Genomic DNA, 56,347 nt, shown 5'->3' on the forward strand with positions numbered 1-56,347 from the left:
GTCGAAGAGGAGCTCCAGCAGCGTGGCCCGGGCCGACCCGTCCGGGCGGCGTACCAGCGCCGCAGTGCCTCCGGTGGTCATGCCCGGCCTCCCGCCGCATCCTCCGAGGATTATCGGCGGCGTCAGCGCGGCCCGTCCCCGGATCGGCGATTCCGCCGACCCTGGTCACCGGCGGCCTGCTGACGATCTACGGGGCCGGCAGCGCGTACGTCGGTCAGGCGGTGTGCCGCAGCGGCGCCACCACCGGGGTGCGCTGCGGCACCATCACCGGCATCCTCTCCGGCGGCAGTGGCAACTGCACCTCCGGTGGCACCACCTACTACCAGCCGATCGGGGAGGTGCTCGCCGCGTACGGGTTGACGCTGCCCTGACCCCTCGTTGCGCTCAGCGCAACGGGTTGCCCCTTGTGCGCAACGCACCTAGGCTCGGCGGCACCCCGACCCCCTCCGGGAGGACGTGTGCCGGCCCCCGCCGCCCGACCCGACCCGACCACCACCCCGGCCGGTTCCCCGCCGGTCGAGGTGGCCACGGTGGGGGAGACCATGGTGGTGCTCTGCCCCGCGCCGGGCGAGCCGCTGGAGCATGCCGAGCGGGTCGCCGTCTCGGTGGGTGGCGCGGAGTCCAACGTGGCCGGCTACCTGGCCCGGCTGGGACACCGGGCGACCTGGGTCAGCCGGGTCGGCGACGACCCCTTCGGCCGGGCCGTCGTCCGGCACGTCGCCGCAGCCGGCGTCCGGGTCGATCTGGTCACCGTGGATCCGGCCGCCCCCACCGGCCTGTACGTGAAGGACCCGGGCCGGACCGCGACCGCGGTGCACTACTACCGGGCCGGCTCGGCCGCCTCCCGATTGGACCGCGGTGCGTTGGCCGATCCGCGGCTGGCCGGCGCCCGGGTGCTGCACCTGTCCGGGATCACCCCCGCGCTCTCGGCGTCCTGCCGAGCGCTGGTCGAGCACGCGGTGACCGACCGGCCGCTGCCGGGCGCGCTGGTCAGCTTCGACGTCAACCATCGGGCCCGGCTCTGGCCGGCGCAATCGGCCGCGCCGGTGCTGCGCGACCTCGCCGACCGCAGCGACCTGGTCTTCGTCGGTCAGGACGAGGCGGACGCACTCTGGGGCACCGCCGACCCGGTGGCGGTGCGCCGGCTGCTGCCGGGGCCGGAGACCGTGGTGGTCAAGGACGGTGCGGTGGGGGCGACCGCCCTCCGCCGCGACGTCGAGCCGGTCTTCGTTCCGACGCCCAGGGTGGCGGTGGTGGAGCCGGTCGGCGCCGGGGACGCCTTCGCCGCCGGCTACCTCGCCGGGCTGCTGCGCGGCCTCGACACGGTACGGCGGCTGCGTCTCGGTCACCTGGTCGCGGCCCAGGCGCTGGGCAGCAGCGGCGACAACGCCCCGGTGCCGCCGTGGGCCTGGTTCGGCCGGCTGCTCGACACGCCCGTCGAGGGCTGGTCGGCGCTGGACCTGACCGGCGTACGGGCGGAGGGCTGAGGCGTGCCGCAGGGTGTCGACCGGGCGATGCGCGTACTCGAGCTGCTGCTGGCCACCACGCAGCAGATCTCCCGCGACCTCGGATGGAGTGGACCATGAGCACAGCGGACTTCGACCACGTCTTCGGCGCGGCCCGGGTGATGGCGATCCTGCGCGGCCTGCCGGTGGCGGAGACCGTCCGGCTCGCCGGCCGGGCGTGGGACCTCGGCATCGACGTGGTGGAGGTGCCGGTGGCGAGCGCCGACGCGGTGCCGGCGCTGCGCGCCGCCGTCGAGGCGGGCGCCGAGCGGGGCCGGATCGTCGGCGCCGGCACGGTGCTCGGCATCGAGCAGGTCGCCGCGGCGGCCGACGCCGGGGCCGCGTTCACCGTCGCGCCCGGCCTGGACCTCGCGGTCGCCGACGCCGCTGCCGCGCGCGGCCTGCCGCACCTGCCCGGAGTGGCCACGCCGACCGAGGCACAGCAGGCGTTGCGACACGGGCTCACCTGGCTCAAGGCGTTCCCCGCGATCGCCCTCGGCCCGGCCTGGTTCCGGGCCGTCGCCGGTCCGCTGCCACAGCTGCGCTTCGTCGCCACCGGCGGCCTCGACGCGGGCAACGCCGGCGCGTTCCTCGCCGCCGGCGTGCGGGTGGTGGCGGTCGGCTCGGCGCTGGCCGACCCTGACCAGCTGGACCGGCTGTCCGAGCTGGTCGCCCTCGGGGCGCCCGCCCGCTGATCCGGGGTCTCCTCCCGGCGTCAGCCGGTGACCGCCGCACGGTCGAGGAAGAGCAGCCGGGCGCGCTTCTCCGGCAGGTCGATCAGCGGCCCGGGCCGGAAGCCGGTGCGCACGAACCGGTCGATGGCCCTGTCGTTGCGGGCATCCGGCTCCATCACGACCCGTAGCCGGCGCGGGTCGGCGAGGACGAAATCGAGGATCGCCCCGAAAAGTGTGCCGGTGAAGCCACGCTCGACCATCGCCGGTGGCCCGATCAGCAGGTGGACGCCGATGTCGCCGGGGCGCACCTCGTAGCGCTCGCCAACCGGGTCGGCCTCCGGCTGGTAGGTCTGCGCGAGCGCCACCGGCACGCCGTCGCGGTGCACGAGGTACGCATGGTGGGTGGCCAGCGAGTCCAGGTAGGCGTAGATCTCGTGCACCCGCTCACGGCTGGCGTCGCGCATCCCCCAGAACCGGGCCCGCTCCTCGGTCACCCAGCCGTGCAGCAGGTCGGCGTCCTCATCCGGCCGTACCGGACGGATGGCCACCACTCCGAAGCCCGGGATGTCCCGCCGGTAGTGGTGCTGGTCAGCCGTCGTCGCGCCAGTGCTCATCTCGCTCCTCGGTAAGCTGGTCCCAGTCCGTGGTCACCGGGAGTAGCTTCCCGGTCAGCCAGGCCCGGCTCTGGTCGTCGTGGTGCGGGTCGCCGGGCACCCCGCAGGCGCCGAGCGGGACCACCCAGCGGCTGTCCTCCCGCCGGGCCAGGTCCCAGACGAAACGCGCCGCCGGCCCCCGGAAGCACCGGTGGGTCGCCCCGGGCACGCTGGACGTGGCCAGCACGCAGTCGTGATCGCCGGCCAGCCGGGGGCCGGGGCCGGCATCCGGATCAGGCAGCGCCCGCCACGGCGCCAGCCGGTGCAGGTCCCCCCAGCGCACCTGTCCGTCCGCCGCGCCGGTCGGACCGGCGACCTCCTCGGCCGCCGCGCGGACCAGCTCGGCCACGTCCAGGCCGGGCAGCCGGGCGGTGCCGAGCAGGTGCTCCAGCGCGTAGCCGACCCGCGGGATCAGGGCCATCCAGGGTGCGAACACCTCCGGGTACGCCGGCGGCTCGGCCAGCGCGGCCAACGCCGGGTGGGCGGCCAGCCGGCGTACGACGGCCGCCCGCAGCGTGGCGAAGTCCGCGGCGTCGGTGCTGTCGGCGGCCATCCGCCGGTCCCAGCTCAGGAGCCGTTCGCGCAGCGCGGCGGCGTCCGGACCGAGCCCGTTCACCTCACCCAGCACCGCCAGCAGCGGGCCGGCCGACGCCAGGTACGTGTCGGTGTGCACGGCGGCCAGCCGCTCGGCCGTCCAGTCGCGACCGGCGTCGAGCAGTTCGGCGATCCGGCGTGCCCGGTGCGGCGGGGCGAACTCGACGCCCAGCGGCGCCGCCAGTCCCCGCTCGTTGGCCATCACCGCCCGGCCGGCCACCTCGGCGCGGGGCAGCGGCGCGTACCAGCCCCGCCAGGCGTGCTCGGCCCGCCAGGCCGGGACCACCCCCCGGCCGTTCTCCGGGGCCCGCACCGGGACCGCACCGGCGACCCGGTGCAGCAGCCCGCCGGCTGTGTCCGCCGCCTGCACCACGTTGACCGGCTCCACCCAGTGCCGCAGCGCCCGGTCCACGTCCGCCACGGTGCGAGCGCGCAGCAGCTGCGGCAGCGCCGCGAAGCCGAGATCGGCCCGGACCCGGGGTGGGTAGCGGAGGCTGATGGCGGTCGACTCGTCCGGCCCGCCGACGATCACCGGGCCCCGCTCGGTCTCCACCACCTCGACGTCGACCGGGTCGTCCCCGGCCACCTCGATCGTCTCGACGTGGGTGTGCGCGACCTCCCAGCCGTCCGGGCCGAGCGCCTGCACGACCGCGCCCTGGCGGCGCAGCCGCTCGGCGTACAGGTCCTGGTAGTCGGCCATCGCGTTGGTGATCGTCCACGCCACCGCGCCGGCGTGCCCGAAGTGCGCGATGCCCGGCACGCCCGGCATCGCCAGCCCGACCACGTCGTACTCCGGGCAGGCCAGCCGGATCTGCTGGTAGACGCCGGGATCCTCGATGAACCGGTGCGGGTCGCCGGCCAGCAGCGCCGCGCCGGTGCCGGTCCGCTCGGCCGCGAGCAGCCACCCGTTGCTGCCCGCGACGGCCGGCCCGTCGGTGGCGAACAGGTCGACCGCGGCCGGGCCGAGCCGGTGCGCCACGTGCTCGCGCCAGAGCTTGCTGGGGAAACCGGCGAACAGGATGTGGTGGCCCAGCCAGACGGCCAGCGGCGTCCACGGCTGCCACCGGCCCGGGGCCAGCCCGGTGGCGGCGAACTCGGGCGACCGGGCCGCCCCGGCGGCGAGGCCGGCGTTCACCCCGTCCACGTACGCGCCCACCCACGCGACGGTCGCCGGGTCGAGCGCGGCGTGGCAGCGGCGGGCCGTGTCGTCGAGCCGGACCTGCCGGGCGAACCGGTCCCAGCCGATCGCCTCGACGCCGAGGAAGGCGGCGGTGGTGCCCTGCGCCCGGTGCCGTTCCACCTCGATCTGCCAGGCCCGGTCGTACGCGGTCACCCGCCCCTGCGCCGCCGCCAGGGCGAGCGGGTCATCGGCCCGCAGGTGTGGCACGCCCCACCGGTCGCGGAAACGGCGGCTGCTGTGCCTGCTGGTTCGCTCGCTCCGCTCGCTCACGCCACCGCTTCGCGGCGGCGCGAGCGCATCGCTGCTGTGCCTGCTGGTTCGCTCGCTCCGCTCGCTCACGCCGGCTCCGGGGCGGGCACGGCGGCCCTGCGCCGGGCCGCGGGGATGACCAGCGGGGTGCCGGTCTCCGGGTCGTCGATCACCCGGCAGGGCAGCCCGAACACGTCGGCCACCAGGTCGGCGGTGACCACCGCAGCCGGTTCGCCGGCGGCCACGACCCGCCCGTCGCGCATGGCGATCAGGTGGGTGGCGTAGCGGGCGGCGTGGTTCAGGTCGTGCAGCACCGCGACCAGTGTGCGCCCCTGCTCCTCGTGCAGCCGGGCGCAGAGATCCAGGATCTCGATCTGGTGGGCGATGTCGAGGTAGGTGGTCGGCTCGTCGAGCAGCAGCAGTGGGGTCTGCTGGGCCAGCGCCATGGCGATCCAGACCCGCTGCCGCTGACCGCCGGAGAGCTCGTCCACCGGCCGGTCGGCGAGGTCGGCGACGCCGGTGGCGGCCATCGACTCCTCGACGACCCGTTCGTCCTCGCGGGACCACTGCCGCAGCAGCCCCTGGTGCGGGTAGCGGCCCCGGGCGACCAGTTCGGCGACGCTGATCCCGTCCGGCGCGATCGACGTCTGCGGCAGCAGGCCGAGGGTGCGCGCCACCTTCCGGGCGGGCACGTCGTGGATGTCCCGCCCGTCCAGCAGCACCGCGCCGGTGGTCGGGCGCAGCATCCGGGCCAGCGCGCGCAGCAGGGTCGACTTGCCGCAGGCGTTCGGGCCGATGATCACCGTGAACGACCGGTCGGGCACCGCCACGGTCAGGTCCTCGGCGATGGTGCGCCGGTCGTAGGCGAGGGTCAGCGCGGTGCCGCCGAGCCGGGAACTGCCGGGGTGCATGGGTGCTCCTTCGAAGGCGTCGCGGGTGTTCACAGCCGACCCGCCCGGCGTTCCATGGCCAGCAGCCAGACCAGGTAGCCGCCGCCGATCACCCCGGTCACCACACCGACCGGAAGCTGGTGCCCGGTGAACGCCCGCTGGGCCAGCAGGTCGGCGCCGACCAGCAGCGCCGCGCCGACCGCCATCGACGGCAGCAGGTTCGGGCCGGGCGCCCGGGTCAGCCGCTTCGCCACGTGCGGCGCGACGAGCGCCACGAACGACACCGGCCCGGCCGCCGCCGCCGCGAACGAGACCAGCAGCACCGCCGCGGCGAGCAGCACCAGGCGCAGCCGGCGCACCGGCACGCCGAGGGCGCTGGACGTGTCGTCGCCCAGCTCCATCATCCGCAGCGCCGGGGCGCAGCCGACGAGGATCAGCGGCGCCAGCACGGCCATGACCGCGAGCAGCGGCCCGGCGTTGGCCCAGCCCCGCCCGTCCAGGCTGCCGGTGAGCCAGAGCACCGCGCGGGCGGCGTCCATCAGCGGCGCCCGGGTCAGCAGGTAGCCGTTGACGCCGGTGAGGATCGCCGCGACACCGATGCCGACCAGGATCAGCCGGTAGCCGTGCACCCCCCGTCGCCAGGCCAGCGCGTAGATCACCAGGCCGGTGCCGAGGCCGCCGGCCACCGCCGCGCCGGCCAGCGCCAGGCTGCCGCCGCCGAGGACGACCACCACCAGCGCGCCGGTCGACGCTCCCTGGGTGAAGCCCAGCACGTCCGGGCTGCCCAGCGGGTTGCGGACCAGCGACTGGAACACGGTGCCGGCCAGCGCCAGCGCCGCGCCGACCAGCAGCGCGGTGACCAGCCGGGGCAGCCGCAGCTCGCCGACGATGAACTGCTCGGCCGGCGTGCCGCCACCGGTCAGCGTCCGCAGCACGTCGGCCGGGCCCATCGGGTAGTCGCCGCTGCCCAGGACGACCAGGCCCAGCCCGGCGGCGAGCAGCGCGGCGCCGGCGCCGACGGCCAGCGCGCGTGGGCGGAACCGCAGCGAGAGACCGCCGGGGGTACGGATGACCGTCACGCCACAGCTCCGCTTCGCTCCGCCGTGGCGCGACGCGCCACGGTGCTGGGCCTGCTGGTTCGCTCGCTGCGCTCGCTCACGCCACAGCTCCGCTTCGCTCCGCCGCGGCGCGACGCGCCACGGTGCTGGGCCTGCTGGTTCGCTCGCTGCGCTCGCTCACGGGTGGGCCACCCGTCCGCGGGTGACCAGCCAGAGGAAGAGCGGGCCGCCCAGCACGGCGGTGACCATGCCGACCTGGAGTTCACCCGGTCGGCCCAGCACCCGGCCCAGCACGTCGGCCCCGAGCAGCAGCACCGGCGCGAGCACCGCGCAGTACGGCAGTAGCCAGCGCAGGTCCGGGCCGGTCAGGGCGCGGACCAGGTGCGGCACCAGCAGCCCGACGAAGACGATCGGCCCGCAGGCGGCGGTCGCCGCGCCGCAGAGCAGGGTGACCGCGACGATGACGGCGGCCCGGATCAGGGCGGGTCGGGCACCCAGGGCCCGCGCCGCGTCGTCGCCGAGCGCGAGGGCGTTCAGCGGGCGGGCGGCGCCGAGCGCGACCAGCAGGCCGACCAGGATGAACGGCAGCACCCGGGTCACGGTCGCGGAGTCCGCGCTGGCCAGCGAGCCGACCGTCCAGAACCGCAGCCGGTCCAGCGAGGCGGTGTCCAGCATCATCACCGCGCTCACGTACGAGTAGAGGGTGGCGTTCAGCGCCGCGCCGGCCAGCGCGAGGCGGGCCGGGGTGGCGCCGCGCCCACCACCGACGGCGTAGACCAGCGCGGTGACCACCGCCGCGCCGAGCAGCGCGAACCAGACGTACCCGCCGATGGCGGTGACGCCCAGGAAGGCGGCGGCGGTGGCGACGGCGGCGGACGCGCCCGCGTTGATGCCGAGCAGCCCCGGGTCGGCCAGTGGGTTGCGGGTGAGGGCCTGCATCACCGCGCCGGCCACCCCGAGCGCCGCTCCGGCGAGCAACCCGAGCAGGGTGCGCGGCAGGCGCATCCGGTGCACCACGGCGTACTCGGCGGCGTCGCGGTGCAGCAGCCCGGACCACACGTCGCCGAGCGGCATGGCCTTCGCGCCGACCGCGATGCTGAGCAGCAGGATCACGCCGAGCAGCGCCACGGCGCCGAGCAGGCCGGCGGCGCGGGCCGCCTGGCGACCGCGCCGTACCGGCGGTGGTCCGGAAAGTGGTGTCGCCAACCGGGCCGGTACGGCACGTGCCGGTCTGGTGGCGGAGGGTGTGGCGTCCAGTGTGGGCTCCGGGGTGTGGCGACACGACGTACCGCTGTTGACAACTTACGAGGTTAGGCTAACCTAACCCCGCTGTCCTGGTCGACCCCGACCTTCCCCTGATCGAAAGACAACACCATGCCCGATGCTCTGTCCGCCCGTCGCCTCTCCCGTCGCGGCCTGCTGGCCGCCGGTGGCGCCGCCACGCTGGCCACCCTGCTCGCCGGCTGCGGCAAGGACGACGCCGCGAAGCCCGCTGCCAGCACCGGAAGTGGCCCCTGGTCGTTCACCGACGACCGCAACCAGAAGGTCGAGGCGGCGGCCCGTCCGACCCGCGTCGTGGCCTTCACGGGCGTCGCGGCCGCGCTGATCGATTTCGGTCTCGACAAGCAGCTCGTCGGTGTGTTCGGCGAGACCAAGCGCGCCGACGGCACGGCCGACCCGCAGGCGGGCGACCTGAACATCGAGGCCGTGGAGATCCTCGGCAACGTGTGGGGCGAGTTCAGCCTGGAGAAGTACGCCGCGCTGCGCCCCGAGCTGCTGGTCACCCACATGTACGACCCGGACGCGCTCTGGTACGTGCCGGACGAGAGCAAGGCCAAGATCCTGCCGCTGGCGCCGAGCGTGGCGGTCACCACCGCCCGGGTGCCGATGACCAAGCCGATCGAGCGGTACGCCGCCCTCGCCGAGTCGCTCGGCGCGGACCTGTCCGCGAAGAAGGTCACCGACGCGAAGGCCCGCTTCGACGCCGCCTCCGAGGCCGTCCGCCAGGCGGTCAAGGCCAACCCCGGCATCAGGGTGATGGCCAGCTCCGGCAGCCCCGACCTGTTCTACGTCTCCAACCCCAAGGTGAGCACCGACCTGATGTACTTCGCCGAGCTGGGCGTGGACATCGTGGTGCCCACCAAGCTCGAAGCCGGCGACTACTTCGAGGCGCTGAGCTGGGAGAACACCGCCAAGTTCCCGGCCGACCTGATCCTGCTGGACAACCGCAACACCGCGCTGCAGCCCAAGGACCTCGCCGCCAAGCCCACCTGGCAGCAGCTGCCGGCGGTCCAGGCCAACCAGGTGACCCCGTGGGACGCCGTGCCCCGCTTCTCGTACGCCGGCGCCGCGCCGCTGCTGGAGAACCTCGCCACCGCCATCCGGAACGCGAAGAAGGTCAGCTGACGCCATGAGTACAAGCACCGTCGAACCTGTCGCCCTCCAGTACGGCTTCTTCGCCGCGCACGTCGTCCGGGCCCGCCGGGTCGGCGCTTCGCTGATCCGGGTCACCCTCGGCGGCGCGGAACTGGTCGACTTCGCCGGCGGCGGCCGGGACCAGAGCGTCTCGCTCTTCCTGCCGCACCCCGGGCAGGACGCCCCGGTGGTTCCGGTCGAGCTGGGCGACGACTGGTTCGGTGGCTGGCGGGCACTGCCGGCGGACGTCCGTGCGGTGCTGCGCTCGTACACCATCCGGGAGCACCGCCCGGCCGACGCCGAGGTCGACATCGACTTCGTCAGCCACGGCGATGTCGGCCCCGCCTCGCGCTGGGCCGACCGGGCGGTGCCCGGCGACCGCGTGCTGCTGCTCGGCCCCTCGGTGCCGGACAACCGCAGCGTCTGCTTCCGCCCCCCGGACGGCACGGACCTCGTGGTGCTGGCCGCCGACGAGACCGCGCTGCCGGCCGCCGCCGGCATCCTGGCCTGGCTGCCCGCCGGCACCCGGGTCCGTGCCTGGATCGAGGTCCCGGCCGCGGCCGACATCACCGAACTGCCCACCGCCGCGGACGCGGAGATCCGCTGGATCGTGCGTGGCAGCACCCCACCCGGCAGTGACCTGCTGGTCAGCGCGGTCCGCGCCGCCCGGCTGCCCGCCGGCACCCCGTACGCCTGGATCGCCGGCGAGTCCGGCGCGGTGCGCGCGCTGCGCCGGCACCTGGTCGGCGAGCGGGGCATCGACCGCCGGCGGGTGACCTTCGCCGGCTACTGGCGGCGCGGGCTCTCGGAGGAGGACCTGCGCGCCGAGGCGCTGGCCGACGCCACCGCCTGAGCGGCGACCCATTCGAAAGGCAGCACAGCCCCCGGCGCTCGACCGCGCCGGGGGAGGGTTCCGGCTGCCCATCGTCGAGAACGTGGAGGACTTCCCGTGACCGTGCCGACGTACCCCGTCGAGACCACCGCGCCGCCACCGGCTCCCGCCGCCGCGCGTGCCCACCTGCTGCACGGCGACTCGGTCGAGCAGTACCGGCGGACACTCGCCGACGGCGTCGACCGGGTCGCCCGCCGGGTGGCCTCCGTGGACCGCCCCGGCACCGGCATCACCCCGGCCGAGCTGGCCCCCGTGGTCGACCGCGTCGACCTGGACCGGCCCCTGGGCGACGCCGGCGCTGCCCTCGACGAACTGGACGACGTCTACCTGCGTGACGCCGTCTGGTTCCACCACCCCCGCTACCTGGCCCACCTCAACTGCCCGGTGGCCATCCCGGCGCTGCTCGGGGAGGCGGTGCTCACCGCGGTGAACTCCTCCCTGGACACCTGGGACCAGAGCGCCGGCGCCACCCTCATCGAACGGCGTCTGATCGACTGGACCGCCGAGCGGATCGGCCTCGGCCCGAACGCCGACGGCGTCTTCACCAGCGGGGGCAGCCAGTCCAACCTCCAGGCGCTGCTGCTGGCCCGGGAGGAGGCGTGCGCCGCCGCGACCACCCCGAAGGCCCGCGCCGACCTGCTGCCCCGGCTGCGCGTGCTCACCTCCGCGGCCGGTCACTTCAGCGTGCAGAAGTCCGCCAAGCTGCTCGGCCTGGCCCCGGACGCGGTGATCGCGGTCCCCACCGACGCGCAGCGCCGGATCCGGCCCGCCGCCGTCCGCGAGGAGATCGCCCGGTGTCGGCAGGCCGGGCTGGTGGTGATGGCGGTCGTCGGCACCGCCGGGACCACCGACTTCGGCTGCATCGACCCGATCGCCGAGCTGGCCGGGATCTGCGCGGCAGCCGGCGTGTGGCTGCACGTGGACGCCGCGTACGGCTGCGGTCTGCTGGTCTCGCCGACGCGGCGGCACCTGCTCGACGGCATCGAACGGGCCGACTCGGTGACCGTCGACTACCACAAGTCGTTCTTCCAGCCGGTCAGCTCAAGCGCGCTGCTGGTCCGCGACCGGCGGGTGCTGCGGCACGCCACCTACCACGCCGACTACCTCAACCCGGCACGGATGGTGGAGCAGCGGATCCCCAACCAGGTCGACAAGAGCCTGCAGACCACCCGCCGCTTCGACGCGCTGAAGCTCTGGCTGACCCTGCGCGTGATGGGTCCGGACGCGCTCGGCGCGCTCTTCGACGACGTGGTCGACCGGGCCGCCGACGCCTGGCAACTGGTCAGCGAGGATCCCCGCTTCGAGGTGGTGACCCGCTCCCAGCTGAGCACGGTGGTCTTCCGTTACCTGCCCACCGGCCCGGGCCGGGAGCTGGCCGACGCGGCCAACCTGCACGCCCGGGAGGCGCTGGCCGCCTCCGGCGCCGCAGTGGTCGCCGGGACCCGGGTCGACGGCCGGCACTTCCTGAAGTTCACGCTGCTGAACCCGGCCACCACCGTCGACGACGTCGACCACGTGCTCGAACTGATCGCCACGCACGCCGGCCGGTACGTGCAGGAGCACACCGCCGCCGATCTGACCTGCCACGTCGGCTGATGCCGGCGAACCCGCGCCTGGAGGGCCGGATGTCCACCCACGACTTCATCGCCATCGGGCTCGGCCCGTACAACCTGGGCCTGGCCTGCCTCACCGCGCCGATCGACGAGCTGGACGGGGTGTTCCTGGAGGCCCGGCCGAGCCTGGCCTGGCATCCCGGCATGCTGCTGGAGTCGGCCCGGTTGCAGACCCCGTTCATCGCCGACCTGGTCAGCCTCGCCGACCCCACCTCGCCGTACTCCTTCCTCAACTACCTGAAGGAGATCGGCCGGCTCTACCCGTTCTACATCCGGGAGAGCTTCTACCCGCTGCGCAGCGAGTACGACGCCTACTGCCGGTGGGCGGCGGCGAAGCTGCCGAACCTGCGCTTCGGCGAGACCGTCACCACCGTGGAGTACGACCCCACCGACGAGCGGTACGTGGTGCGGGCCGGCACCGGCGCGGGGGAGACGGTCGAATACCGCGCCCGGCATCTGGTGCTCGGCACCGGCACCCCGCCGCACCTGCCCCCCGCCGTCGCCGGGTTGCCCGGCGACGCGGTGCACAACTCGCGCTACCTGGAGCACCGGGACGCGCTGCGTGCCAAGCGCAGCATCACGGTGGTGGGCAGCGGGCAGAGCGCCGCGGAGATCTACCACGACCTGCTCGGCGACCTCGACCGGTACGGCTACCAACTGAACTGGGTGACCCGCTCGCCGCGGTTCTTCCCCCTCGAATACACCAAGCTCACCCTGGAGATGACCTCACCGGACTACGTGGACTACTTCCACGCGCTGCCCGAGGAGACCCGCTACCGGCTGGAGTCCGAGCAGAAGGGCCTGTTCAAGGGGATCAACGCCGACCTGATCAACGACATCTTCGACCTGCTCTACGCACACAGCGTCGACGGGCCGGTGAACACCCGGCTGCTCACCAACACCGAGCTGACCAGCGCCGACCACCACGACGGGGCGTACACGCTGGGGTTGCGCCAGGTCGAGCAGGAGCGTCACTTCACCCTGCGGACCGAGGGGTTGGTGCTGGCGACCGGCTACCACTACCGGGTGCCGGAGTTCCTCGCGCCGGTGCGCGACCGGATCCGTTGGGACACGCACGGCCGGTTCGACGTGGCCCGCAACTACAGCATCGACCACACCGGCCGGGGCATCTTCCTCCAGAACGCGGGCACCCACACGCACAGCATCACCTCACCCGACCTGGGCATGGGTGCGTACCGCAACTCGTGGATCATCCGGGAGCTGCTCGGCCGGGAGCACTACCCGATCGAGAAGAGCACCACCTTCCAGGAGTTCGGCGCGCCCGCCGGGGTGGCGTCGTGACCGTCGTCTTCACCCGCGTCGACGACCGCCTCGGCGAGTTCGCGCTACGAACCCTCGACGCGGACGCCGACGCCGCGCTGCTGCACGCCTGGGTGACCCACCCGAAGGCGGCGTTCTGGCTGATGCAGGACGCCGACCCGGCTCAGGTGACCGAGGAGTACCGGCGGATCGCCGCGCACCCGCACCACGACGCGTACCTCGGCCTGTGGAACGGGCGTCCCGCCTTCCTGGCCGAACGCTACGACCCGGCACGCGTGGAGCTGGTCGGCCTGTACGACGCCCAGCCGGGCGACGTGGGCATGCACTTCCTCTGCGCGCCCACCGACGCTCCGCTGCACGGCTTCACCCGCGCGGTGATCACCACCGTCATGGCCTGGCTCTTCGCCGACCCGGCGACCCACCGGGTGGTGGTCGAGCCGGACGTGCGCAACACCGCGGTGCACGCGCTGAACGCCGCCGTCGGGTTCGAGGTCGTCGGCACCGTCACCAAGCCCGAGAAGGAGGCGCTGCTCAGCGTCTGCACCCGGGCCAAGTTCCACGCCGCCGTCGACCAGGCCGCGACCGACCAGGCCGCCGTCGACCGCGCTGCCGCCACCCGAACCGAAGGAGCCCCGGCGTGACCGCCACCGCCGTCCCCACCCAGCCGTCCTCCGCTGCCGCTCCGGCCGCCATCGACCCGGTCGGGCATCTCACCCCGCAGCGCTGGGCGCGGGCCAACCGGCTGCTGGTCCGCAAGGCGCTCGCCGAGTTCACCCACGAACGGCTGATCACCCCGGAGCCCGTACCGGCCCCCGCCGCCGACGCCCGGCAGTGGTACGAGGTCCGCAGCGACGACGGCACGGTCACGTACCGGTTCGCCGCGCGGGTGCTCGCCCTGGCGCACTGGCAGATCGACGCGGACAGCATCACCCGGCACCGCGACGGCACCACGTTGCCGCCCGACGCGGTCGATTTCATCGTCGAGCTGCGCGACAGCCTCGGGCTCTCCGCCCGGGTGCTCCCGGTCTACCTGGAGGAGATCACCTCCACCCTCGCGGGCAGCGCGTACAAGCTGCGCCGGACCGCACCCAGTGCCGCCGAGCTGGCCGGGGCGGACTTCCAGACCATCGAGACGTCGATGACCGAGGGCCACCCCTGCTTCGTGGCCAACAACGGTCGGCTCGGCTTCGGCGTCGACGAGTACCACCGGTACGCCCCGGAGGCCGCCGCCCCGGTCCGGCTGGAGTGGCTGGCCGCGCACCGGGACCACTCGACGTTCAGCAGCGCCGCCGACCTCGACTACGACACGCTCATCGAGGGTGAGCTGGACGTGGACACCCGGGCCCGGTTCGCCGCCACGATGGCCGGCCTCGGGCTGGACCTCGCCGACTACCACCTGATCCCGGCGCACCCGTGGCAGTGGTGGAACAAGCTGGCGGTCACCTTCGCCGGCGAGCTCGCCGAGCGTCGGCTGGTGCACCTCGGCCCCGGCTCGGACCAGCACCTGGCCCAGCAGTCCATCCGCACCTTCTTCAACGTCACCGAGCCGCACCGGCACTACGTGAAGACCGCGCTGTCGGTGCTGAACATGGGCTTCATGCGTGGGCTGTCGGCGGCGTACATGGCGGCCACCCCGGCGATCAACGACTGGCTGGCCGACCTAATCGCGGGCGACGAGGTGCTCACCGGCACCGGGCTGACGATCATCCGGGAGCGGGCCGCGGTGGGCTACCGGCACCGGCAGTACGAGGCGGCCACCGACCGCACCTCGCCGTACCGGAAGATGCTGGCCGCGCTGTGGCGCGAGAGCCCGGTGCCCGGCCTGGCGCCGGGACGGCGACTGACCACCATGGCGGCGCTGCTGCACGTGGACGACGACGGCGGCTCGCTGGCGGCGGAGCTGATCGCCCGGTCCGGGCTCGCGCCCGAGGTGTGGCTGCGCCGCTACCTGGACGCCTACCTGACCCCGCTGCTGCACAGCTTCTACGCCCACGACCTGGCCTTCATGCCGCACGGCGAGAACGTCATCCTCGTCCTCGACGAGCGGGACACCGTCGAGCGGGTGATCTTCAAGGACATCGCCGAGGAGATCGCGGTGATGAGCACCGAGGTCGAGCTGCCGGAGGCGGTGGAGCGGATCCGGGTCGAGGTGCCCGAGGACACCAAACTGCTGAGCATCTTCACCGACGTGGTCGACTGCTTCCTGCGCCACCTCAACGCGGTGCTGGTCGAGGCCGGTGTGCTCGCCGAGGAGGACGTCTGGCGCACGGTCGCGGCCTGCGCCGCCGACTACCTGGACCGGGTGCCGCACCTGGCCGAGCGGGCCCGCCGCTACGACCTGTTCGCCCCGGAGTTCGCGCTCTCCTGCCTCAACCGGCTGCAACTGCGCGACAACCAGCAGATGATCGACTTGGCCGACCCGTCGGCCGCCCTCCAGTTCGTCGGCACGCTGGTCAACCCGCTGGCCCGCTACGCGCCGGCCCGGTGACACCGGTCGCGCTCCGGCCGGGTCGGGGAGGCTGACACCGGCCGGGGCGCGAGACGCCCGCGTATGTACCCGACGCTGTGACGCATGGTCGGGGCGCTGGCCGGTGGGTGCAATGGAGGCATGGGTTTCCTGCGCACCGCGAGCCTGCTCGCCGCCACCGTGACCACCGGCCTGACCGCCGGGCTGTTCACCGCGTTCGCGTACGCCGTCCTGCCGGGGCTGGGCCGCGCCGACGACCGGACGCTGGTGCTCGCCATGCAGCGGATCAACGAGTCCATCCTCAACGGATGGTTCGCCGTCTGCTTCGGTGGCGCGCTCGTGTTCACGCTGGTGGCGCTGGTGTCGCACCTGGGCGCCGGGCACCGCGCGGTGCTGCCGTGGATCGTCGCGGCGCTGCTGCTGTACCTGGTGGTGCTCGGCGTCACGGCGGTCGTCAACGTGCCCCTCAACAACGTGCTGGCCCGGGCCGGCGACGTCGACCGGGTCAGTGACCTCGCCGCGCTGCGGGAGCGCTTCGAGGTGCCGTGGGTGCGCGGCAACCTGGTACGGGCCGTCGCCTCGACCGGCGCGTTCGGGCTGCTCGCCTGGGCGCTGGTCGGGCTCGGCCGGCTGTCCGGGTAGCCTGCCCGCCTAGTCGGCCGTGCCGATCCTGCGGAACGCGCGGGCCAGCTGGACGAGGTCGTAGCCTTCCAGGTGGTCAAGGAACCGCCGCCGCACGGCAGCCAGGTGGCTGGGCCAGGACTCTTCGAGCCGCGCGAAGCCGGCGTCGGTGAGGACGGCGTTCCAGCCGCGGGCGTCCTGTTCGCTACGGACCCGCTCGACGAGACCCTGCGTCTCCAGCCGGGTGATGGTGCGGGTCATCCCGCTGAGTGAGAGCTGGCACTCGGCGGCGAGTTCGTTCATGCGCATCTGCCGGTCCGGCGCCTCGGAGAGGACCCGGAGGGCGGTGTACTCGGTCAGCGGCAGCTGGCGGTCGCCGGTCATGTCGGCGTCGATGGCCCGAGGCAGGACGAACATCAGCTGGCCCAGGGAGCGGACCAGCGCCTCCTCGTCGGGGTTGAGGGGCCGGAGGGGTTCTGCGGGGCTGCCGGACATACCCCCATCCTAGTTGCTTGACCGAGCAACTGCTCGCCCTTCGTGTGACGCTCGACATGGCGCAGAAAGTTGCTTGACCAAGCAACAAGTGGTTAGCGTTAGTGGCGCCAGGCAAGGACTTCTGAAAGGCGCAACCATGACCAGGATCGGGATCATCCTTGGGAGCACCCGCCCGGGGCGTAACGGCGAAGCCGTCGCCCGCTGGGTGCTCGAGGTCGCCAAGCAGCGCTCCGACGCGGAGTTCGAACTGATCGACCTGCTGGACTACAAGCTGCCGCACCTCGACGAGGCGTACCCGCCGTCGATGGGCCAGTACACCCAGCCGCACACGCTGCGCTGGGCCGAGACGATCGCGTCGTTCGACGGTTTCGTGATGGTCACGCCCGAGTACAACCACTCCACGTCGGGTGCCCTGAAGAACGCCATCGACTTCCTGTACGCCGAGTGGAACAACAAGGCCGTCGGCTTCGTCAGCTACGGCTCGGTCGGCGGCGCACGGGCCGTCGAGCACCTGCGGCTGATCTCCGGTGAGCTCCAGATGGCCGACGTGCGGTCCCAGGTCGCGCTGTCGCTCTTCACCGACTTCGAGAACTTCAGCGTCTTCAAGCCCGGCGAGCACCAGCGGGACGCGCTCGGCGTCACCCTGGACCAGGTCGTCGCCTGGAGCACCGCGCTCGCACCGCTGCGCCAGCGCTGACCACGTTTCGCACCGAACCTGAGCCGGCCGCGGGATCCCTCCCGCGGCCGGCTCAGCTCGTCGCGAGGGTGACGCCGCCACGGCCGGTGCCGAGGGCGCGTGCCTACTAACCTCGTCGCCATGATCCGACCTTCCGGCGCGGTCCGGCCGCCGCTGTGGCGGGACCGCACGTTCGGCACGTACTGGATCGCGCAGTCGCTCTCCGCGGCCGGTGACTCGTTCGCGTACCTCGCGGTGCCGCTGCTGGTGCTCCAGGCGACCGGGTCGGTGGCCCGGATGGGTCTGCTCACCGCCGTCGCGGGTGCGGCGTCCGTCGTGGCCGGGATCTTCGGCGGTGTGCTGGTCGACCGGTACGACCGGCGGACCCTGATGATCGTGGCGGACCTCGCCCGGCTGGTGCTCTACGGCCTGGTGCCACTGGTCTGGCTCGCCGGGCCGCAGGTCTGGCTGCTCTTCGTCGTGCTGCCGATCTGCGAGGCCGCCGGGATGGTGTTCCAGGTTGCGGCGGTCACCGCCGTCCGCAACCTGGTCGACCGGGATCGGATCACCGAGGCCAACGGCCGGTTGCAGGCGACGTACGCGGCGGCCGCCGTGATCGGGCCGCTGCTCGCCGGCGTGGTGTCGGCCCGGTTCGGCCCGGCGGCGGCGATCGCCGTCAACGCGGCCAGCTTCGCGTTGTCGGCGACCGGCCTGTGGCTGATCCGGCTGCGACCCGTCCAGGCGGAGGACGCCGCCCCGGTGCCCCGGCAGCGGCCGCTGGTCGAGTTCCTGGCCGGGGCGCGGTTCCTGTGGCGACAGCCGGTGCTCCGCGCGCTGACCGTGCTGCTGTCGGTCTTCATCTTCCTGACCTACGGCTTCACCGATGTGCTGATCTACCACGTCACGCACGACCTCGGCGGCACCGATGGCACCGTCGGCGCCGTGCTCGGCCTGGCCGCGCTGGGCACGATCGCCGGAGCGCTCCTGGTGGCCCCGCTGCGCCGCCGGCGCGGCTTCGGCGTGACCTGGATCGGTGCCCACGCGATCTGCGGCCTCGCCGTGGCAGGCATCGGCCTCGCGACGACGGTGCCGGCGGTCACCGTGCTGACCGCGGTGTACCTGTGCTGCCTGAGCGTGGGCGGGATCTGCTCGATGTCCCTGCGGCAGGAGATCACCCCCGATCATCTGCTCGGCCGGGTCACCTCGGCGTTCTGGAGCACGCACTACGCCCTCGGGCCGGCCGGCGCGGTGGCGTTGACCTGGGCGGCGGCCCGGTACGGCGTCGCGGCGGTCGCCCTCGTGGCGGGGGCGGGATGTCTGCTGGTCGCGGTCGGTGGCCTGTTCACCCCGGTCCGCCGGGCCGGCGCGGAGCCGCGTCGGTCGCCCGCCACCATTACGGTCGGTCAGGCCGGGTAGCAGCCCCGACGACCAGTCTCAGCGCGCCTGTCGAGCTGCCCCAGGTGTGGGGCAGTCCGCGTGGGGCGAATGACGCCAGCGGAACGCTGGCGGGCAGGTCGCGCCCCCTCTGACGGGGTGTGCCGTCGAGCGGATCCGCCTGCCCGCCCCGCATATGGGGCAGCTCTACAGGCACCAGCAGGACATGGCACCCGCCGGTTGGTTCCCGCCGTCCCCGCCGGGCCGGACTGTCAGAACTCCTGGTACATGACGTGCAGGCCGACCCGGCCGAGGACGGGGTGGCGGAACGCGCCCGGGACCGTGCCGACCACCTGGAAGCCCTCCCGCCGGTACAGCTCCACCGCCGACCGGTTGCTCTCCACCACGGCGTTGAACTGCATGCCGGCGTACCCCCGCTGGCGGGCCCAGGCCAGGGCGTCGCGGCACAGTGCGGTGCCGACGCCCCGGCCCCGGGCGTCGGCGGCGACCATGAAGCTCGCGGTCGACACGTGCGCGCCCGGTCCGGGCCGGTTGGTGCCCATCTTCGCGGTGCCGAGCACCCGTTCGCCGTCCACCGCGACGACCGTGCGGCCCGGCGGGGTCTCCGCCCAGATGCCGTACGCCACGTCGGCGGTCATCGCCGGGTCGAAGGGGAAGGTCTCCCCGGCCAGGATGACCTCCTCGACGATCGGCCAGACCTGCGACCAGTCGTCCGCCACGAACTCTCGAATCAGCACCGGCGCAGGCTACGGCCGGTGATCCGGCCGGACAACCGGTTTGTCGAGCGCGGCGAGTTCCGCGTCCAGCAGCGTCGCGAGCCGGGCGTGCCGCCGCGGATGGCTGCTCGCCGTCATGCCACGGCTGGGCATCTCCACCGTCATCAACAGGTACAGGTGCAGCCGGTAGAGACCGAGCCGGCGGCGGGCCGAGGCGTCCAGCACCAACGGTTCGGCGGCGGCGGCGTGGTAGCCGCGCAGCAGCGGATGCCCCGGCTCGTCCTCGACCCGCCGGTAGAGCAGCGGCGAGACCAGATCCAGCAGCGGATCGCCGTGCAGGAACCGTTCACCGTCCACCAGCCCGCACAGCCGTGGCCGGCCGTCCGGCCCGGGCGCGGTCAGCACGTTGCCGTCCCAGCAGTCGAAGTGCAGCAGCGCCGGGCGGCGCACCTCGTCCAGCACACGGGCGTGCCGCCCGACCAGCGCGCGCAACCGGTCCGCGCTGACCGGCAGCGGGACGTCCCAGTCGGCCGCGTCGGCCAGCAGCGCGTCGAGCATCGCGGTGAACGCCTCCCGCCACGTCGAGCCACCGGCGCGGTCGCCGTCGTAACCGAACCGGTCGCCGGTGACCCGGTGCAGCGCGGCGAGGGCCGCCCCGAGGTCGTACCGCGCCGGGCCGTCGTCGACCGCCGTGCCGGCCTCGGCCAGCTCGCGCAGCGACCGGCCGGGCAGCATCCCGGTGACCAGCCACTCGCCGTACGCCGGGTCGGTGCCGTGGTGCAGCACCGGGGGAACGGGCACCTTCGGGGCCCGCCCGGCGACGAGCCGGAAGTACCGCGCCTCGGCCCGGCAGAGCCCCCGCTCGTAGCGCAGCAGTCGCGTACCGGCCGGCGGGGCCAGCTTCAGCACCACCCGGCGGTCGTCGTCGAGCCGCGCCCACCAGACCGTGGCGTACCCGCCGCCGGCCAGTGGCCCGCTGTCACGTACCCGCGTGGCCGGTCCGAACGACGCGCGGACCAGGTACGCCACGTCGACCGTTGTGAGTGGACGTTGTGTCGGGCTGGCCACGGTCACGAGCCGTCGGCGCCCCGCCGCGGGCTCGGCGCCACGCCGGCGGTCCCCCGTGCGGCCTGCGGGGCGGGGCCGGCGGTGTCCCGGCGGACCAGCTCGGCGGGGAGCACCTCGACCCGGGGCGCCGGCGCCTCCACCCCGAGCACCAGGGACATCGCGCGGACACCCATGTCGACCAGCGGCAGCCGCACGGTGGTCAGCGCCGGAGTCACGTCCCGGGCGATCGGCATGTCGTCGAAGCCCACCACGGAGACCCGCTGCGGCACGGCCAGCGAACGGGCCCGCAGGGTGGCGAGTGCGCCGATGGCCATCGAGTCGTTGAGTGCCGCGATCGCGGTCAGCTCCGGGTCGGCGTCGAGCAGCCGGGCCGTGGCCTCGGCGCCGCCGTCGCGGTCGAACTCGGCGTACCGGATGCGCCGCTCGGGCAGGTCGAGACCCTGCTCGGCGAGGGCCTGCCGGAGCCCGGCCAGCCGGTCGGTGGTGGTGGTGAGGATGCGCGGGCCGGCCACCACGCCGATCGCCCGGTGCCCCAGCTCGCACAGCTCCCGACCGGCCAGGTAGCCGCCGGCCCGGTTGTCCGGCATCACCGCGTCACCCGAGTGCTCGTGCCGGCCGATCACCGCGACCCGCCCACCGGTCGCCTCGTACGCGGCGAGCTTCTCGTTGAGCTGCCGGGTGAACGCGTCGTCGTGGTAGCCGGAGCCGGCCAGGATCAGCGCGGCCACCTGGTGACCGCGCAGCAGCTCCACGTACTCCAGCTCGCGGTCCGGGTCCCGGTAGCTGTTGCAGATCATCAGCAGCCGCCCCTGGTCGGTGGCGACGCGTTGCAGCCCACGGGTGATCTCGGCGAAGTACGGGTCGGAGACGTCGTGCACGATCACGCCGACCGCGCTGCGGTGCGAGCGGGCCAGCAACTGGGCGTGCGCGTTCGGCACGTACTGCAACTCGGCGACGGCGGCGAGCACCCGCTCGCGCAGCTCGTCGGTGACCGGTTTGCTGCTGCCGTTGATCACGCGGGAGGCGGTGGCGGGCGAGACGCCCGCGCGTCGTGCCACGTCGGACAGGGTCGCCATGGCCCGCCCCCTCGGTCTGTTGACGGCGTTTCGCCGTGCCGGCTAGCGTCACGGTACCGCAGAGAAAGCCCTTTCCCGCAGGGAGGCCCGGCCATGTCCGAACGCTTCGCGGTGCTCCAACTCGACGACCTTCCCGCCCGACGCTGCTCCTGCGGCACCACCCGCCGGGGCTTCATCGCCGAGAGCGGCGGCCAGGCCAGCGTGCACCTGCTCCACGTGCAGGACGCGGTCACCCACCACCACCGGATCGCCACCGAGTACTACATCGTGCTCGCCGGTGAGGGTGAGGTCGAGCTGGACGGCGTACGCCACCCGGCCCGGCCGATGTCCGCGTTCCTGATCAAGCCGGGCTGCCGGCACCGCGCCATCGGTGACCTCACCGTGCTGCTGGTCTCGTTGCCGGCGGCGGACGACACCGACGAGTACTTCGATGCCTGACCGGTCGGCCCCGTTGCCCGGCGGGATCGGGCTCTCCCGGCTGCGCGTCTACGACACCGTGGCGCCGGACGGCGTGGTCGGCGGCACGCCGCACGTGCACCTCTGCTGCACCGAGGGGTACGTGGTGACCGGCGGCGAGGGCGCCGTGCAGACCCTCACCTCGGCCGGCTACCGGGAGACGCCGCTGCGTCCGGGTGCGGTGGTCTGGTTCGAGCCGGGCACCGTGCACCGCCTGGTCAACGGCGGCGGACTGACCATCGTGGTGCTCATGCAGAACAGCGGCCTGCCCGAGGCCGGCGACGCGGTGCTGACCTTCCCGCCGGAGGTGCTGGCCGACCCGGCCGCGTACGCCGCCGCCGCGGCGCTGCCCGACGGGGGAGCGCCGGGCGCCGACGTGACCGCCGCGTACCGCCGACGGGATCTGGCGGTGACCGGCTTCCAGGCGTTGCGGGCCGGCGGGCCGACGGCGTTGGCCGCGTTCCACGGCGCCGCGATGGCGCTGCGCCGGCCGCTGCTGGCCCGCTGGCGGGAGCGGTGGGCCGCCGGCGCGGGCCGGGCCGCCGCCGGTACCGGCGAGCAGCTCGACGCCCTCGGCCGGGGCGATCCCGGTCACCTCGGCGCGGCGGGGGTGTACGCGGTGGGGGAGCCGGTCGAGCGAGGTCGGCTGGGCATGTGCGGACTGCTCGACACCTATCCCGCCGCGGTCTGATTGCGGAGTGGCCCACTGCCCGATCCACGTCGGACTGTTCGCGCGCGGTCCGGGCTGATCGACTCGGGTTCACGGAAGTCAGGGTGTTCAAGGGGGCGGGGTAGCGGAGAACAGATCGAGGAAAGGCCTTGCCTGCCGTCGGGGGAGCCGCCTACGCTCCTGGAAAGCGTTTGCCTGATACGCCGACCGGCCCGGTCCGTGGGTGCCATGCCGGGCTTCGAGGAGGTTCCGCGTGACCGAGAACGCTCTGGACGCGGCGGGTCAGCAGGCCGCCACCGAGGCGGCGAGCGGCGAACGGACGGCCGTTTCTTCGCCCCCACCCGGGTCCACCGGCGCGTCGACCTCGATCGACGGCCCGACTCCGTCCACCGTGGCCGGTCCGCCACCGGGCGTCGATGGTCGCCCGCCCCGACCGACGCTCGGCCGACGGGCGCTGGCCCTCGCCGACTCGCTCTGGCGCCCGGCGCTGGTGCTGGCGGCGTTCTTCGTCGCGTGGTGGTTCGTCGCCGCCCGGGAGTACGTCCCCAACTACCTGGTGCCCACCCCCGGCCAGGTCTGGTCGACCATGACCGACCAGTGGTCCGAGCTGGGCCGGCACACCATGGTCACCCTCTACGAGACGGTGCTCGGCTTCGTGCTGGCCTCCGCGCTGGGTCTGGCCACCGCGGTCGCCATCGCCTACTCGCGCACGCTGGACAAGGCGCTCTACCCGATCGTCCTGTTCGCACAGGTCATCCCGAAGATCGCCATCGCGCCACTGCTGGTGGTCTGGTTCGGTCTCGGCCTCACCCCGAAGATCATCTTGGCGGTGCTCATCGCGTTCTTCCCGGTGGTCATCTCCGGCGTGGCCGGCCTGCGCTCCACCGACCCGGAGCTGCTCGACCTCGCCGCCACGATGGGCGCCGGGCCGTGGCGCACCTTCCGCAAGATCCGTTTCCCGAACGCGTTGCCACACCTGATGGCCGGCCTCAAGGTAGCGGTCACCCTCGCCGTGGTCGGCGCCGTGGTCGGCGAGTTCGTCGGCGCCAGCGAGGGGCTCGGCTACGTCCTGTTGCTGGCCAACGGCAACCTCGACGCCCCGCTGCTGTTCGCCGACCTGATCCTGATGTCCGCCATCGGCATCGTCCTGTTCGTCCTGGTCGAGATCGCCGAGGCACTGCTCATTCCCTGGCACGCCAGCCGTCGGGCCGGCGTACCGCTCACCACCTCCTGACCGACCCCATCACGGAGGCACCGATGAAACGCACCGCCACCACCATCCTGGCCACCGTCGCCCTGCTGTTCGCCGCCACCGGCTGCGGCGGGGACGACTCCTCCGACGGCGGCACCGGCGCCGACGGCAAGAAGGAGGTCACCCTCACCCTCAACTGGGTGCCCTACGGTGAGCACGCCCCGTTCTACTACGGGCTCCAGAAGGGCTTCTACTCCGCCGAGGGCATCGACCTCAAGATCCTCCCGGGCAACGGCTCCGGCAACACCGTCAAGCAGGTCGCCCAGAAGCAGACCGACTTCGGCTGGGCCGACAGCCCGGTGCTGCTCAAGTCGGTGGCCAGCGGGATGCCGGTGCGCAGCCTCGGCGCGTACCTGGAGAAGGGCCCCTCTTCGGTGGAGTTCTTCGCGGAGGAGAACATCAAGACCCCGGCCGACCTCAAGGGCAAGACCGTCGGCGGCACCCCCGGCGACGCCCTCTACGCGACGTTCCCGGCCTGGCTGGAGAAGAACGGCCTCAAGCAGAGCGACGTCAAGGTGGTCAACGTGGACGCCGCCGGCAAGATCGCGGCGTTGGCCGAGGGCAAGGTCGACGCCATCATGGGCTTCTTCCACGACCAGGCGCCCACCATCGAGAGCAAGACCGGCAAGAAGGTCGACGTGCTGCTCTTCGCCGACTACGGGATGAACCTGCTCGGCACCGGCCTGATCGCCAACACGCAGACCCTCCAGAAAGACCCGGAGTTGGCGCGCAAGTTCGTCCGGGCCACCCAGAAGTCCTGGGCCGAGGCCGCGCGTGACCCGGCCGGCGCGGTGAGCGCGATGACGGCGCTGGCCGAGAACGAGCCCGCACCCGAGGTGCTCACCAAGCAACTCACCCTCAACCTGCCACTGATCGGCTCCGACGGCCCGCCCGGCGTGAACACCGAAGCCCAGTGGAGCGAGACCATCGACCTGATGTCCCGCTACGCGGAGCTGAAGGACCCGGGCGCGCCCAACGCGTACTGGGACGCCTCGTACGCGGCCCAGGGGTGACCCGGTGACCGACGCGCCGGCGCAGACCGGCACCGCCATCGGGATGTCCGGTCTGACCGTCCGCTTCAGCTCGCGGCGGTCGCAGACCACCGCACTGGACGACGTGTCGCTGGACATCGAGCCGGGGGAGTTCGTCACCATCGTCGGTCCGTCCGGCTGCGGCAAGTCCACCCTGCTGAAGATCATCGCTGGACTGGTCCGGCCCAGCAGCGGCGAGGTGTCGCTCCTGGACCGCCCGGTACGCGGCCCGCAGAAGGAGATCGGCTTCGTCTTCCAGAAGGCCGCGCTGCTGGAGTGGCGCGGCGCGCGGGCCAACATCCTGCTCCAGGCCGAGATGCGCGGCATGGACCGGGCGCAGGCGGCCCGCCGGGCCGACGAGCTGATCGAGATGACCGGGCTGACCGGCTTCGAGAAGGCACTGCCGCACGAGCTGTCCGGCGGCATGCAGCAGCGGGTGGCGCTCTGCCGCGCGCTGCTGCACTCCCCGCCGGTGCTGCTGATGGACGAGCCGTTCGGCGCACTGGACGCGCTGACCCGGGAGCAGATGAACGCCGAGCTGCACCGGATCTGGCGGGAGACCGGCACCACTGTGGTGCTGGTGACCCACTCCATCGCCGAGGCGGTCTTCCTCGGCACCCGGGTCGTGGTGATGAGCGCCCGACCCGGCCGGATCATCCGTACCTTCCCGGTCGACCTGCCGGCGCACCGCGACTACGCGCAGGTGATGTCCGACGCGCGCTTCGACCGGCTCGCCGCCGACCTGCGCGGGTTGCTCGGCAGCGCGGCCGCCAACCACTGAGCCGGGACCGGCACGACCAGCACGACGGAAGGAACATCATGACCCGCAGGTCGATCGGCATCATCGTCAACGGTGTGACCGGGAGGATGGGCTACCGGCAGCACCTCGTCCGCTCGCTGCTGGCCATCCGTGAGTCCGGCGGCGTGACGTTGGCCGACGGCACGACCATCTGGCCGGAACCGGTCCTGGTCGGGCGCAACGAGACGAAGCTCCGGGAACTCGCCGAGCGACACGGGCTGACCGACTGGACCACCGACCTGACCTCGGCACTGGCCCGGGACGACGTCGAGATCTACTTCGACGCACAGGTCACCCAGCAGCGGGAGAAGGCGATCCGGCAGGCGATCGAGGCCGGCAAGCACATCTACACCGAGAAGCCACTGGCCGAGGACACCGCCGGCGCGCTGGACCTGGCCCGCGCCGCCGACGCTGCCGGGGTACGCACCGGGGTGGTGCAGGACAAGCTCTTCCTGCCCGGGCTGCGCAAGCTCAAGCGGCTCATCGACGGTGGCTTCTTCGGCCGGATTCTCTCGGTGCGCGGCGAGTTCGGCTACTGGGTGTTCGAGGGCGACTGGCAGCCGGCCCAGCGCCCGTCCTGGAACTACCGGACCGAGGACGGCGGCGGCATCGTGGTCGACATGTTCCCGCACTGGCACTACGTGCTGGAGGAGCTGTTCGGCCGGGTGAACGCGGTCTCCTGCGTCACCGCCACGCACGTGCCCGAGCGGGTCGACGAGGACGGCTGCACCTACCCCGCCACCGCCGACGACGCCGCGTACGGCATCTTCGAACTCGACGGCGGGGTCATCGCGCAGCTCAACTCGTCCTGGTGCGTGCGGGTGTTCCGCGACGAGCTGGTGGAGTTCCAGGTCGACGGCACGGAGGGCAGCGCGGTCGCGGGGCTGCGCCGCTGCCGGGTGCAGCACCGGGCGGTCACCCCCAAGCCGGTGTGGAACCCGGACCTGCCGGTCACCGAGGACTTCCGGGCGCAGTGGACCGAGGTGCCGGACAACGAGGAGTTCGACAACGGTTTCAAGGTGCAGTGGGAGGCGTTCCTGCGGCACGTGGTCGCCGGTGAGCCGTTCCGCTGGGACTTCCTGGCCGGCGCGCGCGGCGTGCAGCTCGCCGAGCTGGGGCTGCGTTCGGCCCGCGAGGGTGTCCGCGTCGAGGTGCCGGAGCTCCACTCATGAGTGCGGAGGTCGTCCTGCCCGGTGGGCGGCGGCACCGGCTGGCCGGGGGGAGCGGGTTCCGGCGCCCGGCCGAGCCGGCGACCGCCCGGATCGCGTACGCCGCCGCGCACGTGGTCGCCGATCCGAATGCGGAGAACGTGCCGGGCGCGCCGGCGGCCGTGGACTGGGACACCACCCTCGCGTTCCGGCGGCACCTCTGGTCGTACGGGCTGGGGGTCGCCGAGGCGATGGACACCGCCCAGCGGGGGATGGGCCTGGACTACCCGGCCACCCGGGAGCTGATCCGGCGCAGCGCCGCCGAGGCGCGCGCGGTGGGCGGACGGATCGTCGCCGGCGTCGGCACCGACCAGTTGCCGGCCGGCCCGGCCACCCTGTCGGCGGTCACCGCGGCCTACCGGGAGCAGCTCGACGACGTGCGCGCGGCCGGCGCGTGTCCGGTGCTGATGTGCAGCCGGCACCTGGCCGCCGCCGCCCGCGGCCCGGAGGACTACCTGCGGGTGTACGACGAGCTGCTGACCGCCGCCGAGGAGCCGGTGGTGCTGCACTGGCTGGGCCCGATGTTCGACCCTGCGCTGACCGGCTACTGGGGTGCTGTCGACCTGGACCTGGCCGCCGACACGGTGGTCGAGCTGATCAAGGTGCACCAGTCCAAAGTGGACGGAATCAAGGTGTCACTGCTGGACGCCGGGCGGGAGGTGGCCCTGCGCCGCCGGTTGCCGGCCGGGGTACGGCTCTACACCGGCGACGACTTCCACTACCCGGAGCTGATCCGGGGCGACGAGGTGGGCCACTCGGACGCGCTGCTCGGGGTGTTCGCGGCCATCGCGCCGGCCGCCGCCGCCGCGCTGGCCGCCCTCGACCGGGGGGACCTGCCAGCGTACGACGAGATCTTCGCGCCGACCGTGCCACTGGCCCGGCACCTGTTCGCGGCGCCGACCTGGCACTACAAGACGGGGATCGTGTTCCTGGCCTGGCTGGCCGGGCACCAGGACCACTTCACCATGGTCGGCGGCGCGCAGTCCGGCCGGTCCCCGGCACACCTGGCCACCCTGCTCACACTCGCCGACGCGGCCGGGCTGCTGCCCGACGCCGAGCTGGCCGCGGCGCGAGCCCGGGCGCTGTTCACCGTGGCGGGAGTTGCCCAGTGACCGGGCTAAAGCGGTTCTCGTTCAACCAGGCCACGGCGCAGCACTGGCCGCTGCCCGACGTGGTGGCCGGCTGCGTGGCGGCCGGGGCGCCGGGCATCGGGTTGTGGCGGGAGCCGGTGGCCGAGCACGGCCTGGCCCGCTCGGCGAAGCTGGTCCGCGACGCCGGCCTCGCCGTCACCTCGCTGTGCCGGAGTGGCTTCTTCTCCGCCGACGACTGGCGCACCGAGAACCTGCGGGCCATCGAGGAGGCGGCCGCCCTGGGCGCCCCCGAGCTGGTGCTGGTCTCCGGTGGGCTGCCGGCGGGCAGCCGGGACATCGACGGCGCCCGGCGCCGGGTCGCCGACGCGATCGGTGAGCTGGCCCCGCACGCGGCGGCAGCCGGGGTACGCCTGGCCATCGAGCCGCTGCACCCGATGTTCGCCGCTGACCGCTGCGTCATCGCCACCCTGGGCCAGGCGCTGGACATCGCCGAACGGTTCGACCCGGCGGTGGTCGGCGTCGTCGTGGACGCGTACCACGTCTGGTGGGACGACACGGTGTACGCGCAGATCGACCGCGCTGGCGCGCGGATCGCCGCGTTCCAGGTCTGCGACTGGGTGACGCCGCTGCCGGAGGGGGTGCTGCTCGGTCGGGCGCTGCCCGGCGAGGGGTGCATCGAGCTGCGCCGGTTGCGCGAGGCGGTGGACGCGGCCGGCTACCTCGGCCCGATCGAGGTGGAGGTCTTCTCCGCCGAGGTGTGGGCGCGCCCGGGCGTGGAGGTGCTGGACGCGGCGATCGCGGGCTACCTGCACCACGTTGTCTGAGGCTCCGGACCGGCGGTGGCCCTCCGCGGTCGGCGCCTGGCTCGGCATCGGGACCGCGCCGGCAACCCTTGTGCTCGGCGCCGCGATGGCCGCCCGGCACGGCAGCGCGGTGCCGGTGGCCGGGCTGCTGGCCGGCGGTGTGCTGATGGCGGCGCTGCTGTGGGGGCAGGGCCGGATCGGGCTGCGCCGGCCGCTCGGCGACGGCGGGACGCTCACGGCGGTGCTGCCCGTGTACCTGGGGAACACCTCACGGCTGCTGCTGGCGGCCGTGCTGACCGTGTCGATGGTCGGCTGGAACGGCTTCAACGTCGGGCTCGGCGGCGCCTCGCTGGCCGCCCTGACGCACCTGCCCGGCTGGGTCGGGCCGGTGTTGCTGGAGGTGGCGGTCCTCGTCGTCTCCTGGGCGCCGGCCCGGTTCGGCAACCGGGTCGCGGTGCTCACCACCCTCAGCGCGGTGGTGCTGGTGAGCTGGTGCCTGACCGTGCTCCCGCCGCCGGGCGCGCCGGTCCGCGTCGCCGCCGGTGGGCTCGCCGACGGTGCCGCGCTGATCGGCTACGCGGCGGTCTTCGCGCTGCGCGCACCGGACTTCAGCGTCGGCCTGGCCCGGCGGCGGGACCTGGCCTGGTGCGTGGGGCTGCTGGTCGGGCCGGCGCTGCTCGGGGTGCTCGCCGGCGCCGGCCTGTGGCTGCGGACCGGCTCGGCGGACGTGGTCGCGCTCCTCGCCGCCGGGTCGGGGTTGGCCGCGTACGCGAATCTGTTCGTCGCCGTGGCGGTCTTCGCCGCCGCGCTCACCACGACGTACTCCGGGGCGCTGGCGATGCGCGGCCTGGCTCCGCGGGTGCCGGCCCGTGCGGCCATGCTCACCATCGCGGTGCTCGGCGGGGTGCTGGCGGTGGCGCGCTTCGACCGCCTGGTGCTGCCCTGGCTGACCCTGCTGGCCGCCGCGCTGCCGGTGCTGGTGGTGCCGATGGCCACCGAGGCGGCGGCTCGGCGGCGCGGTCGTGCCCCGCGTACCGTGCCCGCCTGGTGCTGGGTGCCGCCGGCGCTGCTCGCGGTCGCCTGCACGCTCGCTGGTGTCGGTGTCGCTCCGCTGCTCGGGCTGGCCCTCGGCGGGGCGCTCACCGTGCTCTGGCGACGCCTGCGCTGACGGCTGGCCGGCGGTCGGCTCGTGGCCCGGCGCCGGCCTACCGGCTGCCGCGTCGGCAGGTCCTGTTGTGCGCCCTTTGCTCTGCTTCAACGGACGCAACGGTTGAGTCCTGTCAGTGTTGCGCCGATTGAAGCAGAGCAAAGGATGGCGCAGCATGCCCCGGTGCTCCTCGCCGGACCGCTCACCGTGCCCCGGCGCCATTCGCGTCACCATCGTCGGTGGCGCGGAACGCCGGTGGCGGGCGAGGTCGCCCCCGCCCGCCACCGGCCCGGGGTTAGTTGACCGTGATGGTCAGGTTGGCCGAGCGGGTCTCCCCGCTGCTGTAGGTGGTCGTGACCCGGGTGGTGAAGGTTCCCTTACGCGGATAGCTGTGGCCGGTCGACCGCAGCGTCGCGCCGTGGGCCACGGCGGTGTTGTCGCCGAAGTCCCACGCGTAGTCGGTGATGCTCTGCCCGGACGGCGCCGTCGCCGTGGCGGTCAGGGTGGTGGTCAGCGGCGCCGTGCCGCTGCCCGGGCTGGCGGCGAGGGTGAGTGACCCGCCGGGCTCCTGCTTGACGCCGGCGCCGTTGAACCGCAGCCAGTCCAGCGACATCAGGTCCGGGGTGCCGCCGACCTGGGCGGCGTTGACGAACCTCGCGTACAGGGTGGTGGTGCCGGCGGGTTTGTTGGTCAGCGTGACGGTGGGCGAGACCAGGTTGTCCCACCCGCCGGTCGAGCCGATGGTGGCCCGGCCGATCAGGGTGCCGGTGGGTGAGCCGGTCCGCAGCTCGATGTCGCCGCCGAGCCCGCCGTTGGTCACCCCGAGGGTCACCGAGCCGACGTTGCGCAGGTCCACCGGCCCGTACGCCGCCCAGTCGTTGTGGTCGACGTCGCCGAGCCGCTTGCCGGCGCGGGCGGTGGACCGGTCGTTCACCGTGAGGCCGGACTGGGCGCTGAAGTGCTCGGCCTCCTTGCTCTTGGGCTGCAACTGGGCCCGGGTCGAGCCGGTCAGGGCCGGTACGCCGCCGGGCGCCCCGCTGTCGGTGTACTGCGCGGTGACCACCGTGTAGAGGTTCTGCCCCGGCCCGTGCCCGTCACCGGCGTCCGCCTCGGTGGCGAGTAGCCCCGAGCAGCCGGTGTAGATGTCCAGCGGGTGGGCGTGCGAATCGTGGCCGAGCTGCGTCTGCACCGTCACCTTCGTGCAGTCGATGGTGGCGTCCTCGGGGTCGGTGACCGTCACCGTGTACGGGATGTTGTCGCCGAAGTCGAAGAAGCCGCCGTCGGGCACGTTGATGGTGACCGTGGGCCGGGTGTTGCCGACGACCACGTCGGTGACCGCGCTGGCCGTCAACCCGTTGCCGCTGTTGCGGACGGTCAGCCGGGCCGTGAACGTCCCGGCCGTCGGGTAGGTGTGGCTCGGGTTGGCGGCGGTGGAGTCGGTGCTGCCGTCGTTGGTGAAGTCCCAGGCGTAGCTGAGCGCCGAGCCGTCACCGGCGGTCGACCCGGCCGACGAGAAGGCCACGGTCAGCGGCGGGCGGCCACTGTCCGGGTTGGAGGCCACCTTCGCGGTCGGTGGCCGACCGTTGGCCACGTAGTCGATCCGGTAGATGCCCGCGCCGGCGTTGCTGCCGCCGCGACCGCTGCCGGTGCCCTCGCCGAAGTCGATGACGTAGAGCGACCCGTCCGGGCCGAACTCCGCCTCGAAGGGTTGGATCCAGCTCATGTTGCCGAAGATCCCGTTGATCGAATGGAGGTCGCCCACGGCGGTGGGGCCGAAGCGCGCGTTGCTGAACGTCTGCGCCGTCTTGTGGATCGAGAGCGTCTTGAACCACTTGCGGGTGAACTCGTAGGTGATCCACTTGCCGTCGAAGTACTCCGGGAACTTCGTGGTGCGGCTGTTGGCCGGGTCGTGGTCGTAGACCGGGCCGCTCATCGGCCCGCCACCGCCGGTACCGACCTCGGGGAACTGGCTGGAGGCGGAGTACGCGTACCAGACCAGCGCCGACGTCGCCGCCGGCAGGGTCGTCAGGCCGGTGTTGTTGGGGGAGTTGTTCACCGGCGCGGTGCAGTTGAACTTGGCCCCGGGGGTGCTGGTGGCGAAGTTGTAGTCGTTGAACGGGATGTTGTTGCCCACGCAGTACGGCCAGCCGTAGTTGCCGGCGGCGGTGATCCGGTTGAACTCGACCGTCCCCTCCGGACCGCGGTTGGGATCGGCGGCGCGGGCGTCCGGGCCGTAGTCACCGACCAGCAGCGCGTTGGTGTGCGGGTCGATGGTGATCCGGAACGGGTTGCGCATGCCCATCGCGTAGATCTCCGGGCGGGTCTTCGCGGTGCCGGCCGGGAAGAGGTTGCCGCTCGGGACGGTGTACGTCCCGTCCGCCTGCGGGGTGATCCGCAGGATCTTGCCGCGCAGGTCGTTGGTGTTGCCGGCGGTGCCCTGGGCGTCCCAGGCGGCACGCCCGGCCTGCTCGTCGATCGGCGTGTACCCGCTGGAGGCGAACGGGTCGGTGTTGTCGCCGATGGCGGCGTAGAGCCGCCCGGCGGCGTCCATGGTGAGCGAGCCGCCCATGTGCGAGTTCGCCCGGCCCACGCCACGGTAGGTGGGGATCGCCAGCAGCCGCTTCTCCGAGGAGAGCGCGACGCTGTTGTTGGCGACCGTGAACCGGGACAGGTTCAGCTGTTTCAGCGTCTTGTCCGACCAGAGTAGGTAGATCCAGCCGTTGCTGGCGAAGTTGCGGTCCAGGGTCATCCCGAGCAGACCGTCGGACTGGTCGGTCATCGCCGAGGTGTACGCGAAGTCCAGCAGCGTGGTGACCTGGAGACTGTCCTGGTTGACCACCTTCAACGCGCCGGTGCGCTGGATGTAGTAGACCTTCCGGTCCGGGGCGACGGCCAGCTCGAACGGGTCGGCGAGGTTCTCGGTGACCAGCCCCACCCGTTCGAAGTTGCCGGTCTCGGTGGCCGAGCAGTCACCGGCGACCGCGCCGGCCGCCCACTCGATGCCGTAGCGCAGGTGCTCCAGGAACGCCGGCTCGCTGAACCGGGAGCTGGCGTGCCCGCCGGCGGTGAACCAGGACCGGCCGCCGTCGTAGCGCTGACACCAGGAGTACGCGTGGTCGACGCCCTCGTCCAGGCCGTTGATTCCGTCCCGCACCTTGATCTGCGCGAGGGTGTGCACGTTGCCGGTCGGGTTGGTCCGCCAGTTGTACCACTCCTCGCTCTGCTCCCAGAGCTCCGGCAGGTTCCGGGTCGAGGGGTGGGCCCGGTCGAGCACCTTGACCCGACCGGGGTAGGTGCCGCCGGTGGCGGAGAAGTCGGGGTGGTGATCGAAGATCGTGCCGACCAGGCCCTCGTACCACGGCCAGTCGCGTTCGCTGGCCGAGGCGGCGTGCAGGCCGGCCCAGCCGCCACCGTTGCGGATGAACGTCTGCAACGCTGCGCGTTGGCTGGCGTTGAGCAGGTCACCGGAGGCGGGTGTGGAGTTGGTGTTGTTGAAGACCAGGGCGTCGAAGGTGGCGAGGTTGGCGTCGGTGAACGCCGCGGCGTCGGTGGTGGCGACGACCTCGAAGTTGTGAGCGGTGCCGAGCTGCTGGATCGCGGCGATGCCGGCCGGGATCGAGTCGTGGTAGAAGTTCGTGATCTTGGAGAAGACCAGCACCCGGAAGCGGGGGGCGGCGTCCGCGGGCAGGGGGGTGGTGGTGCTCACCACGGTGGCGGCGGCGAGCAGGGCGAGGCAGAACGCGCGCAGGTATCGGGGCATGGGGGCGCTCCCTGTCGGACGGTGAGGGTCGGAAAGCGCTTTCTTCGCTGCCCGCATCACGGTACTGACAGCCAGTGACGGTCGTCAATAGGTATCAGGTAAGCGGTTTCCTGTGCCGCGCTACTGACGTCCGGGACGCCACGGCGGGGCGATCCTCTCGCCCCGCCGTGGTCCTGCTACCGCGCCGGCAGGGTCAGTTGCCTGCCGGCGGCGCCGTCAGCTCGGCGTGTCGTACCCGGTAGTCCCCGTGCGTCACCGTGGCGAACGCCGCGGGCGCGAGGCAGGTACCGACGCGGGCCGGACCCCACTGGCCCGCCTCGTTCTGGTCGGCGCTCGCCGACCAGGTGAAGCCGACCCGGTCGGGGTTGCGGCCGCCGTCCTGCACGCTGAAACCGACACGCTTGCCGAGGAAGTCGCTGGCCTGCTCGTCCGCGCGGGTGACGATGGCGGTCAGCGTCGCATGACCAGGGCTGGTGATCATGCAGTCGACCGCCGCCTCGAACCGTACGGTGATGCCCTGCGTGGCCAGCCGGTGCGCGACCCGCACCGTACCGGTCGCGTCCGCCGGGGAGCCGTTCTCCCCGCCGGGAAGCGGGATCGGGCGGCTGTACGGCACCGACCGGACATCGAAGGCGAACGACCGCACGTCGTCGTCCTGCCCATACGGCAGGGCGAACTCCGCCGAGCCGGTCACCCGTGCCGGGCTGCGGTCCGCGGCCCCGGCCGGCGCCCCCGCCGCCGCGATGACGGCCGCCGCGACGATTCCCCATCCGAGCATTCTGCGCATGTTCTTCCTCCCGATCCGGCCGCGGTGTCGCGGCCCTGCGATACCTCCACGGTCGGCGATGCGGGAAGAAGATCGATCCCCTTCGAAGGGGAAGACGCTACCTCGCGTACGGGAAATCGGGCCGTCCCCCGGGATGGCCACGCATCCGGGCCGCGCTCGAATCCCAGCCGGCCGAGCTGGGCCGCGTCAGCCCAGCGCGGCGGCCTTGCGCAGCAGCACCGAGCGTTCGGCCTGGTTGGCGCACAGCCGGGCCGCCAGCTCCAGCTCGGCGCGCGCTTCCGGTCGCCGTCCGAGCCGGGCCAGCAGCTCACCGCGGACGCTCGGAACCAGATGCGAACCGGAGAGCCGGTCCGAGGCGATCAGCTCGTCCACGATGGCCAGGGCTCGCGCCGGACCCGAGGCCATGGCCACGGCGACGGCCCGGTTGAGGTCGACCACCGGTGAGGGCGCGACCCGGCCGAGCGCCTCGTAGAGCACCACGATCCGGTCCCAGTCGGTCGCCTCGACGGAGGGCGCCGACGCGTGCACGGCAGCTATCGCGGCTTGCAGGCCGTACGGGCCGAGGCCGCGAGTCGACGCCTTGGCCAACGCGGCCAGCCCACGGCCGATCGCCGGAAAGTCCCACCGCCGCCGGTCCTGGTCCTCGAGCAGGACCGGCGAACCGTCCGGGGCGGTCCGAGCCGGGAACCGCGCGGCCGTCAGCTCGCACAACGCGAGCAGGCCGTGCACCTCCGGCTCGTCCGGTTGCAGCACGGCGAGCGTGCGGGCCAGCCGGATCGCCTCGTACGCGACGTCGGGGCGCAGCAGCCGGTCGCCGGACGTGGCCGTCGATCCCTCGCTGAAGATCACGTAAAGGACGCTGAGTACGGCGCCGAGCCGCTCCCGGCGCTCGCCGGCCGCCGGCAGGTGGAACGGCACCCCGGCCGCCGCGATCGTCTTCTTGCCCCGGGTGATGCGGGCCTGCACGGTCGGCACGGACACGAGGAACGCGCGAGCGATCTCCTCGCTGGACAGGCCGCCGACCACGCGCAGGGTCAGCGCCACCCGGGTCTCCCGGGGGAGCACCGGGTGGCAGCTGACGAACATCAGCGCCAGGATATCGTCGTCGATCTTGTCGGGGTCGATGTCTTCGTCGACCGCGGGGTCGGCCGCCAGCAGGGCGTACCGGTCCTGGAGGGCGGCCCGGCGGCGGATCGCGTCGATCGCCCGCCGCCGGGCCGTGGCCATCAGCCAGCCGGCCGGATTGGCCGGAGAGGCGAGCGGCCACGACACCAGCGCCTCGGCCACCGCCTCCTGGGCCGCGTCCTCGGCCAGCCCGAAATCACCGGTGAACCGGGTCAGCGCGGCGACGATCCGCGCCGACTCGATCCGCCAGACGGCCTCGACGTCGGCCGCACCCATCAGATCGGGCCGTTGCTCTCGCTGCCCTGGGGGACCTCGTCGGACTCGGCCACCCTGCGGACCTCGATCTTGGACCCGGGGACCGCCGGGACCCGCTTGGCCCACTCGACCGCCTCCTGTTTCGAGCCGACATCGAGCAGGAAGTAGCCCCCGAACAGCTCCCTGGTCTCTCCGTACGGCCCGTCGGTGACCACCGGGGCCTCGCCGCTGAAGTCGACCACGACGCCCCGACGCGGATCGTCCAGCCCCTCGGCCGCGAGGAGAACACCAGCCTCGATCATCTCTTCGATGAACCGGCCGGTCGCGGCCATCGCCTCGTCGATCGACGTCATCAGGGCCGCGTTCGTCTCATCGGTGCCCCGCATGATCAGCATGTACTTCGGCATCACGTTCTCCTCGTCCGGCGGGGCCGCCTCTCGACCCGCGCACCCCCACGTCGAACGGGCGGCCCACGGATCGACACGGCCCCGGAGAAAAGTCCCGCCGCGCCGCGGCCGATCCCTCCGGCCCGCGTTTCGCCCGTAGGACCGACCCCTGAGCGACGGGTGACGCCGACGCCATGCTGAGCGGAAAGCCTACCGTCGCAGCGGTGGAAGGCGGCCGACCACCAGCTCACCACTGCCGGACCGACCCCGCCCTCGCACCGTCAGCCCAGCGGCATTTGCGCCGGCCGGTCGCCGTCCCCGGTCACACCGACGCTCCCCGGCGCGGCGATCGGCACCGTGACGACGCGGCTCGGCACCACCGGCGCGTCCCGGCCCGTGCCCCGCCGGCCGTCGCCGCCGATGGACTGCTCGTGGTAGTCCTGCTCCACGTTCACCGACCACACGTCGTGCGCGCTGCCGGTGGCGATGTTCTCCGCGGTCAGCATCGCCGTCAGCATCGAGTGGTCCTGGTTGTTGTAGCGGTGCATGCCGTTGCGCCCCACCGGGTGCACGTTCGGCACCTCCTCGGCCAGCCACGCCCGGATCACGTCCACGTTGTGCTGGTAGCGCTCGTCGTACACCGGGTACGCCTTCGGCATCCGCACCACGTAGCCGGCCTCCACCACGCCGGACCGGGCCAGCCCCAGCCGCTCCAACTCCCCGGTGGCCAGCGCCACCAGGTCGGCGTCGGGGGTGCGCCACATCTCGTCGTCCTCGAAGACGAAGTACTCCAGGCCCAGGCAGGTGCGGCCGTCCTTCACCAGGTACGGCGACCAGGAGCCGAAGTTCTGAATCCGGCCCACCCGCACTCCCGGGTCGTGCACGTAGATCCAGTTGTCCGGGAACGAGAACTCCGCCGGCACCACCAGCGCGACCGTCAGGAAGTCGCGGTAGCGCAGGTCGGCGGCGCAGGCCAGCACCTCCGGCGGCGGCGCCGGGCGCAGCGCGGTCACCAGCTCCGAGATCGGCATTGACGAGATCACGTGGTCGGCCGGTTCGGTGCGCTGCCCGCCTGCCCCGTTGACCGTCACGCTGACCGCCCGCCGCCGCTGCGGGTCGCGGTGCACGGCGGTGACCCAGGTGCCGGTCGACACCGCACCGCCACGGTGGCGCACCTGCTCGGCGCAGCGCTCCCACATCATTCCCGGCCCGTACTTCGGGTACTGGAACTGCTCGATCAGGCTGGTCACGTCCGTGCGGTACCGCCGGGGCAGCACCGCGTTGCGGATCGCCTTGGCCAGCGACAGGTTCTTGATCCGCTGCGCCGCCCAGTCCGCCTGCAACCGGTCCGCCGGCATTCCCCAGACCTTCTCGGTGTACGTCTTGAAGAAGATCGAGTACAGCCGCCAGCCGAACCGGGCCGACACCCAGCCCTCGAAGTGCGACTGGTCCCGGGGCGGGCGCAGCCGGGCCCGGGCGTACGAGCCCAGACAGCGGGTCGCCTCCGGCAGCCCCAGGTTGCGCAGCGCGTTCAGGGCGCTGAGCGGGTAGTTGAACAGCGCGCCCCGGTAGAAGATCCGGCTCATCCGGGGCCGGGTCAGGAAGTCCTCGTCCGGCAGGATCTCGTGCCAGAACGCCTCCACCCGGGGCACCTTGGTGAAGAACCGGTGCCCGCCGATGTCGAACCGCCACCCGTCACGCTCCACGGTCCGGCTGATCCCGCCGACCACCTCGTCGGCCTCGAACACCGTGACCGGCAGGCCGTGCCGGAGCAGCTCGTACGCCGCCGTGAGCCCTGCCGGTCCCGCACCGATGACCACCGTGCTGTGCTGCTCGCTCATGCCGCCGCGCTCCCCGCTCACCGCTGTGGTTGAGGCGCGGCGCGTACCCGTTCTGCGGCGGACTTCACCCTCGCGACCGTGTCGGTATGTGACGGTTTCGGCTCCGGCGGGGCGTGCGGCGGCGTACAACGGGAAGGGCGGCGCCCGCGCGCGGAGGGTGGGCCGGGGCGGACCGGGGGAGCGGGGCGGATGCGCCGGTGGCGGAGCGGCCGGGGGCCGGCGCTCGCCGCCCGGCTGGCCGGGGCGGCGCAGGCCGGCGTACGGCTGGGTCGCCGGGTGCCAGAGCCCTGGCCGTACCTGCTCGGCCTCTTCCTCGGCGCGAAGCTGCTGCTGACCCTGGTCGGGCTCCTGGCCCTGCACGCCTGGGACGGCATCCCCGGCGCGCCGCCGGCCGGCGACACGGTGATGTGGACGCAGCAGCGGGAGGTCTCCGGGCACCGCTGGATCTCCTTCTGGTTCGCCTGGGACGCGCTGCTCTACCTGCGGCTGAGCGAGCTGCCGCTGACCGGGCCGTGGCGGGATTTCGGCTTCCCCCTGCTCTACCCGTTCCTGGCCCGGCCGGTCGGCGCGCTGCTCGGTGGCGACAACGCGCTGGCCCTGCTGCTGATCAGCAACGTCGCGTTCCTGCTCGCCCTCTGGTACGGCTACCGCCTGGCCGAGCTGCTGCTCGGCGACGCGGAGGCGGCCCGCCGGTTCGCCCGGTACCTGGTGCTGCTGCCGACCGCGTTCCTGTTCCAGGCCGCGCTGACCGAGTCGCTCTTCGTCTGTCTCGCCCTGGCCGCGTTGTACCACGCCGAGCGCCGCCGGTGGCTGCTGGTCGGCGTGCTCGGCTACTTCCTGGCGATGAGCCGGTCGGTCGGCCTGCTCGTCGCGCTGCCGCTGGCCCTGGTGCTGCTCCGCCAGCACGACTGGCGGCTCGGCCCGCGCGCCCTGCTCGGCTACCTGCGGATCGGCTGGCCGTTGCTGCTGCTGCCCGCTGGCTGGTTCACCTTCATGGCGTTCTGCCGGTGGAAGGGCGATGACTGGTTCGCCTACCAGCACGCCCAGCAGGCCGGGTGGGGGATCAAGGTGCAGAACCCGGTGCCGGTGCTGCTGAACGGGCTCGCCGGGGAGCCACGCGACGCGGCCCGGCTCTGGTTCGCCGTGGCCGTGCTGGCCGTGCTCGTCGCCGGGTTCCGCCGCCGGGAGCTGGCCTACCTGGTGTACGGCGTGCTCATGGTGCTGGTGCCGCTGTCGATGGGCCCCCCGGTCTACAAGAGCCTGCTGCGCTACCTGCTCGCCGCCTTTCCGGTCGCCCTGGTGCTGGCCCGCTGGGCGCGCCACGCCGCCGTCGACGTGTGGCTGACCGCCGCGCTCGCCCTGGTGCAGGGTGCGCTGTTCGTTCTCTGGCTCAGCTACTGGACCCACATGATCATCTGATTGGGCGGCCGGGCCGGCGGGCAGGATGGGGAGATGACCGAGCCACGGGTGCGCCTCGACGACCTCGGCGCCTGGCTGATCAAGGGCAACGCCGACGCCGTCGACCTGACCTCCCGGTTCGCCCGGGAGCCCCGGGTGACCAGCTGGTGCGTACGCCCCGGCTACCGGACGCGGTTGATGCGCGCCGGGCAGCGGGTGGTCTTCTGGGCCAGTGGCAGCCGCGGTCGGCTGCCGTACGGGGTGTGGGGGATCGGCCGGGTCACCGGGGCCGCCGAGCCGGGGCCGCCGGGGCAGCCCTGGTCGGTGCCACTGGACCTGCCCATCCTCGCCGAACAGGACCGGGTGCCCCGGCTGGTGCTGCGCGCCGACGACCGGCTGGCCGCCCTCGAGGTGTTCCGCCAGCCGCAGGCCGCCAACCCTTCGTACCTGACCGTGGCGCAGTTCGCGGCTCTGCGTTCGCACCTGCCGTCCTGAGGTACGCGTTCTCTCGCCGCGGGTGCGGCCGTAGCCCGGCGCGGGCACACGCCCGGGGCTGTGCGAGTCTGCATGCCGCCCCTGGAAACGCACGTGAGTGGAGGCCCGGTGTTCGCCCTGCCGCTGACCGAGGAGGTCGAGCTGCGCCCGCTGGACCCGTGGCGGGCCGAGGAGTTCCTCGCCAACCTGGACCGGGCCCGGGAGCACATCCAGCCCTGGGTGTCACCGGCCTTCGTCGCCACCGACCTGCCCTCGGCGCGTGCGGTGCTCCAGCGGTACGCCGACCGCTGGGCCCGCGACGCCGGAGGCATCTGGGGCCTGTGGTGGCGTGGCACGCTGGTCGGCGGGGTCATGTTCGTGTCGTTCGACACCACGCTGGGCGTCTGCGAGGTGGGCTGCTGGGTGGAGCCCGCGGCTCAGGGGCGCGGCATGGTCGCGCCGGCGGTCCGCCGGATCGTCGACTGGGCGGTACGCGAGCGCGGCATCCAGCGGGTGGAGTGGCGCACCAACGCCACCAACGCCCGCAGCATCGCGCTCGCCCGCCGTCTCGGCCTGCGTCACGACGGGACGCTCCGGCAGGTGTACCCGGGCCCGCAGGGGCGGATCGACATCGAGGTCTGGTCGGTGCTGGCCGACGAGTGGCTGGCCGGACTGCCGTCCACCGTCCACTGACGACGGCGGGTTCTGTCGTACCCCGGCGGCACCATGCATCCATGGCCGTCCCCGCGCTCACCCCGCATCCCGACCCGCCGCGCTCCGTGCCGCTGCGCGAGGCGCGCACCCGGTTCAGCCAGCTCGTGGCGCTGGCCGAGCTGACCGACGCGGTCACCGTCGTCACCCGCGACGGTGATCACCGCCCGGTCGCCGCGATCGTCCCGGCCGCCGCCGCCCGCAGTGGCGCCCAGGCCCGCGCCGACGCCGGCCGGCTCGCCGCGGTCACCGCCGGCTGGGCCCGGCGCCTCGACGAGCAGCACCGGCGCAGCAGCGACCGGCACGCGGCCGAGCTGGGTGCCGTCCGCGCGGCGCTGGCCGAGGTGTGGGCCGAGTTGGACCGCCGCGTCGTCCCGGGCAGCGACCCGGCGCTGGCCCGGCTGCGCGCCGCGCACGCCGACCTGCTCGCCGGCTGACCTCAACCGCGCCGCGGGACGGGTCAGCCGGTGGCCGGGTAGGCGTGCGTCTCGGTCGCCTTGACCGCCACCCAGACCCGCTGGCCCGGGATCAGCCGCAGCTGCGCGGCGGCGGCCGGGGTGACGTCCGCGGCGACCCCGATCGGCCCGTCCAGCTGCACCCGCACGTTGTCGCCGTGCCGCTGGACACCGGCCACGGTGCCCGCCCAGGTGTTGCGCGGGCTGCCGTCGGGCCGCGCCGGGTGCAGGGCCACCGCCGCCGGGCGGAACGCGACGAACGCCTCACCGTCGAGGCGGTCGGCCACGGTGAGGGTCAGCTCCGGCGCGACCCGCACGCCGTGCCCCTCGGCCCGCCCCCGGTAGAGGTTCAGCCCGACCAGCCGGGCCACGTAGTCGGTGCGCGGTCGGGCCGTGACGCTCGCGCCGTCGCCCTCCTGCACCACCCGCCCACCCTCGACGATGACGAGTCGGTCGGCGAGCGCCAGCGCGTCCAGCGGGTCGTGGGTGACCAGCACCGTCGCCCCCGGGTGCGCGGACAGGTGGCGGTGCAGTTCCGCTCGGGTGTCCAGCCGGGTGCGGGCGTCCAGCGCGGCGAGCGGCTCGTCCAGCAGCAGCAGCGATGGCGCGACGGCCAGCGCGCGGGCGAGCGCCACCCGCTGTGCCTGCCCGCCGGAGAGTTGCCGGGGTCGGCGATGGGCCTGCTCGGCCAGCCCGACCCGGCCGAGCCAGTCCCGGGCCGTGGCCCGTGCCGCGCGTCGGTCGACGCCGTGCCGGCGCGGCCCGAAGGCCACGTTGTCCTGAGCACTCAGGTGCGGAAAGAGTAGGTAGTCCTGGAAGACCACGCCGATCGGCCGGCGTTCGGTGGGCACCCAGCCCCGGCTCGCCGGCCGGTCCAGGTCGACGCCGTCGAGGGTGATGTGCCCGGCGGTGAGCGGGTGCAGCCCGGCCAGCGCGCGCAGCGCAGTGGTCTTGCCGGCGCCGTTCGGCCCCAGCAGCGCGACGACCTCGCCGGGCGCGACCCGCAGCGGCACGTCCAGCCGGAAGGCGCCCCGGTCGACGACGAGCCGGGCGTCGAGCAGCGGCGCGGTCACGGGCTGGTCATCCAGCGGTCCCGCAGCGCGGCCAGGATGACCACCGAGACGGTGAGCAGCACCAGGCTGAGCACGATCGCCGACTCCAGGTCGGTCTCCAACGCCAGGTAGACGGCGAGCGGCATGGTCTGCGTCCGGCCGGGATAGTTGCCGGCGAAGGTGATGGTGGCGCCGAACTCGCCGAGCGCCCGGGCCCAGCAGAGCACCGCACCGGCGGCCAGCCCCGGTGCCACCAGCGGCAGCGTGACGTGGGTGAAGGTCGTCCAGCGGCCGGCGCCCAGCGTGGCGGCGGCCTCCTCGTAGCGGTGGTCGGCGGCGCGCAGCGCACCCTCCACGGCGATGACCAGAAACGGCATCGCAACGAACGACTCGGCCAGCACGACGCCCGCGGTGGTGAACGGCAGCGTGACGCCGAACGTGGCGTCGAGCCACCCGCCGATCAGCCCGCGCCGGCCGAAGACCAGCAGCAGCGCCACCCCGCCGACGACCGGCGGCAGCACCAGCGGGACGGTGACCAGGGCGCGGACCAGCCGGCGGCCGGGAAACTCGACCCGGGCCAGCAGCCAGGCCAGCGGCACCCCGAGCAGCAGGCAGAACGCGGTGGCCAGGGTCGCGGTCTGCACCGACAGCCGCAGCGCGGTCAGCGCCCCCGGCTCGGTGAGCCGCTGCGGCAGCGTCGTCCACGGCGCGCGGACGACCAACCCGGCCAGCGGCAGGACGAGGAAGAGCAACCCGAGCCCGGCCGGGATCAGCAGCGCCGCCGGCACCCGGCCGCGCCGCCGGGGCGCGGCGGTGTCGAGAACGCGGCTCACGGAGCCTGGAAGCCCGCTTCAGCCAGCACCGCCTGCGCCGGCGCGGAGCGCACGTACGCGACGAAGGCCCGCGCGCCGGCAGGGTTCGGCGCGTCCTTCAGTGCCACGATCGGATAGTCGTTGACGGCCCGCGCCGACTCGGGGAACTCGACGCCGGTCACGTCGGCGGTCGCCGCGCGCGCGTCCGTGCGGTAGACGAGTGCCGCGTCGACCTCGCCGAGCTTCACCTTGGCCAGCGCGCCCTTGACGTCCTGCTCCAGGGTGGCCGGCGTCAGCGCGACCCCGGCCGCGTCCAGCGCCGTGCGGGCAGCCGCGCCGCAGGGCACCTGGTCGGCGCAGAGCGCCACCTTCACGCCCGGCCGGGTCAGGTCGGCCAGCCCGTTCACCCCGGCCGGGTTGCCCCGGGGCACCGCGATCACCAGCTGGTTGCGGGCGAAGGTGCCCGGGGTGCCGTCGGCGTTGCCGGCCTCGGTCACCGCGGTCATGTTCCGCGGGGCGGCCGAGGCGAAGACGTCCGCCGGGGCACCCTGGTTGATCTGGTTGGCCAGGGCGGAGCTGCCCGCGAAGTTGAACGTCACGGTGCTGCCCGGGTGCGCGGCCTCGAAGTCCCTGCCGATGCGGGTGAACGACTCGGTCAGCGAGGCGGCGGCGAACACCGTCACCGTGCCGGTGACCCGGCCGTCCCCGGTGCCGCCCGGCGCCGGGTCGTCGCCCCCGCCGCAGCCCGCCAGCCCGGCCACCGCCACCAGTGCGGCCACCGCCGTACGCATCGCCCGCGCCCTCATCCGCCGGTCCTTCCCCTGGCCGGGGCGGTCGGTGCGGCCCGCTCCACCACCACCGTGGTCGATTTGATCACCGCGACGGCCACCGAGCCCACCCGCAGGTCCAGGTCGTCGACCGCCTCCCTGCTCATCAGGGACACGACCCGGAACGGGCCCGCCTGGATGTCGACCTGGGCCATCACGGCGTCCTTGCGGACGTCGACGACGATGCCGCGCAGCCGGTTGCGGGCGGAGGAGAGCTCGGCGCCCGCATCCGGGTCGGCGGCCTGGGCACGCGCGAAACCGGCCAGGTCGGCGCCGTCGATCACCCGGTGGCCGTGCTCGTCGCGCCCGGCGGCCAGCCGCCCGGCGTCCACCCAGCGGCGCATCGTGTCGGCGCTCACCCCGAGCAGGTCGGCCGCCTCGCCGATCCGGAACATCGTCACCGGCTCACCCTAACGGGCGCATCTGCGAGAGGGAAAGGCCGTAACGGCAGGCTTCTGCGTACTCCTGGGTCTTCTTCGGACCGCAGGTGCGCATCGCGCAGGCCCGGTCGCATCCGGGTGGACCCGCCGGCGTGGGCCGACGGGTCCACCGGGCGCGCTCAGCAGTTGCGGAGTTCCGGCGACTGGTTGAGCAGTTGGCCGCGCGGGGAGACGAAGCGGCGGTAGGCCGCCCCGTCCACCGCCGCCGGGCGGAACGCCGCCACCCGGTGGCAGTTCTGGAACGCGAGGCGCACCCCGAAGTGCCGCTCGAGCCCGGCCCGGATCGCGTCGCTCGCCAGCGCCCGGAGCAGCTGCCCCCGGTCGGCGTCGGTCGGCGGCGGTACGACGTTGTCGGCCCGGTCGGAGCCGCTGGACTCCAGTTCGGCGACCACCCGGCTGACGGTGGCCCAGGCGTACGGCAGTGAGTCGCGGACGCACGCGATGAAGGCGTCGTCGTCGACGGGGCCGCGTTCGGCGGCATCGAGCAGGGCGGGCGGGACGGTGAGCGACATGGTTCTCCTCCGCTTCTAGCCAATGAACACCGTTTCCATTAACGGCGCGGACTGAGCACACCACGTCCTCCGGACGGCGTCAACGATGTCCGGGCGCGCCACGCCGCGCCCCCACCCGATCGGGGGCGGTCAGGCCCGGCGGGGGTGGCCCTTGAGGTGCCGGCCCAGCTCCCGGGCGATCTCCCGGTTGGCGTCCCGCTCGGCCAGCGACTGCCGCTTGTCGTACGAGCGCTTGCCCTTGGCCAGCGCCAACTCGACCTTGGCCCAGCCGTTGTCGAAGTACATCGACAGCGGCACCAGGGTCACCCCGCCCTCGCGGACCTTCTCCAGGATCTTGTCGATCTCGGCTCGGCGCAGCAGCAGCTTCCGGTTGCGCCGGGGGGCGTGGTTGGTCCACGTGCCGTAGGCGTACTCGGCGATGTGCAGGCCGTACAGCATGAGCTCGCCGTCGCGCTCGTGGGCGAACGCGTCCACCAGCGACGCCCGTCCCTCGCGCAAGGACTTCACCTCGGTGCCGACCAGCACGATGCCCGCCTCGTACGTGCGGAGCACGGTGTACTCGTGCCGGGCCTTCTTGTTCGACGCGATCAGCCGGCGTTCGGGCTGCCTGGAGGCGGTCACCCGACGACGATATCCGGCCCTCGGCTCAGCCGGCCCGCCGCCGGTCCGCGCGCAGCCGCTCGGTCAGGTCCCGTTCCGCCGCCGTGAACGCCTCGTCCGACTCACAGGGCCAGTGCCCCACGATCGGCGGCGGCACGCTGTCGTACGGCGGCGGCACCACGTCGCGCGGGTCGGTCAACCGGCGGTCCACCGTTGCCGCCGGCCCGGTCAGCGTCTCGCGGTCCCCCGGTCGGTGCGGCGCGAAGATCCAGCCGCCGATCGGGTCGGTGTCCCGCCACAGGTTCAACCAGCGCCAGCCGACCCGCCCGCCGATCTCCCGCAGCAGGTCGTCGTAGACGTACGCGGGGAACAGCCGCGAGTACAACCGTTGCAGCGGCGACCCATAGGTCAGCAGGGCCACCCGCTCGGTGATCCGGGGCGGCAGTTGCAGCACCGTGGCGGCGAGCAGCACCGAACCGTGGCTGTGCCCGGCCAGCAGCACCCTCTCACCCTGCTCCACCAGGTAGGTGATCCGCTTGGTCAGCTCCGGCACGGCCCGCTCGGCGTAGCAGGGCGGAGCGAAGGGGTGTGCGGCCCGGGGCCAGAAGGTGCCCAGGTCCCACAGCACGCCCACGTACCGGCGGAACTGCGCCGTCCGGTACGCGAAGATGCCGCCGATCACCAGCCCGAGGATGATCGCCGCGATCACGTAGCTACCCATCCCGATCAGGAAGTTGACCATGCCGGCGGGAACGCCGATGTAGCGCTGGATCACGTCGCCGGGATAAAGCTGGAGCAGGCCGAGCACGCTGGTGGCGAGGCCGAGCGCGGCGAGCCCGGCGTAGACCAGGGTGAGCGGTTCCAACCGTTCGGTGAAGCGGGCCCGGGCGATCGTCCGCTCGACCTGGCGCAGCCGCGCCGCCGCCTCCGGCGGTGCGTGTGGAAAATCGGCGGCCACGATCGCCTCCGCCGCCCGCCACCGCTCGCGCCGGGTCAGCACCGTGATCAGCCCGGCGACCAGCACCGCGGCCAGGACCGCGATGAAGAACCCGAAGATCGCCCACTTGTACGGCAGCGGCGGGCTGGTGACCAGGCCGTCCGCGGTGTCCCCGTCACGGTCCAGCAGGTCCGCCACCCGGTAGTCCAGCTCGCCGGAGAACGCCACAGCGAGGCCGGCGGCCACCGTGACGAAGACCGGCGCGCCCAGCGCACGCAGCGGCGAGCTTCCCGGCGACTTACCCCGTCGCCAGATCACCAGCCCGGTCAGCACGGCCAGCAGCGCGGTCTGACTGACGAACAGCAGGGCCACCAGGGCGCCGTACCCGGGCAGCTCCCCGCCCTGCGGCCAGGGCTCGGGACTCGCGATCGTGTGCACGATCACCAGGATGGTCAGGCCGCAGGCGATCGTGCGCAGCCCGCGGGTGAGGCCGTCCATCCAGGCCGACGGGCCGGGCCGGTCGAGGCTGCGCACCGTGGCGAGCAGAGCCAGGCAGGCCAGCAGCACCGCACCGGTGGCCACCAGCAGCACCACCATCACCCACGAGGCGCCCCCGTCGGCCCGGGCGGTCAGCAGGCTGACGTCCAGGGTGGCGAACGCGGCGGCGACGTGCACCGAGCGCAGGCGGCCCACCAGCGGCGCGCCGTCCCACTGGCCGACCGAGCTCAACCGGGACCCCGTCGTTGCCGGTGCCGCGGTCCGAAACGCGTCGAACAGGTGGCCGGGGCGCGCGCCCAGCCACCAGACGATGCCGACGGCGGCGACCGGCACCAGCGCCAGCACGCCGAGGCGCAGCCCGGGCGGGCGCCCGCCGAGCCAGGACAGCCAGCTCCGCCCGGCGGTGCAGGACGGGATGCCCATGCAGCGCCAGGCGATCAGGTCCAGCGCCACCCCGACGATGGAGAGCACGTAGAGCATGGTGAGGGTCAGCGCGAGCAGCCGGCACAGCGCGACGACGCCGTGCTTCGAGGCGTGGCCCGCCGGGCGCATCCAGAGCGCCACGTTGCAGAGCATGAACGGCAGCAGGAACACCAGCGACAACGTCCGCACGGCCGTCCCGGACGGCAGGTCGCCCCAGCGGTACGCCTCCAGGATCACCCCGTCCGTGCCGGTGGCGCCCGGATAGCCGGGACGGGTGCGGTAGAACCCGCCGCTGCGGTCCCCGGCGACCTGGTGGACGTGCGGCCGGTCCAGCACCTGGTCGGCCCCCGCGCCGGAGACGCCGTGCACCCGCAGCTCCACGACCGGTTCCGAGGTCGTCGGTCCGTTCGGCGACGCGTCCGCCATAGGCCCCCCGAGGTGTGCACGGCAGTCGGGCGGGTCGGTGTGCGGCCACCCGCGCGGCGACCCGGCTTACCCGCCCCGGCCCCGAACAACCGTGCGCCGGCGCCCGGACCGTCCCCCGCCCGGTGCGGCGGACCCCCGGCGGGTGGTTTCATGGGCGCCATGGCGAACCCGGTGATCCTGACCGTCGACGACGACCCGGTGGTGTCCCGGGCGGTGGGCCGGGACATCCGTCGCCGTTACGGCGACCGCTACCGGGTGCTGCGGGCCACCTCCGGGCCGGAGGCGCTGGACGCGCTGCGGGAGGTCAAGCTGCGCGGCGAGCAGGTGGCGCTGCTGCTGGCCGACCACCGGATGCCGGAGATGACCGGCGTCGAGTTCCTGGAGGCCGCGATGGACATCTTCCCGGCCGCACGCCGGGTGCTGCTCACCGCGTACGCGGACACCGACGCCGCGATCGAGGCGATCAACGTGGTCGACCTGGACCACTACCTGCTCAAGCCCTGGCATCCGCCGGAGGAGAAGCTGTATCCGGTGGTGGACGGCCTGCTGGAGGCGTGGGCGGTCACCCCGGACGCGGCGAGCACCGAGATCCGGGTGGTCGGGCACCGCTGGTCGGCGCCGTCGTTCAAGGTGCGCGACTTCCTGGCCCGCAACCTGGTGCCGTACCGCTGGTTGCTGACCGACGACCCGGAGGGCGCCCGGCTGCTCGACGCGGCGGGGGCCACCGAGGCGGACGTACCGCTGGTGGTGACCGCCGAGGGCAAGGCGCTCATCGCGCCGAGCGAGGCCGAGCTGGCCGGGCTGGCCGGGCTGACCGTGGTGCCGGCGTCCGACTTCTACGACCTGGTGGTGATCGGCGGCGGGCCCGCCGGCCTCGGCTCCGCGGTGTACGGCGCCTCGGAGGGGCTGCGCACCGTGCTCGTCGAGCGGCGGGCGACCGGCGGGCAGGCCGGGCAGAGCAGCCGGATCGAGAACTACCTGGGCTTCCCGGACGGCGTCTCCGGCGCGCAGCTGACCGACCGGGCCCGGCGGCAGGCGGTGAAGTTCGGCGCCGAGCTGCTCAGCGCCCGGGAGGTGGTCGGTCTGAGCGAGGCCGGCGGCGCCCGGCTGCTGCGCTTCGGCGACGGCAGCGAGATAGCCGCACACACCGTGGTGCTGGCCACCGGGGTCTCCTACCGGGTGCTCGACGCCCCCGGGCTGGCCGATTTCACCGGCCGGGGAGTGTTCTACGGCGCCGCCGCCACCGAGGCGCCGAGCTGCGTCGACCAGGACGTCTACATCGTCGGCGGGGCCAACTCGGCCGGCCAGGCAGCGGTGCACTTCTCCCGGTACGCGGCCCGGGTGCACCTGCTGATCCGGGGCGCCGACCTGACCGGCTCGATGTCGCGGTACCTGATCGACCAGTTGGAGCGCATCGACCGGATCACCGTGCACCCGCACACCGCGGTGGTCGGCAGCGCCGGGCAGGACCACCTGCAACGGCTCACCCTCTGCGACACCCGCACCGGGCAGGCCCGCGAGGTGGACACCTCCTGGCTGTTCATCTTCATCGGCGCCGAGCCGCGGACCGACTGGCTCGACGGCGTGCTGGTCCGCGACGGGCGCGGTTTCATCGTGACCGGCCCGGATCTGATCAGCGGCGGGCAGCGGCCGGCCGGCTGGTCGCTGTCGCGCGACCCGTACCACCTGGAGACCAGCCTGCCGGGGGTGTTCGCCGCCGGTGACGTGCGGGCCGAATCGGTCAAGCGGGTCGCCTCGGCCGTCGGCGAGGGCGCCATGGCCGTGTCGCTCGTGCACCGCTACCTGGAGGCCCAGTGAGCGCGAGGAGTGAGCCGGGTCTGCGAGCCCCGCAGTCGCGAGCCAAGGAGGCCCAGTGACCACCGAGTCGGATCGGCTGACGCCCGCGCAGCTGCGCACCCTGTTCCTGTTCGAGGCCCTCGACGACGGGCAGCTCGACTGGTTGGCCGAGCACGGCAGGGTCGAGCAGCGTGCGGGCGGCACCCTGGTGTACGGCGAGGGCGAGGCCGCCACCTGCTTCTTCGTGCTGCTGCGCGGCGCGGTGGCGTTGAGCCGGCAGGTGCGCGGCGACGACGTCGAGGTGAGCCGGACCGACCAGCGCGGGGTGTACGGCGGCGCCATCCAGGCGTACCTGGGAGACCAGGTCGAGCAGATCTACCGCAACAGCCTGCGGGCGGTGACCGCCTCGGACTTCTTCGTGCTGCCGGCGGAGGATTTCGCGCACGCCCTGCGGTCCTGGTTCCCGATGTCGATGCATCTGCTGGAGGGCCTGTTCTTCGGGATGCGGGACAGCCAGACCATCGTCGGCGAACGGGAGAGGCTGCTGGCGCTCGGCTCGCTGTCGGCGGGGCTGACCCATGAGCTGAACAACCCGGCCGCGGCGGCGGTGCGGGCCACCTCGGTACTGCGCGAGCGGGTCGCCGGGATGCGGCACAAGCTCGCGATGATCGCCGACGGCCGGCTGGACGGCCGGGCGCTGCACGGCCTCGTGGCGTTGCAGGAGGAGGCGGTGGCCCGGGTGGCCTCCGCGCCCAAGCTGACCCCGATGGCCACCGCCGACGCCGAGGACACGCTCACCGACTGGCTGGAGGAGCACGGGGTGGGCGGCGCCTGGGATCTGGCGCCCATCCTGGTGGGTGGCGGGCTCGACGCGGCCTGGTTGGGCAGGGTCAAGGCGGCGGTCGGCGCGGCGGACCTGGAGGCGGCGGTGCGCTGGCTCACCTACACCGTCGACACCGAGCTGCTGATGCGCGAGATCGGCGACGCGGTGACCCGGATCTCCGGGCTGGTCGGCGCCGCCAAGCAGTACTCGCAGCTGGACCGCGCGCCGCACCGGGTGGTGGACGTGCACGACCTGCTCGACGCCACGCTGGTGATGTTCAAGGGCAAGATCCCCGCCCAGGTCAAGCTGGTCCGCGAGTATGACCACAGCCTCCCGCCGGTCCCCGCGTACGCGGCCGAGCTGAACCAGGTGTGGACCAACCTGATCGACAACGCGCTGGGCGCGATGGGGGAGAAGGGCGTGCTGACCGTCCGCACCGGACGGTCCGGCGACCTGCTGGCGGTGGAGATCACCGACACCGGTCCCGGCATCCCGCCCGAGGTGCGCCCGCGCATCTTCGAGCCGTTCTTCACCACGAAGCCGGTCGGGTCGGGCACGGGGCTGGGGCTGGACATCTCGTACCGGATCGTGGTGCACAAGCACCACGGCGACATCCGGGTGGAGACCGAGCCCGGTCGGACGACCTTCCGGGTGCTGCTTCCGGTCACCGAGGGCCCGCCGGCGGCCCCCTGACCCGTCGCGGCACGCCGCCCTCCGTCGGCCGGGACCGACACGCCGTCGGCGCACTCGTGGACGCGCCGGTCACCTGAAGACACCGGCCGGTTGCGGGCAGTAGTGTCGGGCGGCGTCCGTGATCCCGCCGCCCCCGAGGAGGGCCTGTGGAGTCGATGGCCCGCCAGCGCACCGCCGCAGAGGACGACGATCAGCCGCGCGACCCTCCGATGCTGCCGGAGCTGGAGGACGCCGTCTGGATGCACCATGCGAGGGAGTTCGCCCACACCAGCTTCTGGGCGGTGGCCCGCCGGCTGCCCCGGCTGGTGCGCGAGGCGGTCGCGCTGGCGTGGGCCACCAGCCGGCGGGACACCGTCGCCTCGATCGGCCTGAACGTCGCCGCCGGAGTGATGACCACGTTCGGCCTGCTCGCCACGACCAGCGTTCTGCGCGAGCTGTTCGCCGCCGGTCCCACCCCGGACCGGATCCGCTCGGCCCTGCCGGCGCTGATCGTGGCGGCGGCGGCGGTGTCGGCGCGCGGTGGCCTGACGATCGCGGCCGGCTGGGCGCAGGCACGGTTGACCCCGCAGATCAACTACCAGGTGGAGCTGCGGCTGTTCGAGGCGACCACGGCCGTGGACCTGGCCGCGTTCGACGACCCCGGGTTCGCCGAGGAGATGGACCGGGTGCGGGACCGGGGGATGGGCGAGGCGGCGTACATCGTCGACCACACCGTCAACCTGGTCACCGGCGTCGTGGGCATGCTCGCCACCGCGGTCGCGGTGACGGTCATCGAGCCGCTGCTGCTGCCGTTCCTGCTGCTCGCGGCCGTGCCGCAGGCGGTCACCGCGGTCCGGATGGCCCGCCGGGAGTACCTGGCCATGCTGGCCCGGATCACCCGTCGACGTCGGATGTGGATGCTCGCCCATCTGATGGCCAACCGACGCACCGCCGCGGAGGTCCGCGCCTACCAGATGCGCGACTTCCTGCTGGCCGAGTACCGGGCCGTGATGGCCGTCGAGACCCGGGCCCAGTTGCGGCTGGTCCGCTCGCAGACCGGCACCCGGGTGGTAGGTGCGTCCGTCGCGGGGCTGGCGACCTTCGGGGTGTACGCGGTCCTCGGCGGCCTGCTGCTGGGCGGGATGGTCGCCCTCGCCGCGGCGGCGACCGCCATGCTCGCCCTCCAGTCCGCGCGGACCAGCCTGGGCGTGGCGGTCGTCGCCACCAACTCGCTGTACGAGGACGCCCTCTACTACCAGGACTACCGGGACTTCCTGGACCGTGCCCGGGTTCGGGTGCCGATCGGCGGTGACCGGGTGGCCGACGGCGTCGAGGCGGTCGAGTTGGACGAGGTGAGCCTGCGCTATCCGGACACCGACGCGCCGGCGGTGGACCGGGTCAGCCTGACCGTCCGGCGGGGTGAGGTGATCGCGCTGGTCGGCGAGAACGGCTCCGGCAAGACCACCCTGGCCAAGCTGATCGCGGGGCTCTACCGGCCGACCGGCGGGGTGATCCGGTGGGACGGCGTCGACGCCGCCGAGCTGGACCCGCATACCGTCGGCGCGCAGGTGGCCGTGATGACCCAGGACTGGTGGAGGTTCCCCTTCACCGCCGGGCAGAACATCCGGGTCGGGCGACACGACCGCCCGCCGGACCGACCGGGCCCCAGCGTGCAGGACGCGGCAACCGCGGCCGCCGCCCACGACATGATCGTCGGCCTGCCGCACGGCTACGACACCCTGCTCGACCGAGAGTTCAAGGACGGCCACGAACTGTCCGGCGGGCAGTGGCAGCGCCTGGTCGCGGCTCGGGGCCTCTACCGGGACGCCGCCCTGCTGATCTGTGACGAGCCGTCGGCAGCCCTGGACGCCCGCGCGGAACACGCCCTGTTCCAGCACCTGCGCCGCCGACCGGAGCGCGCGGTCGTCCTGATCACCCACCGGCTGGCCAACGTCCGGCACGCCGACCGGATCTTCGTCATGGAACGGGGTCGGCTCGTCCAGCACGGCAGCCACGACGAGCTGATGGCGGCCGGCGGCCTCTACCGCGAGTTGTTCGACCTCCAGGCCGCCGGCTACCTCGCCGGCTCCGACGGCGCGCTACCCCGTTGACCCGCCCGACGGTGGCGGGGTAGCGGGAGGTCAGGCGCCGCGGGCCGAGGTGAGGAAGTCGGCGAGCACCCGGGTGTGGGTGGAGAACGCCAGCTCGACCGGGTCGGTGAGCACCAACCACTCGGTCGCCTCCTCGGTCGGCGCCGACGGCGGCAGATCCTCCACACGCCGTTCGGGCAGCACCCCGAAGACCATCATCGTGCCGCCCGCCGGTGCGCCGTGCACCGCGAACAGCCGGGCGTCCTCGGCCGTCGCGACCAGCCCGGTCTCCTCCCGCAGCTCACGGACCAGCGCGTCGGACCACTCCTCGCCGTACTCGATGAAGCCGCCCGGCAGCGCGAGCAGCCCGCGGGCCGGCTCGATGTCCCGGCGGACCACCACCACGCCCAGGCCCCTGACGGTGCGGACCGGCAGCACCGCCACCGCGACGGGCAGCGGGTTGCGCCAGACGGTCTCGCCGCAGGCCGCGCAGACCCGGGGCCAGCCGGCCGCCGCCGGGTAGGCGGCGCCGCAGTAGGAGCAGTGTGCGTACGGCGTACCGGTCATGCCGCAGCACGTTACCCGCACCGCCGCGGCGGTTCTCCGGGCTGCGGCGGCGGTGCGGGCGCGGTGCTCAGGCGGCCGGTGCGCCGGTATAGAAGGCGGTGGTGCGCTCGGCGGCGGCCCTCGCCTCGTCGGCGTCGGTGCCGGCGGCGATGTTCGCTTCTCCCCACAGCCGGCTGCTCAGCTCCATGGCCCGCCGCCCCTCGTCGGACGCGCTCCACTCGGCGCTCTGCTCCGGGGTGACCCCGCTGCCGTCGCCCGCGAGGTGGGAGGCGAGACCGAGCAGGCCCAGGTCCCAGCCGACGCCGACGGCGCCGGGGCCGAACTGGGCCCACCGGTCCTGGTCGACGTGCGCGATGTGGTCCAGCTCGAAACGGGTCCGCTCGTCGTCGACCGGGGTGAGTCGGACCTCGATCCAACTCACCTCGCCGCCGAACTCCCAGGTGGCGGTGAAGCGGTGCGGCGGGTCGCAGCTCTCGACGGTGCCGCTGGCATTATCCTGGAGCTGGTACCGCCCGTGCAGCCGCAGGTCGCCGGAGATCGGCAGGAACCAGCGTGGGATGCGCTCGGCGTTGGTGCAGGCGTCCCAGAGATCCTCGACCGTCGCGTGGTAGGTCTGGCTGATCGTGGTCACGCGGGCCTCGCCGGCCTCCAGGGTGCGGCTGCCGACGTGGCGCTGGACGGCGTTGATCTGCTCGGTCGCGTCGAACATCAGGTGTTCCTCTCGTCGGGTGGGTTGGCGGGCCCGCGCAGCCGACGTTCGCGTCGGCCCCGGGCCAGCTCGGTGGCGAGTGCCGCCAGGGGCGGGGTCCAGAACCGGCGGAAGTGCTCCAGCCAGCCGTCGACCTCGCGCAGTGGGCGCGGGTCGACCGCGTAGAGCCGCCGGGCGCCCTCCGGCCGCACGGTGGCGAAGCCGTTGTCGCGCAGCACCTTGAGGTGCTGGGAAACGGCGGGCTGCGTGATGCCGAACTCCTCGCGGATCACCGTGCTGACCGCGCCGGCGGTCTGCTCGCCGCCGGCGAGCAGCTCCAGGATGCGGCGCCGGACCGGATCGCCCAGCACGTCGAAGGCGTGCACGAGGCATTTATATCAGCCCCACCTTATTTAAGCCAACGGTGATAGGCCGATCAGCTTGTCGAGCCGGATCGGCAGGTCGCGTATCCGTACGCCGGTGGCGTGGTGCACCGCGTTGGCGATCGCCGCCGCGGTGCCGACGATGCCGATCTCGCCGATGCCCTTCACCCCGGCCGGATTCAGCTCGCCGTCCTGCTCGTCGATCCAGTGCGCCTCGATCCGCTCCACGTCCGCGCAACCCGTGATGTGGTAGGTGGCCAGGTCGTGGTTGACCCAGTCGCCGTACCGCTCGTCGAGCACGCCCTCCTCGTGCAGCGCCATCGACAGGCCCATCGTCATGCCGCCGATGAACTGGCTGCGCGCGGTCGTCGGGTTGACCACCCGCCCGGCGGCGAAGACCCCGAGCAGCCGGTTCACCCGCACCTCGCCGGTGTCCGCGTCCACCCGCACCTCGGCGAAGTGCGCCCCGTACGCGTACCGGGGCAGCGCGCTCTGTTCCCGTACCTCGTCGGCGGTGTTCACCTCGGCGGTCACCTCGCCGTCGACCGGCACCCCGGCCGGGGTTTCCCGCAGCCGCTCCCGTAGCGCCTCACACGCGCGGATCACCGCCCAGCTCCAGGAGGAGGTGCCCATCGAGCCGCCGGCCACCCCGGCCGGTGGCAGGTCGCTGTCGCCGATCTGGATCTCCACCCGCTCCGGGGGCACCCCGAGCGCGTCGGCCGCGACCTGCCAGAGCGCCGTCCGGGCGCCGGTACCGATGTCGGTGGCGTCGATCCGGACCAGGAAACCGCCGTCGGGGCGTGCGGTGGCCGCCGCGGCGGAGGCGCGCGCCCGGGCCGGGTAGCTCGCGCCGGCCACCCCGGTGCCGATCAACCAGCGCCCGTCGGATCGGGCACGGGGCGTCGGATCCCGGTCGGCCCAGCCGAACCGGCGGGCACCCTCGCGCAGGCAGGCGACCAGGTTGCGGCTGGTGAACGGCTGTCCCAGCTCGGGGTCGACGGCCGGGTCGTTGCGGATCCGCAGCTCCACCGGGTCGATGCCGACGGCGCTCGCCAGCTCGTCCATCGCCGACTCCAGGGCGTACGCGCCGGGGCACTCGCCCGGGGCGCGCATCCAGAAGGGGGTGGGAACGTCGAGGCGGGCCAGCCGGTGCGTGGTGCACCGGTGCGGCGCGGCGTACATGCTGCGCGTGTAGACGGCGACCTGCTCGGCGAACTCCCGGATGGTCGAGGTCTGGGTGATCGAATCGTGGCAGATCGCGGTGAGCCGCCCGTCGGCGTCGGCCGCGAGCCGGACCCGCTGGATGGTGGGCGTGCGGTAGCCGACCGGCCCGAACACCTGCTGCCGGGTCAGCGCCAGCCGGACCGGCCGGTCCACCTGCCGGGCCGCCAGCGCGGCCAGCACCACGGTGGCCTTGGGGTTCCCCTTGCTGCCGAAGCCACCGCCGACGTGCTGCGTGATCACCCGGACCGACTCCCGGGGCAGCTCGAACAACTCGGCCAGGGCGGCCTGCACCGGCACGGCACCCTGGCTGGAGTCGTGCACCAGCAGCCTCCCGTCCTGCCACTGCGCGGTCGTGGCGTGCGGCTCCATCGGGTTGTTGTGGTACGCCGGTGTCCGGTACGTGGCGTCC

At 73.5% G+C, this 56,347-nt stretch carries 53 protein-coding genes and 1 pseudogene (2 of these 54 running past the window's edge); 28 read left to right on the top strand and 26 right to left on the bottom strand.

Annotated elements, in window-relative coordinates; translation table 11 throughout:
• On the bottom strand, window positions 1-81 hold the 5' portion of the coding sequence (locus AB0K07_RS14010) for a low temperature requirement protein A (protein ID WP_363754916.1). Its footprint begins 1,098 nt before the window's first position; 81 of the gene's 1,179 nt are visible here — the first part of the coding sequence; it begins with the start codon at window positions 79-81; the stop codon falls past the left edge of the window.
• An 89-nt stretch (window positions 82-170) separates the two neighbouring features.
• Here AB0K07_RS14010 and AB0K07_RS14015 point away from each other — a divergent pair.
• The 3 genes and pseudogenes from AB0K07_RS14015 to AB0K07_RS14025 form a co-directional block, all read left to right on the top strand.
• A pseudogene (locus AB0K07_RS14015) lies at window positions 171-365 on the top strand (serine protease); the annotation flags it as partial.
• A 93-nt stretch (window positions 366-458) separates the two neighbouring features.
• Entirely contained in the window at window positions 459-1,487 is a 1,029-nt protein-coding gene (locus AB0K07_RS14020) for a sugar kinase (RefSeq protein WP_363754919.1), read from the top strand.
• A gap of 95 nt (window positions 1,488-1,582) precedes the next feature.
• Window positions 1,583-2,200 (top strand): bifunctional 4-hydroxy-2-oxoglutarate aldolase/2-dehydro-3-deoxy-phosphogluconate aldolase, encoded by a 618-nt coding sequence (locus AB0K07_RS14025; RefSeq protein ID WP_363754921.1) that lies wholly within the window; start codon window positions 1,583-1,585, stop codon window positions 2,198-2,200.
• 20 nt (window positions 2,201-2,220) lie between these two features.
• Here the strand turns inward: AB0K07_RS14025 and AB0K07_RS14030 are convergent, their stop codons facing one another.
• The 5 genes from AB0K07_RS14030 to AB0K07_RS14050 form a co-directional block, all read right to left on the bottom strand.
• Complete coding sequence (locus AB0K07_RS14030) at window positions 2,221-2,793, bottom strand: GNAT family N-acetyltransferase (protein ID WP_363754923.1); 573 nt, start codon at window positions 2,791-2,793, stop codon at window positions 2,221-2,223.
• Window positions 2,768-4,876 (bottom strand): penicillin acylase family protein, encoded by a 2,109-nt coding sequence (locus AB0K07_RS14035; RefSeq protein ID WP_363754925.1) that lies wholly within the window; start codon window positions 4,874-4,876, stop codon window positions 2,768-2,770. Before AB0K07_RS14035 ends, AB0K07_RS14030 begins: the two co-directional genes overlap by 26 nt.
• 65 nt (window positions 4,877-4,941) lie before the next feature.
• Window positions 4,942-5,766: an ABC transporter ATP-binding protein gene (locus tag AB0K07_RS14040; protein ID WP_363754927.1), complete on the bottom strand. Its 825-nt coding sequence runs from the start codon at window positions 5,764-5,766 to the stop codon at window positions 4,942-4,944.
• A 29-nt stretch (window positions 5,767-5,795) separates the two neighbouring features.
• Window positions 5,796-6,824 (bottom strand): iron chelate uptake ABC transporter family permease subunit, encoded by a 1,029-nt coding sequence (locus AB0K07_RS14045; RefSeq protein ID WP_363754929.1) that lies wholly within the window; start codon window positions 6,822-6,824, stop codon window positions 5,796-5,798.
• Between the two features lie 156 nt (window positions 6,825-6,980).
• Window positions 6,981-8,009: an iron chelate uptake ABC transporter family permease subunit gene (locus AB0K07_RS14050; RefSeq protein WP_363754931.1), complete on the bottom strand. Its 1,029-nt coding sequence runs from the start codon at window positions 8,007-8,009 to the stop codon at window positions 6,981-6,983.
• 168 nt (window positions 8,010-8,177) lie between these two features.
• Between AB0K07_RS14050 and AB0K07_RS14055 the strand changes: the two genes are divergently transcribed.
• The 7 genes from AB0K07_RS14055 (at window position 8,178) to AB0K07_RS14085 (ending at window position 16,113) form a co-directional block, all read left to right on the top strand.
• On the top strand, window positions 8,178-9,209 hold the full coding sequence (locus tag AB0K07_RS14055; protein WP_363754933.1) for an ABC transporter substrate-binding protein: 1,032 nt from the start codon (window positions 8,178-8,180) through the stop codon (window positions 9,207-9,209).
• Between the two features lie 4 nt (window positions 9,210-9,213).
• The gene (locus AB0K07_RS14060) at window positions 9,214-10,071 is read left to right on the top strand and encodes a siderophore-interacting protein (protein ID WP_363754935.1); all 858 of its coding nucleotides are present in this window, start codon (window positions 9,214-9,216) and stop codon (window positions 10,069-10,071) included.
• 96 nt (window positions 10,072-10,167) lie between these two features.
• Window positions 10,168-11,706: an aspartate aminotransferase family protein gene (locus AB0K07_RS14065; protein WP_363754937.1), complete on the top strand. Its 1,539-nt coding sequence runs from the start codon at window positions 10,168-10,170 to the stop codon at window positions 11,704-11,706.
• A gap of 29 nt (window positions 11,707-11,735) precedes the next feature.
• Window positions 11,736-13,025, top strand: coding sequence for a lysine N(6)-hydroxylase/L-ornithine N(5)-oxygenase family protein (locus tag AB0K07_RS14070; RefSeq protein ID WP_363754939.1), 1,290 nt, complete (start codon window positions 11,736-11,738; stop codon window positions 13,023-13,025).
• Entirely contained in the window at window positions 13,022-13,645 is a 624-nt protein-coding gene (locus AB0K07_RS14075) for a GNAT family N-acetyltransferase (RefSeq protein WP_363754941.1), read from the top strand. The genes AB0K07_RS14070 and AB0K07_RS14075 overlap by 4 nt, the downstream gene beginning before the upstream one ends.
• Window positions 13,646-13,695: 50 nt before the next feature.
• The gene (locus AB0K07_RS14080) at window positions 13,696-15,492 is read left to right on the top strand and encodes an IucA/IucC family siderophore biosynthesis protein (protein ID WP_363755588.1); all 1,797 of its coding nucleotides are present in this window, start codon (window positions 13,696-13,698) and stop codon (window positions 15,490-15,492) included.
• Window positions 15,493-15,612: 120 nt separating this feature from the next.
• A complete protein-coding gene (locus AB0K07_RS14085; RefSeq protein WP_363754943.1) occupies window positions 15,613-16,113 on the top strand; it encodes an anthrone oxygenase family protein in 501 nt (166 codons plus the stop codon).
• A 9-nt stretch (window positions 16,114-16,122) separates the two neighbouring features.
• Here the strand turns inward: AB0K07_RS14085 and AB0K07_RS14090 are convergent, their stop codons facing one another.
• Window positions 16,123-16,587 carry a MarR family winged helix-turn-helix transcriptional regulator gene (locus AB0K07_RS14090; RefSeq protein ID WP_363754945.1) on the bottom strand — a complete coding sequence of 155 codons (465 nt, stop codon included), beginning with the start codon at window positions 16,585-16,587 and terminating at the stop codon, window positions 16,123-16,125.
• 136 nt (window positions 16,588-16,723) lie between these two features.
• Between AB0K07_RS14090 and AB0K07_RS14095 the strand changes: the two genes are divergently transcribed.
• Window positions 16,724-17,284: an NAD(P)H-dependent oxidoreductase gene (locus tag AB0K07_RS14095; RefSeq protein WP_363754947.1), complete on the top strand. Its 561-nt coding sequence runs from the start codon at window positions 16,724-16,726 to the stop codon at window positions 17,282-17,284.
• Between the two features lie 120 nt (window positions 17,285-17,404).
• Window positions 17,405-18,679, top strand: coding sequence for an MFS transporter (locus tag AB0K07_RS14100; RefSeq protein ID WP_363754949.1), 1,275 nt, complete (start codon window positions 17,405-17,407; stop codon window positions 18,677-18,679).
• 230 nt (window positions 18,680-18,909) lie between these two features.
• Here AB0K07_RS14100 and AB0K07_RS14105 read toward each other — a convergent pair whose 3' ends face one another.
• From AB0K07_RS14105 to AB0K07_RS14115, 3 genes are read right to left on the bottom strand one after another with little or no spacing between them, the layout of a single operon-like run.
• The gene (locus AB0K07_RS14105) at window positions 18,910-19,395 is read right to left on the bottom strand and encodes a GNAT family N-acetyltransferase (protein ID WP_363754951.1); all 486 of its coding nucleotides are present in this window, start codon (window positions 19,393-19,395) and stop codon (window positions 18,910-18,912) included.
• Window positions 19,396-19,404: 9 nt separating this feature from the next.
• Window positions 19,405-20,403 carry an aminoglycoside phosphotransferase family protein gene (locus AB0K07_RS14110; protein ID WP_363754953.1) on the bottom strand — a complete coding sequence of 333 codons (999 nt, stop codon included), beginning with the start codon at window positions 20,401-20,403 and terminating at the stop codon, window positions 19,405-19,407.
• A gap of 41 nt (window positions 20,404-20,444) precedes the next feature.
• Complete coding sequence (locus AB0K07_RS14115) at window positions 20,445-21,518, bottom strand: LacI family DNA-binding transcriptional regulator (RefSeq protein WP_363754955.1); 1,074 nt, start codon at window positions 21,516-21,518, stop codon at window positions 20,445-20,447.
• Between the two features lie 93 nt (window positions 21,519-21,611).
• Here AB0K07_RS14115 and AB0K07_RS14120 point away from each other — a divergent pair, with 93 nt between their 5' ends.
• The 9 genes from AB0K07_RS14120 (at window position 21,612) to AB0K07_RS14160 (ending at window position 29,996) form a co-directional block, all read left to right on the top strand.
• Window positions 21,612-21,956, top strand: a complete 345-nt coding sequence (locus tag AB0K07_RS14120) for a cupin domain-containing protein (RefSeq protein ID WP_363754957.1) — start codon at window positions 21,612-21,614, stop codon at window positions 21,954-21,956.
• Complete coding sequence (locus tag AB0K07_RS14125; protein WP_363754959.1) at window positions 21,949-22,665, top strand: cupin; 717 nt, start codon at window positions 21,949-21,951, stop codon at window positions 22,663-22,665. Before AB0K07_RS14120 ends, AB0K07_RS14125 begins: the two co-directional genes overlap by 8 nt.
• A 232-nt stretch (window positions 22,666-22,897) precedes the next feature.
• Entirely contained in the window at window positions 22,898-23,878 is a 981-nt protein-coding gene (locus tag AB0K07_RS14130) for an ABC transporter permease (protein WP_363754961.1), read from the top strand.
• 23 nt (window positions 23,879-23,901) lie between these two features.
• A complete protein-coding gene (locus AB0K07_RS14135) occupies window positions 23,902-24,909 on the top strand; it encodes an ABC transporter substrate-binding protein (RefSeq protein ID WP_363754963.1) in 1,008 nt (335 codons plus the stop codon).
• A 4-nt stretch (window positions 24,910-24,913) separates the two neighbouring features.
• On the top strand, window positions 24,914-25,708 hold the full coding sequence (locus tag AB0K07_RS14140; protein WP_363754965.1) for an ABC transporter ATP-binding protein: 795 nt from the start codon (window positions 24,914-24,916) through the stop codon (window positions 25,706-25,708).
• A gap of 38 nt (window positions 25,709-25,746) precedes the next feature.
• Window positions 25,747-26,898 (top strand): Gfo/Idh/MocA family oxidoreductase, encoded by a 1,152-nt coding sequence (locus AB0K07_RS14145; protein WP_363754967.1) that lies wholly within the window; start codon window positions 25,747-25,749, stop codon window positions 26,896-26,898.
• Complete coding sequence (locus tag AB0K07_RS14150; RefSeq protein WP_363754969.1) at window positions 26,895-28,046, top strand: dihydrodipicolinate synthase family protein; 1,152 nt, start codon at window positions 26,895-26,897, stop codon at window positions 28,044-28,046. The genes AB0K07_RS14145 and AB0K07_RS14150 overlap by 4 nt, the downstream gene beginning before the upstream one ends.
• A complete protein-coding gene (locus AB0K07_RS14155; protein ID WP_363754971.1) occupies window positions 28,043-28,849 on the top strand; it encodes a sugar phosphate isomerase/epimerase in 807 nt (268 codons plus the stop codon). The genes AB0K07_RS14150 and AB0K07_RS14155 overlap by 4 nt, the downstream gene beginning before the upstream one ends.
• Window positions 28,842-29,996 (top strand): hypothetical protein, encoded by a 1,155-nt coding sequence (locus AB0K07_RS14160; RefSeq protein WP_363754973.1) that lies wholly within the window; start codon window positions 28,842-28,844, stop codon window positions 29,994-29,996. Before AB0K07_RS14155 ends, AB0K07_RS14160 begins: the two co-directional genes overlap by 8 nt.
• Window positions 29,997-30,270: 274 nt before the next feature.
• Here the strand turns inward: AB0K07_RS14160 and AB0K07_RS14165 are convergent, their stop codons facing one another.
• The 5 genes from AB0K07_RS14165 to AB0K07_RS14185 all read right to left on the bottom strand — a co-directional run bounded on the left by AB0K07_RS14165 (window position 30,271) and on the right by AB0K07_RS14185 (window position 38,129).
• Window positions 30,271-33,735 carry a ThuA domain-containing protein gene (locus AB0K07_RS14165; RefSeq protein ID WP_363754975.1) on the bottom strand — a complete coding sequence of 1,155 codons (3,465 nt, stop codon included), beginning with the start codon at window positions 33,733-33,735 and terminating at the stop codon, window positions 30,271-30,273.
• Window positions 33,736-33,928: 193 nt separating this feature from the next.
• Window positions 33,929-34,513, bottom strand: a complete 585-nt coding sequence (locus tag AB0K07_RS14170; protein ID WP_363754977.1) for a hypothetical protein — start codon at window positions 34,511-34,513, stop codon at window positions 33,929-33,931.
• Between the two features lie 195 nt (window positions 34,514-34,708).
• Window positions 34,709-35,923, bottom strand: a complete 1,215-nt coding sequence (locus AB0K07_RS14175) for a sigma-70 family RNA polymerase sigma factor (RefSeq protein WP_363754979.1) — start codon at window positions 35,921-35,923, stop codon at window positions 34,709-34,711.
• The gene (locus AB0K07_RS14180) at window positions 35,923-36,309 is read right to left on the bottom strand and encodes a YciI family protein (protein ID WP_363754981.1); all 387 of its coding nucleotides are present in this window, start codon (window positions 36,307-36,309) and stop codon (window positions 35,923-35,925) included. Before AB0K07_RS14180 ends, AB0K07_RS14175 begins: the two co-directional genes overlap by 1 nt.
• 260 nt (window positions 36,310-36,569) lie before the next feature.
• Window positions 36,570-38,129 (bottom strand): NAD(P)/FAD-dependent oxidoreductase, encoded by a 1,560-nt coding sequence (locus tag AB0K07_RS14185; RefSeq protein WP_363754983.1) that lies wholly within the window; start codon window positions 38,127-38,129, stop codon window positions 36,570-36,572.
• Window positions 38,130-38,318: 189 nt separating this feature from the next.
• Here AB0K07_RS14185 and AB0K07_RS14190 point away from each other — a divergent pair, with 189 nt between their 5' ends.
• From AB0K07_RS14190 to AB0K07_RS14205, 4 genes are all read left to right on the top strand, one after another.
• On the top strand, window positions 38,319-39,548 hold the full coding sequence (locus tag AB0K07_RS14190) for a mannosyltransferase family protein (protein ID WP_363754985.1): 1,230 nt from the start codon (window positions 38,319-38,321) through the stop codon (window positions 39,546-39,548).
• A gap of 33 nt (window positions 39,549-39,581) precedes the next feature.
• Window positions 39,582-40,022, top strand: coding sequence for a hypothetical protein (locus tag AB0K07_RS14195; protein ID WP_363754987.1), 441 nt, complete (start codon window positions 39,582-39,584; stop codon window positions 40,020-40,022).
• A gap of 108 nt (window positions 40,023-40,130) precedes the next feature.
• Complete coding sequence (locus AB0K07_RS14200; RefSeq protein ID WP_363754989.1) at window positions 40,131-40,694, top strand: GNAT family protein; 564 nt, start codon at window positions 40,131-40,133, stop codon at window positions 40,692-40,694.
• Between the two features lie 41 nt (window positions 40,695-40,735).
• Window positions 40,736-41,149 carry a type II toxin-antitoxin system Phd/YefM family antitoxin gene (locus tag AB0K07_RS14205; RefSeq protein ID WP_363754991.1) on the top strand — a complete coding sequence of 138 codons (414 nt, stop codon included), beginning with the start codon at window positions 40,736-40,738 and terminating at the stop codon, window positions 41,147-41,149.
• Between the two features lie 23 nt (window positions 41,150-41,172).
• Here AB0K07_RS14205 and AB0K07_RS14210 read toward each other — a convergent pair whose 3' ends face one another.
• The 7 genes from AB0K07_RS14210 to AB0K07_RS14240 all read right to left on the bottom strand — a co-directional run bounded on the left by AB0K07_RS14210 (window position 41,173) and on the right by AB0K07_RS14240 (window position 47,649).
• Complete coding sequence (locus tag AB0K07_RS14210; protein ID WP_363754993.1) at window positions 41,173-42,240, bottom strand: ABC transporter ATP-binding protein; 1,068 nt, start codon at window positions 42,238-42,240, stop codon at window positions 41,173-41,175.
• On the bottom strand, window positions 42,237-43,052 hold the full coding sequence (locus AB0K07_RS14215) for an ABC transporter permease (RefSeq protein WP_363754995.1): 816 nt from the start codon (window positions 43,050-43,052) through the stop codon (window positions 42,237-42,239). The genes AB0K07_RS14210 and AB0K07_RS14215 overlap by 4 nt, the downstream gene beginning before the upstream one ends.
• On the bottom strand, window positions 43,049-43,837 hold the full coding sequence (modA, locus tag AB0K07_RS14220) for a molybdate ABC transporter substrate-binding protein (RefSeq protein WP_363754997.1): 789 nt from the start codon (window positions 43,835-43,837) through the stop codon (window positions 43,049-43,051). Before modA ends, AB0K07_RS14215 begins: the two co-directional genes overlap by 4 nt.
• On the bottom strand, window positions 43,834-44,259 hold the full coding sequence (locus AB0K07_RS14225; protein ID WP_363754999.1) for a TOBE domain-containing protein: 426 nt from the start codon (window positions 44,257-44,259) through the stop codon (window positions 43,834-43,836). Before AB0K07_RS14225 ends, modA begins: the two co-directional genes overlap by 4 nt.
• A gap of 158 nt (window positions 44,260-44,417) precedes the next feature.
• Entirely contained in the window at window positions 44,418-44,810 is a 393-nt protein-coding gene (locus AB0K07_RS14230; RefSeq protein WP_363755001.1) for an SCO5389 family protein, read from the bottom strand.
• Window positions 44,811-44,939: 129 nt separating this feature from the next.
• Window positions 44,940-45,431, bottom strand: coding sequence for an SsrA-binding protein SmpB (smpB, locus tag AB0K07_RS14235; RefSeq protein WP_363755003.1), 492 nt, complete (start codon window positions 45,429-45,431; stop codon window positions 44,940-44,942).
• A 25-nt stretch (window positions 45,432-45,456) separates the two neighbouring features.
• Window positions 45,457-47,649 carry a hypothetical protein gene (locus AB0K07_RS14240; RefSeq protein WP_363755005.1) on the bottom strand — a complete coding sequence of 731 codons (2,193 nt, stop codon included), beginning with the start codon at window positions 47,647-47,649 and terminating at the stop codon, window positions 45,457-45,459.
• A 195-nt stretch (window positions 47,650-47,844) separates the two neighbouring features.
• On the opposite strand from AB0K07_RS14240, the gene AB0K07_RS14245 reads away from it, so the two are divergent.
• The 3 genes from AB0K07_RS14245 (at window position 47,845) to AB0K07_RS14255 (ending at window position 53,097) form a co-directional block, all read left to right on the top strand.
• A complete protein-coding gene (locus tag AB0K07_RS14245) occupies window positions 47,845-49,512 on the top strand; it encodes an FAD-dependent oxidoreductase (protein WP_363755007.1) in 1,668 nt (555 codons plus the stop codon).
• A gap of 55 nt (window positions 49,513-49,567) precedes the next feature.
• Window positions 49,568-51,007 (top strand): ATP-binding protein, encoded by a 1,440-nt coding sequence (locus tag AB0K07_RS14250; RefSeq protein WP_363755009.1) that lies wholly within the window; start codon window positions 49,568-49,570, stop codon window positions 51,005-51,007.
• Between the two features lie 155 nt (window positions 51,008-51,162).
• Complete coding sequence (locus tag AB0K07_RS14255; RefSeq protein ID WP_363755590.1) at window positions 51,163-53,097, top strand: ABC transporter ATP-binding protein; 1,935 nt, start codon at window positions 51,163-51,165, stop codon at window positions 53,095-53,097.
• 30 nt (window positions 53,098-53,127) lie between these two features.
• Here AB0K07_RS14255 and AB0K07_RS14260 read toward each other — a convergent pair whose 3' ends face one another.
• The 4 genes from AB0K07_RS14260 to AB0K07_RS14275 all read right to left on the bottom strand — a co-directional run.
• The gene (locus AB0K07_RS14260) at window positions 53,128-53,643 is read right to left on the bottom strand and encodes an NUDIX domain-containing protein (protein WP_363755011.1); all 516 of its coding nucleotides are present in this window, start codon (window positions 53,641-53,643) and stop codon (window positions 53,128-53,130) included.
• Between the two features lie 67 nt (window positions 53,644-53,710).
• Window positions 53,711-54,352, bottom strand: a complete 642-nt coding sequence (locus AB0K07_RS14265) for an SRPBCC family protein (protein WP_363755013.1) — start codon at window positions 54,350-54,352, stop codon at window positions 53,711-53,713.
• Window positions 54,352-54,717 (bottom strand): metalloregulator ArsR/SmtB family transcription factor, encoded by a 366-nt coding sequence (locus tag AB0K07_RS14270; protein WP_363755015.1) that lies wholly within the window; start codon window positions 54,715-54,717, stop codon window positions 54,352-54,354. Before AB0K07_RS14270 ends, AB0K07_RS14265 begins: the two co-directional genes overlap by 1 nt.
• Window positions 54,718-54,744: 27 nt before the next feature.
• Window positions 54,745-56,347, bottom strand: partial view of a xanthine dehydrogenase family protein molybdopterin-binding subunit gene (locus AB0K07_RS14275; protein WP_363755017.1) — the 3' portion only. The gene runs 497 nt beyond the window's last position; 1,603 of the gene's 2,100 nt are visible here — the last part of the coding sequence; its start codon lies off the right edge, out of view; its stop codon occupies window positions 54,745-54,747.

Origin of the sequence: Micromonospora sp. NPDC049301, assembly GCF_040678715.1 — a bacterium.
GTDB lineage: Bacteria > Actinomycetota > Actinomycetes > Mycobacteriales > Micromonosporaceae > Micromonospora.

Excerpts from the sequence above, each read along its gene's own strand:
- AB0K07_RS14205 (WP_363754991.1), top strand. The coding sequence starts at position 40,736 with ATGGCCGTCCCCGCGCTCACCCCGCATCCCGACCCGCCGCGCTCCGTG.
- AB0K07_RS14255 (WP_363755590.1), top strand. The coding sequence starts at position 51,163 with ATGGCCCGCCAGCGCACCGCCGCAGAGGACGACGATCAGCCGCGCGAC.
- AB0K07_RS14230 (WP_363755001.1), bottom strand. The coding sequence starts at position 44,810 with ATGTCGCTCACCGTCCCGCCCGCCCTGCTCGATGCCGCCGAACGCGGC.
- AB0K07_RS14145 (WP_363754967.1), top strand. The coding sequence starts at position 25,747 with ATGACCCGCAGGTCGATCGGCATCATCGTCAACGGTGTGACCGGGAGG.
- AB0K07_RS14135 (WP_363754963.1), top strand. The coding sequence starts at position 23,902 with ATGAAACGCACCGCCACCACCATCCTGGCCACCGTCGCCCTGCTGTTC.
- AB0K07_RS14085 (WP_363754943.1), top strand. The coding sequence starts at position 15,613 with ATGGGTTTCCTGCGCACCGCGAGCCTGCTCGCCGCCACCGTGACCACC.
- AB0K07_RS14040 (WP_363754927.1), bottom strand. The coding sequence starts at position 5,766 with ATGCACCCCGGCAGTTCCCGGCTCGGCGGCACCGCGCTGACCCTCGCC.
- AB0K07_RS14195 (WP_363754987.1), top strand. The coding sequence starts at position 39,582 with ATGACCGAGCCACGGGTGCGCCTCGACGACCTCGGCGCCTGGCTGATC.
- AB0K07_RS14165 (WP_363754975.1), bottom strand. The coding sequence starts at position 33,735 with ATGCCCCGATACCTGCGCGCGTTCTGCCTCGCCCTGCTCGCCGCCGCC.
- AB0K07_RS14180 (WP_363754981.1), bottom strand. The coding sequence starts at position 36,309 with ATGCCGAAGTACATGCTGATCATGCGGGGCACCGATGAGACGAACGCG.
- AB0K07_RS14185 (WP_363754983.1), bottom strand. The coding sequence starts at position 38,129 with ATGAGCGAGCAGCACAGCACGGTGGTCATCGGTGCGGGACCGGCAGGG.
- AB0K07_RS14115 (WP_363754955.1), bottom strand. The coding sequence starts at position 21,518 with ATGGCGACCCTGTCCGACGTGGCACGACGCGCGGGCGTCTCGCCCGCC.
- AB0K07_RS14090 (WP_363754945.1), bottom strand. The coding sequence starts at position 16,587 with ATGTCCGGCAGCCCCGCAGAACCCCTCCGGCCCCTCAACCCCGACGAG.
- AB0K07_RS14055 (WP_363754933.1), top strand. The coding sequence starts at position 8,178 with ATGCCCGATGCTCTGTCCGCCCGTCGCCTCTCCCGTCGCGGCCTGCTG.
- AB0K07_RS14025 (WP_363754921.1), top strand. The coding sequence starts at position 1,583 with ATGAGCACAGCGGACTTCGACCACGTCTTCGGCGCGGCCCGGGTGATG.
- AB0K07_RS14170 (WP_363754977.1), bottom strand. The coding sequence starts at position 34,513 with ATGCTCGGATGGGGAATCGTCGCGGCGGCCGTCATCGCGGCGGCGGGG.
- AB0K07_RS14120 (WP_363754957.1), top strand. The coding sequence starts at position 21,612 with ATGTCCGAACGCTTCGCGGTGCTCCAACTCGACGACCTTCCCGCCCGA.
- AB0K07_RS14060 (WP_363754935.1), top strand. The coding sequence starts at position 9,214 with ATGAGTACAAGCACCGTCGAACCTGTCGCCCTCCAGTACGGCTTCTTC.
- AB0K07_RS14070 (WP_363754939.1), top strand. The coding sequence starts at position 11,736 with ATGTCCACCCACGACTTCATCGCCATCGGGCTCGGCCCGTACAACCTG.
- AB0K07_RS14260 (WP_363755011.1), bottom strand. The coding sequence starts at position 53,643 with ATGACCGGTACGCCGTACGCACACTGCTCCTACTGCGGCGCCGCCTAC.
- AB0K07_RS14030 (WP_363754923.1), bottom strand. The coding sequence starts at position 2,793 with ATGAGCACTGGCGCGACGACGGCTGACCAGCACCACTACCGGCGGGAC.
- AB0K07_RS14100 (WP_363754949.1), top strand. The coding sequence starts at position 17,405 with ATGATCCGACCTTCCGGCGCGGTCCGGCCGCCGCTGTGGCGGGACCGC.
- AB0K07_RS14175 (WP_363754979.1), bottom strand. The coding sequence starts at position 35,923 with ATGGGTGCGGCCGACGTCGAGGCCGTCTGGCGGATCGAGTCGGCGCGG.
- AB0K07_RS14190 (WP_363754985.1), top strand. The coding sequence starts at position 38,319 with ATGCGCCGGTGGCGGAGCGGCCGGGGGCCGGCGCTCGCCGCCCGGCTG.
- AB0K07_RS14125 (WP_363754959.1), top strand. The coding sequence starts at position 21,949 with ATGCCTGACCGGTCGGCCCCGTTGCCCGGCGGGATCGGGCTCTCCCGG.
- AB0K07_RS14265 (WP_363755013.1), bottom strand. The coding sequence starts at position 54,352 with ATGTTCGACGCGACCGAGCAGATCAACGCCGTCCAGCGCCACGTCGGC.
- AB0K07_RS14150 (WP_363754969.1), top strand. The coding sequence starts at position 26,895 with ATGAGTGCGGAGGTCGTCCTGCCCGGTGGGCGGCGGCACCGGCTGGCC.
- modA (WP_363754997.1), bottom strand. The coding sequence starts at position 43,837 with ATGAGGGCGCGGGCGATGCGTACGGCGGTGGCCGCACTGGTGGCGGTG.
- AB0K07_RS14245 (WP_363755007.1), top strand. The coding sequence starts at position 47,845 with ATGGGCGCCATGGCGAACCCGGTGATCCTGACCGTCGACGACGACCCG.
- AB0K07_RS14095 (WP_363754947.1), top strand. The coding sequence starts at position 16,724 with ATGACCAGGATCGGGATCATCCTTGGGAGCACCCGCCCGGGGCGTAAC.